A 55,197-nucleotide genomic window follows, 5' to 3' on the forward strand; every position below is an offset into this window, starting at 1 on the left:
ATACGATCCTCCGTCGTCTTCGCAAACCACAGAGAATCACAAGCCGCTGAAATCACTCAACATAATTTTCGGTTGGGCTCTGACACCTATAAGTCGTTCCAGACCCTGGCGATGTACTGCCTCGATCCGGAAGTGGTGATCGCGCCGTCGTCGTCGCCCTATAAGAACGTCGCCGACCTGGTCGATGCCGCGAAGAAGGCGCCGGTCAGCATCGCGACGCCGGGCCATTCGACCTCGCATCACATCGCGGCGCTGGTGCTGGCGAAAGAAGCCGGCGGCCAGTTCAACTACATCCACAACGAGAGCGCGGCGATGCAGTTCCAGCAGGTGATGGGCGGTCATGTCGACGCCGCCTTCGTCTCGATGGGCGAAGCGCTGAGCAATGCCAAGGACGGCCGCATCCGAATTCTTGGTGTGATGTCGGAAGAGCGGAACCCGGCGATGCCGGACGTGGCCACCCTGGCCGAAGTGGGCCTGCCGGCGCTGGACCACATGGCGACCTTCCGCGGCCTGGCGGTGCCGGCCGACACCCCGCGCGAGGTGGTCGACAAGCTGGCGGCGGCGCTTGAGAAGACCGTTGCCGATCCGCGCTTCGTCGAGGGCATGAGCAAGGGCGGCTATCCGATCGCCTATCGCGGCCCCGATGCGTTCTCGACCTATGTCGACAAGGTCTCGGTGGTCATGGAAGAGATCCTGCCGACGCTGAAGAAGCCCGAATAATCGGGATTATCCGATAGACTGGGGCTCAGGCTCTCTGGAACCGGCCGGTTCCATGCCCGCGATCCGCGGGTGGGGACCGGCCGGCTTCCGTTCAGGCGCCCGGTTTCTGCTTCAACGCCTGTGTCGCCCGGTCTTTTCGCGACGTATTCAGCTTCAGGGGACGGGTTCAATGCTCCGCGCATCCGGCGCAAGACTGCCTGATATCGGCCTGGGCGTCGCCATGCTGGCGCTTGCCGGGTATGTGTTCATCGAAACCGCCGGCTATGACCAGACGGCGGCGCTGGCGCCCCGGCTGTTCGCGGCCGTGCTTGGCCTCAGCGGCCTGCTGATGCTGGTGCCGGTCGCCGGGCGCAAGACCGCCGTGATCGTGCTGCGCCAGCAGGCGCTGCCGCTGGCCGTGGCGGCCGGCATCGGCGTCGTGATCCTGGCGGTGGAACCGCTGGGTTTCGAACTGCCGGCCTTCGTGCTGTTCATCGTGATCGCCCGCCTGCTCGGCGACCGGCTGTCGCTGTCGCTGGTGGTGACGGCGGCCCTGTTCACGGGGGCGATCCGACTGATCTTCGGCGTGCTTCTGGGCGTGCCGCTGCCATCGATCACCGGCTGACGCAGCCATCGGGGATGTTCCATGATTGACCAGATCCTTCCGGCCCTGCTGCATCTGGCGGAGCCCGCGGTCTTCGGCTTCCTGGTGTTCGGCGTGCTGATCGGCCTGGTGGTCGGCGCGATGCCGGGCCTGAACGACAGCATCACGCTTGCGGTGCTGGTGCCGATCACCTTCGCCATGCCCGGCGACTATGCCTTTCCGCTGCTGGTCGGCATCTATTGCGCGGCCTGTTTCGGCGGCTCGTTTCCGGCCATTCTGCTCAAGATCCCCGGCACCGCGTCATCGGTGGTGACGGCGATCGACGGCAATGCCATGGCCCGCAAGGGGCTTGCCGGACAGGCGCTGGGCATTGCCACCTACAGCTCGGTCTTCGGCGGCATCACCAGCGCCCTGGTGCTGCTGCTGTGCGCGCCATTCCTGGCCGAACAGGCGCTGCGCTTCGGCCCGCCCGAATATTTCGCGCTGGCGCTGCTGGGCCTGTCGACCGTGATCGGCATGGCGACGGGCAACGCCGTGCGCAGCACCATCGCCTGCGCGCTGGGCCTGCTGATCGCGACCATCGGCTTCAGCCCGCAGAGCGGCTATGCCCGTTTCACCTATGATGAACCCTGGCTCTATGACGGCCTGCCGCTGGTGCCGATGCTGATCGGTCTGTTCGGTGTGGCGAGCCTGCTTGAGATGGCCGAAGAGGCATGGCTGCGCCGGCGCGGCCCCGGTGTCGCCGAGGCCCGCCAGGCCGTGGCCAGCGTCCGCTTCCGCGATCTGCTGCTGCCGATGTCGATGATCCGCCGCCTGCTGCCGGTCTGGGTGCAGTCGTCGGCGATCGGCAATGTCATCGGCATCCTGCCCGGCGCCGGCATGCTGATGGCGATTTACGTGGCCTATGGCCGCGTGGCGCGTCGCTTCGGTGCCGAGGCCGGCCAGGGGCTGCCCGAAGGTGTCGCCGCACCGGAAGCGGCCAACAACGCGGTGGTCGCAAGCTCGATGGTGCCGCTGCTGTCGCTGGGCATTCCCGGCAATTCCACCTCGGCGCTGTTTCTGGGCGCGCTACTGATCCAGGGCCTGCGTCCCGGCCCGTCGCTGTTCACCGACAGCCCCGACATCGCCTATCTGATCGTCGTGGCCTTCGTGGTCGCCAATATCCTGATGTTCCCGCTGGGCCTGCTGATGGCACGCGCGGTGCCGGGGATGGTGGCGCGGATCCCGCAGGGCATGCTGGGCGCGGCCGTCGCGCTGCTGTGCATTGCCGGCGCCTATTCGGTCGCCAACAGCACCTTCGGCGTGGTGGTGGCCCTGGGCTTCGGCGTGGCCGGCTATCTGCTGAACAAGCTGAACGTGCCGCTGTCGCCGCTGATCCTGGGCGTGGTGCTGGAACCGGTGATCGAACGCTCGCTGTATCAGAGCCTGTCGCTGTCCGGGGGCGAGATCTGGATCTTCTTCCAGCGGCCGATTTCCGGCGTGCTGATGGTCGTTGCCATCGCCTTCGTGGTCTGGCCGCTGGTGGCGGGCCGGTTCAGGCGCCGGCGCGCCTGACCGGGCAGGTCTCTGCCTAACCTCTGGCCGCCATCAATCTGTACAGGTTTTTGGCGGCTTCGGGCACCGCGTCGTCGCGCTGGTACAGATAATACCGGATGCTGCCCAGCGGCGGCAGGCCGTCGGCATCGCCCACCACCCGCAGATCCGGGGTCAGCGCCTCAATGCTGCGGGCGGTGATGCCAAGTCCGGCCGCCACCGCCGCACGGATGCCGGCGAGGCCGGGTGCCGTATAGCGCTCATGCCAGGGCTGGCCGATACGCTCCAGCGCGTCCAGCGCGATCTTGCGGAAGATGCTGGGTTCATCGGCCAGCACCAGCGGCAGGGGCTTGCCCGGCTCGACCCGGAAGTCGTTGGCGGCGATCCACACGATCGGCGAACTGCGCAGCAGGAAATGCGGCCGGCTGTCGTCGAGCCGGGTGGAGATGGTCAGGTCGACCGCGCCCTTCTTCAGCAGTTCCATGAGATCGGGGCTGCGGCCGACATGGATCACCAGCGACAGCGCCGGATTGGCGCGGGCGAACTGGCGCAGCATTTCCGGCAGCACCGTATCGGCGATGTCGGCGGGCGAGCCCAGCCGCACCGGTCCCGAACTGCTCACCGCATGCAGCGCCGCCAGGGTCTCTTCCTGAAGCGCCAGCATCCGGCGGCCGTAATCGACCAGTTTGCGGCCGCTGGGGGTGAGTTCCTTGGTGCGGCCGCTGCGTTCGAACAGGGTCAGGCCCAACTGGTCTTCCAGCCGGCGCATCTGCTGGCTGACCGCGGCCTGGGTGCGGTGCACGGCATCGCCGGCACGGGCGAAGGTCTCCTGATCGGCGATGGCGACCAGGGTGCGCAGCGCGGCCAGATCGAAATTAATCATAAGCGTTCCTAATCGAATATGCCGGATTACTCGTTATTTTCGGCAACAGTTTAGCGGTACCGTTTCAGGGTGCAATGGTGCAGAGCCGCCATGGCGCTGACGGAATGAGAAGGACGAAGCCATGAATGATCGTCGCCAGACCCTGGCCGAAGGGATGGTCGCCGAGGCCCGCCAGATCCTGGCGGCCGAGGGCGTGACCCGCGCGGCCCTGGCCCAGGTGCTTGACCGGTTGAAGGCGCTGGCCGCCCGTGCCGAGCTGTGGGCCGAGGCCGATTTTCCGCCGCCGGAAGATGGCGAGCGCCAGGCCCGCTATATGATCCGCGCCGATGATGATCAGAGCTTCGCGCTGTATCTGAACGTGATGCGCCCGGGCAAGCTGATCCCGCCGCATGATCACACCACATGGGCCTGTGTGGCGGCGGTCGAGGGTGCCGAGGTCAACCGGCTGTATGAGCGCACCGACGATGGCAGCCGCCCGGGCTTTGCCACCCTGCGGGAAACGGCGCGGATCGAGGTCGGCCCCGGCCGTGGCGTCGCCCTGCTGCCCGATGACATTCATTCCGTGGTGATCGAGGGCGAGCAGGTGATCCGTCACCTGCATTTCTATGGGCGCGGGCTCGAAACCCTGACCGGCCGCACCGGCTATGATCTGGCCGCCGGCACCTGCAAGATCATGGGGCTGGGGGTGCCGACCCGGCAGGGCCCGGCCGGCCGGGCGGCGGCGATCGGTGATGCGCCGGCGGTCCCGGCCCCGAAGGCGCCCGCCGATATGGCGAAGGTCGGCGATGACGGCCTGATCGACGCGCGGACGCTGAAGGACGCGCTGCATGACGGTGGCGAGATCGCGCTGCTGGATGTGCGCGAGCATGGCCAGTATGGCTGGTCGCATCTGTTCTATGCCGTGCCGCTGCCCTATAGCCGGCTGGAGCTGGATATCGAGCGGCTGGTGCCGAACAAGACCGCACGGGTCGTGGTCTATGATGATGGTCTGGGTGATGTGGCGATGCGTGCCGCGGCGCGGGCGCGGCTGCTGGGCTATCGTCATGTCCAGGTGCTGGATGGCGGCGCCCCGGCCTGGGCGGCGGCGGGTTACCGGCTGTTCGCCGGCGTGAACGTGGTCAGCAAGACCTTCGGCGAGATCGTCGAGCACGAGCTGGGCACGCCATCGATTTCGGCCGAGGATCTGCAGGCGGCGCAGGCCCGTGGCGACGACATGGTGGTGATCGACGGTCGCCCGGTCGAGGAATACCGCAAGATGAGCATTCCGGGCGCCGTGTGCTGCCCGAATGGCGAACTGGCCCTGCGCATCCAGGCGATCGCGCCCGACCCGGCAACCCGGATCGTGATCAACTGCGCCGGTCGCACCCGCAGCATCATCGGCGCGCAGACCCTGCGCGATGTCGGCGTGCCCAACCCGGTGGTGGCGCTGCGCAACGGCACCCAGGGCTGGCGGCTGGCCGGCTTTGACCTGGATCATGGCGGCGCGCGGCTGTATCCGCAGGCACCAGAGACCGACCGCGCCGAACTGGCGGCGCGGGCCGCGGCCTTCGCCCAGGCGAACGGGGTCGAGGCGGTCAGCGCCGAGACCATCGGCGCCTGGCTGCGCGACACCAGCCGCACGACCTATCTGCTGGATGTCCGCACGCCCGAGGAATATGCCGCCGGCCATGCGCCGGGGGCCCTGCATGCGCCGGGCGGCCAGTTGATCCAGGCCTCGGATCAGTGGCTGGGCGTGCGCCATGCCCGGGTGGTGCTGGTCGACGATACTGGCCTGCGGGCGGTGGTCGTGGCCAACTGGCTGCGCCGGATGGGTTGGGATGTCGCGGTTCTGGATGGCGGCAGCACGGCCTGGGGCCGCATCGCGCCCGCCGGCCTTGGCCATGAGGAAGCCGTCAGCCGCCTGCCGGCACTGGTGCTGCTGCGGGCCGCCGAAGTGGCTGCCATGCGCGCCGATGCCAGCGCGCCGGTGCTGATGCTGGATGTCCGGGCGGGCATGACCTACCGCGCCGGCCATATCGACGGCGCCCGCTGGGCGATCCGTCCGCGCATCGCCGCCGCGGTGGCGGATGCGGCACCGGATGCCCGCATCGTGCTGATTGCCGACGATGCGCGGATCGCGCGCTGCGTGGCGGTGGATCTGGCGGCGCTGGGCCGCAAGGTGGCGGGCATGCTGCCGGCCGATACCCGCGACTGGCAGGCGGGCGGTTTTGCAGTGGTGGCAACCCCCGACGAGCCGTCGGAAGCCGACTGCATCGACTATCTGTTCTTCGTCCACGATCGCCATGACGGCAATCTTGAGGCGGCACGGCGCTATCTGGCCTGGGAAACCGGCCTGCTGGCGCAGTTGGATGACCGCGAGCGCGCCGGCTTCGCGGTGGCGGGCCAGCCCCACGCCACCCAGCCACATGCCGTTGCGGGCACGGAGAACGGCCAGTGACCGCCGATCGGAGCCGCCAGTCCGAACGCACCCGCCTGATCCATCTGGGCCGCAGCGCGCCGATCGACGGCGTGCGGCCGGTGAACCCGCCGGTGGTGCGCACTTCCACCGTGCTCGCCCCCGATATCGCGACCATGCGCGCCAACAAGGCACGGCGCGATGATGGCAGCCGGGTGTTCAGCTATGGCGCCCGCGGCACCCCCACCGCCCATGCCCTGGAAGATGCATGGGCGGCGCTGGAAGGTGGCGAACGGGCGCTGCTGTTCCCGACCGGGCTTGCGGCCATCGCCCATGTGATGATCACCTGCCTGGCACCGGGCGACCATGTGTTGATCCAGAACACGGTCTATCCGCAGGTCCACAACATCCGCAGCGCCTATCTGGAACGGCGCGGCATCGCCACCAGCTATTTCGACGGCGCGGTTCAGGATGCGGCCGCGAAGATCACCCCGGCCACCCGGATGATCTATGGCGAGAATCCGGGCTCGTGGGTCTATGACCTGATCGATGTGGCGGCATTGGCGACACTGGCCCACGACCACGGCGCGCTGCTGGTGGTCGACAACACCTGGGCCTCGGGTCTGCTGCACAAGCCACTGGCCCATGGCGCCGACATCTCGGTGATCGCCGGCACCAAATATGTCGTCGGCCATTCCGACGTCATGATCGGAGCCGTGGTCGCCAATGGCGATCTGGGCCGCGATCTGTGGCGGATGCAGGTGGTGATGGGCCAGACCGTCAGCCCCGACGATGCCTATCTGACCCTGCGCGGCCTCAGGACCATCGCCGCCCGGCTGCCGATGCATGCGGCCGGCGCGCTCAGGATCGCACGCCATCTGGAAGACCATCCGCTGATCGCCGCCGTGCTGCACCCGGCGCTGGAAAGCCACCCGCGCCACGAGTTGTGGCGGCGCGACTTCACCGGCGCCAACGGCCTCCTGACCCTCGCCATGCGCGCCGATCTGGACATGGCCACCATCGACCGCTTCGTCGACACGCTCAGCCTGTTCGGGATCGGCTCGTCCTGGGGCGGGTTCGAAAGTCTGGCGCCGCCGCAGGCGCCGGACACGGTGCGCGGCTGGACCCATCCCGGTATCGCCGTGCGCCTGCATATCGGGCTGGAGGATCCGGCGGATCTGGAAGCCGATCTCAGCCGCGGGCTTGCCGCGATCGGCTGAGGCCCCGGCTGAGAACCATGCCGGCTGAGCCATGCCGGCTGAACCATGTCGGCTGAACCATGCTGGGCCGGCCCCCGCCCGGTCCGGGCGTGTCGACGGCCCGCTTCCCGCCAGGGAGCGGGCCGTCGGTCTGTCGGCTGATCAGATCAGGTTGGCGAACACGCCGGCGGCCATGGCCTCGATCGGCCGGGGATCGACGGCGCCGGCGGCGGTGGTGATCCGCGTCGAGGATGCCTGCAGACGGGCCGCTAGATCCGGCCATGCCACATCGACCAGCGCGCCGTGGCGTTTGATCATCCGGCCGTCGACCATGACCATGTCGACATCGGCTGCCGCGGCATTCAGCACGATGGCGGCCACCGCATCGATGGTCGGGCACATCGACAGGGTATCTGTCCGCACCAGGATCAGATCGGCGCGTTTGCCGGCTTCGATCGAGCCGATGCGGTCCTCAAGATGCAGGGCCTCGGCACCACCGAGTGTCGCCAGACGCAGCACCTCGCGCGCTGTGGGCGTGATCCGCCGTGGCGCCTCGCCGCGCGCCTCGATGGCGGCATTGGTCCGGGCCCGCGCCGACTGAAGCATCATCTGCATCTGTCTGAACATGCAGCCGGCATAATTCGACACGATGTCGATGCCGAGCCCGGTGCGCACGCCCGCGGCCCGCGCCGTGAACGCGAGCGGATGGCCCATGCCCATCTGCATCTCGGTTTCAGGCGTCACCGACAGGCCGGCGCCGGCCTCGGCCATCGCCGCCTGTTCGGCGGCGGTCAAGGTGGCGCCATGCACGAACAGCAGATCGGGGCCGAGCTGCCCGGCATCGGCCAGATGCTGCACCACCCGATGGCGTTGATCATAGGCGCCCATCGCGACATGCAACGAGATGCTGTGGGCGCCCAGATCGCGCGCCAGACGAACCTCGCGCAGAAGATCGGCCATGGGCATGGCCTCGGCTTCGGCCGGTGCCAGCCCGAACAGCATCCGGTCCTGATCCGAGAAGGCCCGGCTGGTCGCCAGACGCCGGGCATCGGCGACCAGCCAGCCCGGATCGGTATCCATCACCAGCGGATCATGGCCGCGCGGATTGCCGAACAGCCCATAGCAGAACACGCCGCGCCCGCCGGCATCGATCAGGCCCTGAAGGGCCGCGTCGGCATGGTCGGGGCTGTTGATGATGTGGCAATGGTCGACCATGGTCGTCACGCCGGCGTTCAGCGCCTCAAGCGCGCCGATATGGTTGCCAAGCCAGACATCCTCGGCGTCATAGAAGGCCGAATAGATCATGCGCATGCGGACGAAATAGTCGAACAGCGACCAGTCGCCCGCCACCGACCGCAATTGTGTCTGCCAGACATGACGATGGGTGTCGACGAAGCCGGGCATCAGAATGCCATCGGCGGCATCGATGATATCGGCATCGGCATGATCGATCCGGCCACCGATCGCGCGGATCACACCATCGGCGACCAGCACGTCGCCGCGTGTTTCGTCAACGCCATCGACCATCGTCAACAGCCGGGCATTGCGGATCAGCAGGGGTCTTGGATGTGCCATGTCTCGGTCCTCCCTGGACGGTGCCGCCGGCCCTCTCTGCGGGGCCGGTCAGGACAATGGCGCATGCTCGCGCGATCCCTGATCGATCACAACATGAATCTTATATCATGATATATATTATTGATGCTGCTTGCGAGACGCGGCGTCATCGGGCATAGCGGGTGGACGGCAAGCGGGCCGGCAATGGCGGAGGGCATGGTGACGGCGACATCGGGCAGGCTGCGGCTGATGGATCGCAAGCGTGCCTTCGCACGCGAGGAAATCCTGAACGCGGCCGAACGGCTGCTGCGGGCCGGAGACGTGCCCGACTTCTCGATGCGGGCGCTGTGCGAGGAAGCCGGCGTCAGTTTCGCGACACCATTCAACTATTTCGGCAGCAAGGCCGGCATCCTGCGCGGTCTGGCGCAGCGCATGTTCGATGCGATCATCGATCGTTATTCGGCCGACACGGCGGTTGCCCCGACCGGGGGCGGCGATGCGATCGACCGGGCCTTCGTCATGGGCGAGGCGGGGTGCGCGGTCTGGCTGGAGCGTCCGGCCATGCACCGTTTCCTGATCGGGTCGATGGTGGCGGACGGGCCGGCTGTGGCCGGATCCCTGAACGGCGATCCGGAAGAGATGCGCACGCGATCCCGCGCCCTGTGGATCCTGGCGCTTGGTGCCTATGACGGGATCGACCCGGCGATGCGGCCGCTGGCGGAAGCGGCGCTGCCGGAACAACTGGCGATCATGTTTCGCGGTGCGGCGGCCCTATGGGCGGGCGGCGAGATCGCCGACGATCAGTTCGCGGCGGCGGTCGAGCTTAGCACCGCAACCTCGCTGACCGGCTATGTGCCCGCCGACCGGCGCGTGGCGCTGTCCGGCCGCATCGCCCGGGCCGCGACGGTTCTGGCCCCGCGTATTGCGACTGGTTCGCATTCTGATTAGGATGCCGCCGGTATTCGGTTCCCGACCCGGAAGGCATGCAGGCCGCTGTGCGCGACGACGACACCAGGCTCAAGACCAGGCTCAAGATATTTCTCGATCACCGCGCGATGCTCGTCGATTATGCGACGCCGATCGTGGGCGATCGCATGCGCGCCGAGGATGTCGTCCAGGAAGCCTATATCCGCTTCGCGCCGGGGGCGGAAACCGGGCGGGTGGCGCAGCCGGTGGGCTATCTGTACCGCATCGTCCGCAACCTCGCCCTCGACATGACCCGCAGGCGGCAGACCGAGGATCGCAACCGGTTGCGGCACCGGCCCGACTGGTTGAAACCTGCCGATCTTCCGGCACCCGACCAGGGGCTGCTGGACCGCGACGAGACCCGGCGCATGGCGGCGGCGCTCGCCTCTCTGCCCGGGCGGGAGCGGCGGGCATTGGAACTGCACCGGCTGGAGGGCCAGAGCCTGCAACAGATCGCCGATCATCTGGAGATCTCGGTGACCTCGGCCCATCGGCTGGTGCAGGGGGCGGTGGTGCGCCTGACCCTGGCGCTGCGCGACGAGGACGGGGCATGACCGCCGGTTCCGCGCCCCGGCCCTCGGCCGCCCTGATCGCCGAGGCCGCCGACTGGCTGATCCGTCGGCAGGCAGCACCCGACGATCAGGCGCTGGATCAGGCTTCCATGGCCTGGCTGTCGGCAGATCCGGCCCACGCTATGGCATTTGAAGAAGTGCGGCGCAACTGGCTGGCGGTGCCGCAAGGTCTGGGGGCTGTCGAGATGCCGCGAATGCCTGCGGCGGCGGCGCGGCCGCGCCAGGGGCGTCGTCTGGCCTGGGGATTGGCCGGCATGGCGGTTGCCGCCGGTCTGGTGTTGGCCCTGACGCCCGGTCTGGCGGTGCGCATGACGGCGGATGCCGCGACCGGGATTGGCGAGGTGCGCCTTGTCACCCTGGCCGACGGTAGCCTGATGCGGCTGGCGCCCCTGTCCGCCGCCGATCTGCGGTTCGATGGTGACCGGCGCCGTGTGGTGTTGTGACGGGGCGATGCCTTCTTCGAGGTCGTGCCCGATATGGGCCGGCCCCGTGGTCGAGGCCGGCGCCGTACAGGTGACGGTTCTGGGCACGGCGTTCGAGGTCGATCGGGATGCGGCGGGGGTGACGGTGTCGGTGCGCAGCGGCCGGGTGCGGGTCGATGGTCCGGGTGCCGTGACCACCGCGCTCGGCCAGGGTGAGACGGTGGCGCTCTGGCAGGACGGGCGGCTGTTCGTCGACGGGGCGACGGTGGCCGAGGTGGTCGACCGGCTGCGCGCCTATACGCCCGGGCTGATCATCGTCGCCGATGACGCGCTCGGCGCCCGGCAGGTGACCGGCCTCTATGATCTGGGCGATCCTGCGGCAGCACTCTCGGCCCTGATGCGTGCCCATGGCGGGCGGATCCGGCGGATCGGTCCGCTGCTGACCATCCTCGACGACGCCTGACGCCGCATCTGCACCTCCTTGTAGTAGAAACTGCATCCTTTTCTCGGAAAAATGCCGGCCCGTGCGGAAAATCCCGCCGGGCTCCGCGTCTGCTGATCCTGAAAATGCGAGTTATTCGCATAACTATCGGGCAGATGACGGAGGAGACGGGCATGAGGCAGGGCTAGCAGCGCCGCCAGAGGGTGTCGCCAGGGATTGCGGCGATTGTTGCCGCATCGATGGCGGCCGGTCCGGGCGCCATCGGGGTTGCGGGCCCGGTTGCCGGCATGGCGATGACGGCGGCCGGTGCCGCACGGGCGGCCGATGCGCCAGCCGATGCGGCGGCGGAGGTGTCGTTCGACATTCCGGCCCAGCCGCTGGCCGGCGCGCTCGGCGCCTTCGGCCGACAGGCGGGCTTGCAGGTCTCGGCCGATACCGCCGTCACCCGCGGCGTGGAAAGCCGCGGCCTGCACGGCCGGATGACGGCCGAAGCCGGGCTGACACAGCTTCTGGCCGGCACACCGGTTGCCGGATCGATCACCGCCGATGGCGTGGTGGTGTTGCAGCGCCTGAACGGCGATGGCGCCACGGTGCTCGATCCGCTCCAGGTGGGGGCGGCGCGGGTGGTGGAACGGGCAACGGGCCCGGTTGCGGGCTACGTCGCGACCCGCACCGCCACCGCCACCAAGACCGACACGCCGCTGCTGGAAACGCCCCAATCGGTGTCGGTCGTCACCCGCGGCCAGATGGCCGCACGCGCCGTGACCACCGAGGGCGAGGCGCTGGCCTATACCGCCGGTGTCCGTGTCGGCGGTCGTGCGGGCGGCGTCATGCCCGGCGGCGACAATATCCAGGTCCGTGGCTTCGGCGGCACCGGCACCTATGGCGCCTCGATGAACGAGTATCTGGACGGCATCAAGGTTGGTGGCGCCAACTTCGCGATCGGCGGTTTCGAACCTTATCTGTTCGAGCGGATCGAGGTGCTGAAAGGTCCAGCCTCGGTGCTCTATGGCCAGAACACCCCTGGCGGCATCGTCAACCGGGTAAGCAAGGCGCCGTCGGAGCAGGCGGTGAACGAGGTGATGCTGCGCGGCGGCAGCTTCGGCCGACACGAGGCCGGAGCCGATATCGGCGGCCGGCTGGTCGCGGATGGCCGGCTGGCCTTCCGGGTCGCCGGGCTGGTGATGGAGAGCGACAATCAGGTCGACGGCATCGATCAGGAGCGCACCGCCATCGCCCCCTCGCTGAGCTGGCGCGCCGGCGACGACACCACTCTGACCCTGCTTGGTAGCTGGCAGCGTGATGACATCGATGGCGGCTTCTCGAACATGCTGCCGATCGTGGGCACGCTCTATGATGCGCCCTATGGCCGGCTGCCACGGGATTTCTATGCCGGCGACACCGATTATGGCCATTGGGACCGTGACATCTATACCCTTGGCTACCAGTTCGAGCACCGCTTCGACGATGCGGTGACCTTCCGGCAGAACGCGCGCTATATCGCCAACCGGCTGGACTTCGCGACCGTTTATATCCGTGAACTGCGGCCAGATGGCGTGACGCTCGATCGCAATGCCTTCGCGGCCCGCGAGTCCTCGGACGTGTATGTGATCGACAACCAGATCCAGATCGACGGCGCCACCGGGCCGCTGGACCATACTCTGCTCGCCGGTCTGGAATACCGGCGCCATGACAGCGATACCATCCGCCGCTTCGGGCAGGCAGGGGCGATCGTGCTGCCCGAAGCGGGCAATGCCGGCCTCGCCAGCGAGCCTGGGATCTATCAAGACCTTGAGACCCGCCGAAATCAGTGGGGCATCTATGTTCAGGATCAGATCCGTATGGGCGGATGGATCGTGAACCTGGGCGGTCGCTATGACCGGGCCGACAGCCGGGTGAAGAACCGCCTTACCCCCGCGGAGACGTCGCAGGATGATGACGCTTTCACCAGCCGCGTCGGCCTTGGCTATGCCTTCGATATCGGACTGACCCCCTATCTCAGCTATTCGGAGAGTTTCGAGCCGCAGAGCGGCACCACGCTCGCAGGCGACGCCTTCAAACCCACCCGCGGCACCCAGTATGAGGCCGGTCTGAAATTTCAGCCCCAGGGCTGGAACGCCATGGTCACGGCTGCCCTGTTCCATCTGACCCAGACCAATGTTCCGAAATCGCTGGGGAAAGGGCTGGGCCAGCGCCAGATCGGCGAGGTGACCAATAAGGGCATCGAGCTGGAAGCGGTGGCAAGCCTGGGCTCGGGCTGGGACGTGCAGGCAAGCTTCACCTGGCTCGACAGCGAGGTGACCGAGAGCACCGAAGACGATCTGCACAACCGCCCGACCATGGTGCCCGAGGTGACGGCGGCGCTGTGGGGCCGCTACACCGTCCAGGCGGGCTTCGCCGAAGGGCTGGGGCTGGGCGCGGGCGTGCGCTATGTCGGCAGCACCTATGGTGACGACAAGAACACCATCGAGGTGCCGTCCTATACGCTGTATGACGCGGCGGTGAGCTATGATCTCGGCCGGGCGGCGCCATCGTTCGCCGGCGTCGAGCTTGCGGTCAATGCCTCGAACCTGTTCGACGAGACCTATGTTTCCGGCTGCGAAATCGGCCGCCAGTGCTATTGGGGCCAGGGTCGATCGGTCCTCGGCACCGTGAAGTACAAGTGGTGACAGCCATGCGCGGCGTGCCACTGCGCCTGCTGGCGGCAGGGCCGGGCGGCTATGTGGTGGCGGCGCTGGCCGCCACGCTCTCGGCCCGCCTGCTGCCCGGCCCCGTGGTCGAGGCGGTGCTGGCCGGCACCATGGCCAGCTTTCTGGTCTGGGTGGCGGTGGTGATCCGGGTCTTCGCGGTGCCGGAGCCCCACCGCGCACTCGCCGAGGTGGTGGTGCTGGCCGGTGTCATGGCTGCGGCGGGAGGCTGGCGGTGACGGTCCGGCAGCACATGTCGTGGCTCCATACCTGGGCCGGGCTGGCGGTCGGCTGGCTGCTGTTCGCGATCTTCCTGACCGGCACCGCCTGCTATTTCCGGCCCGACATCTCCACCTGGATGCACCGGCTGCGGCCGGTCGACCTGCCTGATCAGGCGGCGCAGGCGCGTATGGCTGCGTCCTGGCTCACCGACGAGGCGTCAGATGCGGTGCGCTGGCTGATCGACCTGCCCGATGGTCGCGAGCCGGTGCTGAAGGTGGCGGCGGGCCGGCCGCACGGCTTCGTGGCCAGCCGCCTGGACCCGGAGACCGGCGCGCCGGAGACCGGCCCCGACACCGTTGGTGGCGACTTCCTGTTCTATTTCCACTTCACCCTGATCATGTCCGATTGGGGGCGGACCCTCGGCCGCTATCTGACCGGCATCTGCGCGATGATCATGGGGGTGGCGATCGTCACCGGGGTGATCGTCCACAAGCGGATCTTCAAGGACGCCTTCACCTTCCGGCCCCGTGCCGCCGCGCAGCGGGCCTGGCTCGACGGCCATAATCTGCTGGGCGTGATGTCGCTGCCCTTCCATCTGATGATCACCTGGAGCGGCCTCGTCACCCTGATGCTGCTCTATATGCCCTGGGCGGTGGATGCCGCCTATCCGGCGGGGCGGGCAGGCTATGCGGCGGATCTTGACGGCATCGGGCCGGCAGTGGTCACAGCGTCCATCATACAGCCGGCCCCGCTCACCGATCTGGGGCCGGTGATCGGACAGGCCGCGGCCATGTGGTCGGCGCCGGATCGGCCTGACGGGATCGGAGGGATCCGGGGCGGGCGAATCGCGGTCGACCGGCCGGGAACCACCGCCGCACGCCTGACACTGACGCCACAGGATGCCGACCAGCTTGCCCGCCGGCCAGAGACGCTGGTCTTCGATGGTGTTACCGGCCGGCTGATCGCCGATGGCCGCGGGCAGGGCGGGGCCGCCGCCGCCACTTATCACACGCTCTATGGCCTGCATCTTGCCCGCTTCGCCGGGCTGCCGCTGCGCTGGCTGTTCTTCCTGTCAGGCCTTGCCGGCACGGCGATAATCGCGACCGGGCTGGTGCTGTGGTCGGTGAAGCGCCGGCCGAAATCCGGCGCGCCGGGCCGGGCTCGGGAGTGGGGCCGGGCTCGGGAGTGGGGCCGGGCTCGGGAGTGGGGGCGGAGCCGGGGGCATCGGCTGGTCGATGCGCTGAATATCGGCTGTCTGGTCGGGCTGCCGGCCGCGATTGCCGGGCAGTTCCTGGCCAACCGCCTGCTGCCGGCGGCGCTGGACGAACGGGCCGCACTGGAGGCGGCGGCGTTCTATCTGGTCTGGCTGGCCATGCTGGGGCTGGGGGCGCTGCGGTCCGACGGGACCGGCTGGGTGCGGGCGCTGGCCGTGGCGGCCCTGCTCTGGGCGGCGGTGCCTTTGCTGGATGTCCTGGTCACCGGGCGCGATCCGTGGCGTGCGGTTCTGGCGGGCGACCGGGTGTTCTGGGGGATGCAGCTTGCCGCCCTGTGCATGGCGCTTGGTCTCGGGCGGCTGGCCATGATCGTCCAGGCGCGGCGAGGCAGGCCATGATCCCGCTGCTGACCCTGGCGGTCGGGGTGTCGGCGGCGGTGACACTCGCCCTCGCCATGCCCCGTCATCACGATCAGTGCCACGGCCGCGGCGCCAGGGCGGTGCACCAGCCGGTCAGGCGGCGCCTCGAAGGCGGCATCCTGGTGGCGCTCGCCGCCGGCCTCGTCATGTCGGCCGAAGGCTGGGGGCGGGGGCCGGTCTGGGTCGCGGGCGTGGCAGGTCTTGCCGGGCCGCTGGCCGCGGCGCTGTTTGCATGGGCTCCCGGCTGGGCGCGGCGGCTGGCCAGGCTTGGCTGGCTGTTCGCCGGGGCGGGGTTGTGCCTGATCGCCGCCGGGGCGGGATAACGAAACGGCCCGCCTCTCTGGCTCAGGAGGCGGGCCGCCGCGCGTCATCTCGTCATCGGTGCCGGATCAGCGCACGCCGACCTGACGGGCGTCGATGCCGTGGTTCGACAGGTATTCGCTGAGTTCGCCGGTCTCGAACATCTCGCTGATGATGTCGCAACCGCCGACGAATTCACCCTTCACATAAAGCTGGGGAATGGTCGGCCAGTTGGAGAAGTCCTTGATCCCCTGGCGGACACCGGCATCGGCCAGCACGTTCACGCCACGGAACGGCACACCCATGTAATTCAGAACCTGCACCACCTTGGCGGAAAAACCGCACATCGGCTGCATCGGCGTGCCCTTCATGAACAGCACGACGGGTTCGGCATCGATATGGGACTGGATTTCGGCGAAGGCCGGGTTCGACTGCTCTGCGCTCATGATCATCCTCGGACCTTGGGGCTTCTGGCGGCTGTCTGTGCGGTCGGGACGGGCGGTGCCCTGTTTAATCCGTACCGTCCTGGTCTGATTTAAGCCTGCCCAGCGCGCATTGCAACCGCCTTGATTGCGACCGGGGCATGCGTGATGCGAGGCTCAGCGGCGATCGGAATACCGCTGTCCACCGGTATCAGTCGGCCGGCGCCGAGGTTTGCAGGGCAAGCGCATGCAGCACGCCGCCCATGCGCCCCTGCAGCGCCTGATAGACCATCTGATGCTGCTGCACGCGGGTCTTGCCCTTGAAGGCCGACGACACCACCCGTGCCGCATAATGGTCGCCATCGCCGGCCAGATCCTCGACCAACACCTCGGCATCGGGCAGGGCAGCCCTGATCAGGCGTTCGATCTCATTCTGATCCATCGGCATCGGCGTCTCTCCCCGTCAATCACGCTCGTTTCATCGGCGTCGGTCAGGCCGGCGTCGACATCAATCCCGGCAGCCAGTCTTCATGGGCCCGGCGCAGGGTTTCCAAGGATATCGTGCCGCCACCGGTCAGTGTCAATTCGCTGCCGCCGGTGATGCCGATCTGGGCTGCGGGAACCCCCAGCACCCAGGCCTGCGCGATCACCGCATCCGCCGCCGGGGCCGGGGCCGCGATGACATAGCGGGCCTGATCCTCGCCGAACGCCCAGATCAGCGGCGCCTGGAAGGCCGGCGGGTCGATCTGCGCGCCGATGCCTGATGCCAGGGCCATTTCGGCGATCGCGACCAGCAGGCCGCCATCGGATGCGTCATGCACGGTATCGATCAGGCCTTCGGTGATCAGGTTGCGGACGAAATCGCCATTGCGGCGCTCCACCGACAGATCGACCGGCGGGGTCTCGCCATCCTCGCGGCCCAGAATGGTGCGCAGATACAGCGACTGGCCGATATGGCCACGGGTCTCGCCGATCAGGATGATCGCATGATCCGCCGCCTTGAAGGCGATGTCGGCGCGGCGCGCGCTGTCGGCGATCAGGCCGATGCCGCCGATTGCCGGCGTCGGCAGAATGCCGGTGCCCTGGGTCTCGTTGTAGAGCGACACATTGCCCGACACGACCGGGAAGTTCAGCCCGCGGCAGGCTTCCGCCATCCCCTGAATGCAGCCGACCAGCTGGCCCATGATCTCAGGCTTTTCAGGGTTGCCGAAATTCAGGCAGTCGGTGATCGCCAGCGGCCGGGCGCCGGTGGCGGTGAGGTTGCGCCACACCTCGGCGATCGCCTGACGTCCGCCCTGATAGGGATCGGCGTAGCAATAGCGCGGGGTGACGTCGGTGGTGATCGCCACCGCCTTCCTGGTGCCGTGGATGCGCACCACAGCCGCGTCGCCCCCCGGCCGGCCGATGGTATCGCCCATCACCATGTGGTCATACTGTTCCCAGATCCAGCGCCGGGAGGCGAGGTCGGGAGAGCCGATCAGCTTTTCCAGCGCCGGCAGCACCGCATCCAGGTCGTCGCGGCCGCGCGGCAGCACGATCGGGCGGCGCTGGGGCGTGGGCGTCCAGGGGCGGTCATATTCCGGGCTGCCATTGGCCAGCGGCTTGATCGGCAGATCACCCGCCACCGCGCCGTTGAACATCAGCACCATGCGGCCGGTATCGGTGACCTTGCCGATCACCGCGAAATCCAGCTCCCACTTCTCGAAAACGCGGCGGGCCTCGTCCTCGCGGCCGGGCTTCAGCACCATGAGCATGCGCTCCTGGCTTTCCGACAGCATCAGCTCATAGGGTGTCATGCCGATCTCGCGGGTCGGCACCTTGTCCAGCCACAACTCGATGCCGGCATCGCCCTTGTCGGCCATCTCGAAGGACGACGAGGTCAGGCCGGCGGCGCCCATATCCTGAATGGCGACGATGGCGTCCGACTGCATCAGCTCAAGGCAGGCCTCGATCAGCAGCTTCTCGGTGAAGGGGTCGCCCACCTGCACCGTCGGGCGCTTCTGCTCGGCATCCTCGCCGAATTCGGCCGAGGCCATCGAGGCGCCGTGGATGCCGTCGCGGCCGGTCTTCGATCCGACATAGACCACCGGATTGCCGATGCCGGCGGCGGCGGAATAGAAGATCTTGCTGGTATCGGCCAGGCCCACGCACATGGCGTTGACCAGGATATTGCCGTTATAGGCCGGGTGGAAATTGGTCTCGCCACCGACCGTCGGCACGCCGACACAATTGCCATAGCCGCCGATGCCCGAGACGACACCCGAAATCAGATGCTTCATCTTGGGGTGCGACGGGTCGCCGAAGCGCAGCGCGTTCATCATCGCGATCGGCCGCGCGCCCATGGTGAACACGTCGCGCAGAATGCCGCCGACACCGGTCGCCGCACCCTGATAGGGCTCGATATAGGACGGGTGGTTGTGGCTCTCCATCTTGAAGATGATCGCCTGACCATCGCCGATATCGACCACGCCGGCATTCTCGCCGGGGCCGCAGATCACCCATGGCGCCGTGGTGGGCAGGGTCTTCAGCCACTTCTTCGACGATTTGTACGAGCAATGCTCGCTCCACATCGCCGAGAAGATGCCAAGCTCGACCAGATTGGGCTCGCGGCCCATGATCTGGCGCAGCCGCTTGTATTCGTCGCGGGTCAGCCCGTGTTCGGCGACGATCTCAGGGGTGATCTTGGTCTCGGCCGTCATCGGTCGCGGTTCCCGTAAAGAGGTTCAGGCCCGGATGTCATGGCGCGGCGGTATGACCGGCGGCGGTGGCATCAGGGCCTGACGGTCAGGTGCCGGGCGGTTCTGCGCCTCAGGCGATCTTCGACAGCAGGGTGCGGAACATGGCCGCACCATCGGTGCCGCCCAGCGCCGCTTCGGCCAGCCGTTCCGGATGCGGCATCAGCCCCATCACATTGCGCGCGTCGTTGAACACGCCGGCGATGTTGCCGGCCGATCCGTTGGGGTTGGCCTCGCCGGTGGCGTTGCCGGCCGCATCGACATAGCGGAAGGCGACCAGACCGTCGCCGTCCAGCCGCTTCAGCGTTTCGGCATCGGCGGCATAATTGCCCTGATGATGGGCCACGGGAAACCGCACCACCTGACCCTGGCTGTAGCCGCTGGTGAAGGGCGTGTCATTGCGCTCCACCTTCAGGAACACGTCGCGGCAGACGAATTTCAGCCCGGCATTGGTCATCAGCGCGCCGGGCAGCAGGCCGGCCTCGATCGCGATCTGAAAGCCGTTGCAGATGGCAAGAACCCGGGTGCCGGCCGCGGCCGCGGCCTTGATCCGGCCCATGATCGGCGAGTTGGCGGCAATGGCGCCCGAGCGCAGGTAATCGCCATAGGAAAACCCGCCGGGCAGGACGATCAGATCCACCTTCGGCAGGCTGTCGGCACGATGCCAGACCATGTGCGGCGCACGACCCAGCGCCGCCTCGACGGCGACGGCCACGTCGCGATCGCAGTTCGAGCCGGGAAAGACGATGACGGCGGCATCCACGGGCTTGGATTCCCTGATGATGACGGAACGGTGCGCCAGGCTGCACGGGCGATGCCGACCCTTGCCGCCGCGCCTTGAGCGGGGAGGCCGGGGCCGGCCGCGGGTGTCAGTCGGCGATCTCGATCGCGTAGTTCTCGACCACGGTGTTGGCCAGCAGGCGTTCGCACATCTCGGCGACGCGGGCGCGTGCCTCGGCGGCGTCGGATGCCGCCACGTCCAGCTCAATATACTTGCCGAGATGGACGTCGCCGAGTTCGGCATAGCCGAGCCCGTGCAGCGCATTCGCGATCGCCTTGCCCTGCGGGTCAAGGACGCCGGGCTTCAGCGTCACATGCACGCGCGCCTTCATCACGCTTCCTCCTCGGTGGGAACGTCGGGGGTCAGGTCGCGGGCGGGATCTTCCGGCAGGATGCCCAGCCGGCGCGCGACTTCCTGATAAGCTTCCTCGACCCGGCCCATATCGCGACGGAACCGGTCCTTGTCGAGCTTCTCGTTGGTCTTGACGTCCCAGAGCCGGCAATTGTCGGGGCTGATCTCGTCGGCCAGGATGATCATGTCCTGGTCTTCGTCGAACACCCGGCCGAATTCCAGCTTGAAGTCGACCAGCTTCAGGCCGACGCCCAGGAACAGCCCGGTCAGGAAGTCGTTCACCCGGATCGACAGATTGAGCATCTCGTCGATTTCGGGGATGGTGGCCCAGCCGAAAGCGGTGATGTGCTCTTCGGTCACCATCGGGTCGTTCAGCTGATCGGCCTTGTAGTAATATTCGACGATCGCGCGCGGCAGACGCTCGCCTTCTTCCAGACCAAGGCGCGTGGCGAGAGAGCCGGCGGCAATATTGCGGATCACCACCTCGATCGGGATGATCTCGACCTGACGCACGAGCTGTTCGCGCATGTTGAGGCGCTTGATGAAGTGGGTCGGCACGCCGATTTCGCCGAGCCGGGTCATCAGGTATTCGGAGATGCGGTTGTTCAGCACCCCCTTGCCCGTGATGACACCCTTCTTCTTGTTGTTGAAGGCGGTCGCGTCGTCCTTGAAGTACTGGATCACGGTGCCGGGCTCCGGACCCTCGAAAAGGATCTTGGCCTTGCCTTCGTAGATGCGCCTGCGGCGGGACATGGGCGTCCTCCGGGGAGTTCGAACGACCGGAGCGGGCGGGGTGGTCCCCGCCGGGACGATAAGGGCTCCGGTCCCTGAGGAAATCGGTCTGCCCGGGCAGACAGAGATGTCGGCCCGGCGCGCGCGAAACATAGACAATTGATGACGGCAAGACAACGGGTTCCGTCATGCGCGTGCCCCGCACATTCGCGGACCGCGCGAGCAGCCGGAGCGCGATCCGCAGATGCGTTGCGCTTTGCAGCTTACAGGGCTTTGGTCTCGCGCTTGTCATACCGCAAGTGCACAATGGATTGTGCAATTGCACCAGAATGGAGCCCGTGACCCTTATGACCGCATCGCCCGCCGCTGATACAGCCCGCACCGGCCCCCTGTCCGGCCCGCTCGCCGGCCGTCGGGGCCTGATTGCCGGTATTGCCAACGAGCATTCCATCGCCTGGGGCTGCGCCAAGGCGTTCCGGGCGCTGGGTGCGGATCTGGCCATCACCTATCTCAACGAGAAGGCGCGGCCGCATGTCGAGCCGCTGGCACGCGAGGTGGATGCCCGGATGCTGCTGCCGCTGGATCTGCGTGATCCGGCGGCCCTTGATGCCGTATTCGATCGGATCACCGCCGAATGGGGTTCGCTCGACTTCCTGGTGCACTCGATCGCCTTCGCGCCGATCGAGGATCTGCACGGCCGGCTGACCGATTGTTCGCAAGCGGGTTTCCTTCAGGCGATGGATGTGTCGTGCTGGTCGTTCATCCGCATGGCCAAGCTGGCCGAGCCATTGATGACGAAGGGTGGTACACTGATCTGCATGAGCTATTTCGGCGCCCAGATGGTCGTGGAACATTACGACGTGATGGGGCCGGTCAAGGCAGCGCTGGAATGCTCGGTACGGTATCTGGCGTCGGAGCTGGGGCCGCGGGGGATCCGGGTGCATGCGGTCTCGCCCGGACCGCTTGCCACCCGCGCCGCCTCCGGTCTGACAGGATTCGACGATCTGCTGGCCAAGGCGCATGAAAAGGCGCCGATTTCCAGCCTGCTGTCGATCGACGATGTCGGTGCGGCAACGGCGATGCTGGCGACCGATGCGGCAAAGCTGATGACCGGCCAGACCCTGTTCGTGGATGGCGGTTACCACATTATCGACTGACCGGTCGCTCCTTGGGCCCAAGGAGGTGCCGGTTGCGCTAGGCATCGCACGCCGCTGCTGGTATGAGAAGGGCGACACGGCCGTCAATGCCGGCAGGAATGCCAGAGACTCAAGGAATGCCCAAGACTATGGCGTCCGAGACTATGGCGCCCGAACCGGGAGCGGCCGATGCCGGGGTCCGGACCCACCGACCGAGGTTTTGCAGGAGTAGTCCCGCGATGAGCACTTTCGACAACCGCGAGCGCGCCGAAGAGAACCGCTTTGCCCACGACCAGGAGGTGGCCTTCAAGGCCCGTGTGAAGCGTGCCCGGCTGCTTGCGGCCTGGGCCGGCCCCCAGATCGGCCGCACCGACATCGCCGCCTATGGCGACGAACTGGTCGACGCCGACATGCAGGAGCCGGGCGACGAGGACATCATCGCCAAGCTGTTCGCCGACTTCAAGGCGGCCGGGGTCGAGCTGTCACGCCACACGGTCGAGGTGCAGCTTCAGCGCCTGGGCGAACAGGCGAAGGCCGAGGTTCGCGCGTAGGCCTGACCGCCGGAATCTCCTGACCGCCGGAATCGCCGATCCACAGACAGAAGCCCCGCGTACAGCCCTGTGCTGCGCGGGGTCTTTTGTGCGCGGCCCTGGTCAGATCGAGAGGATACCAACCCCCGTCGGCAGGTTCTCGTCGGGATAGCCCCATTGATGGCTGACCACGCGGGTCTGTCCCACCCGATAATCGACATTGTGGTGGGTATGACCATGGATCCACAGGGCCGGCCCGTGGGTCAGCATCATGGCGGTCATGTCCGACACGAAAGCGGGGGAAAGCGGACTGCCCTCGAACCGCGGCTCCACCGATGCCGGGGCCGGGGCGTGATGGGTGACGACAATGGTGTCATCCGGCCGCGCGGCGCCGAGCTGGGCCTGAAGCCAGCGGGTCGCGGTCCGGTTCAGCGCCCGGGCATCCGCTGGTTTGAACAGCTGTTCGCCGTGATGGATGCGGCTGTGGTCATAGAGCACCGCTTCGGCCGTGGCCATCGCATCCGTGGCCGCATCCGCGCCATAGAGCTGGTAATCGGTCCAGGCGGTGCAGCCCAGAACCCGGATCGTCCGGCCATGCGCGGTGATGTCGGTCGCATCGCATTCCAGGAAGCGCACGCTTTCGGTGGCCTCGGCGGTCGCACGCAGATGCCGGACCAGCGTCGCCTGGTCGTGGCCATAGAATTCGTGATTGCCGGCCACATACAGCACCGGCAGCGCACCGAAGCTGCGTGCCGCCCATTCCATGCCCGTCGTGCCATTGGCGATGTCGCCGGCCAGGATCACCAGATCGGCACCGGCGGCGCGGGCGGTATCGGCGGCCTCGCGCCCCAGGGCATCGATGCCGGCCTGTGCGGCTTCGGCACTCAGTCCGCCACGTTCCAGGCGCCGCCGCCGCACATCCAGATGCAGGTCCGACAGCAGGGCGATACGCAGCGTGGTCATGAGGCTGGCTCCGGTTGGGGGGGCGACGGGTTAAACATGGCGGGCCCCGGTCGCGGTTCCAAACGAAAACCGGGCATCTCCACATTGGAAGATGCCCGGTTTTCGTGATGGCTGCGACCGGTTCGGCTGCCCGGTCAGGCGCGGCCGAAGACCCGCCGGAAGATGGTATCGACCTGGGCCATGTGATAGCCGAGATCGAACAGGCCTTCGATCTCGGCATCGGTCATGCGGCTGGAGACCTCGGGATCGGCCTTCAGCAGATCGATGAACTGGCCTTCGCCGCGCCAGACCGGCATCGCATTGCGCTGCACCAGCCGATAGGCGTCCTCGCGGCTGACACCCTTCTGGGTCAGGGCCAGCAGCACGCGCTGTGAATGGACCAACCCGCCCAGCGCATTCAGATTGGCCAGCATGCGCTCAGGATAGATCACCAGCTTGTCGACCACGCCGGCCAGTCGGTTGAGGGCGAAATCGAGCACGATGGTGGCATCCGGGCCGATCATGCGTTCCACCGAGGAATGCGAGATGTCGCGCTCATGCCACAGCGCCACATTCTCCATCGCCGGGGTGACATAGCCGCGCACGACCCGGGCAAGACCGGTCAGGTTTTCGGTCAGCACCGGGTTGCGCTTGTGCGGCATCGCCGACGAGCCCTTCTGGCCCGGCGAGAAATACTCTTCCGCCTCATAGACTTCCGAGCGCTGAAGGTGGCGGATTTCCACCGCCAGGCGTTCCACCGAGCTTGCGACCACGCCCAGCACCGCGAAGAACATCGCATGACGGTCGCGCGGGATGACCTGGGTGGAGACCGGCTCGGGCTTCAGCCCCAGCTTCGCCGCCACATGTTCCTCGACCCGCGGGTCGATGTTGGCGAAGGTGCCGACGGCGCCCGAGATGGCGCAGGTCGCGATCTCGTCGCGTGCCGCCACCAGCCGGGCGCGGGCGCGCTGGAATTCGGCATGATAGCCGGCAAGCTTCAGACCGAAGGTCACCGGTTCGGCGTGAATGCCATGGCTGCGACCGATGGTGGGGGTGTTCTTGTGCTCGAAGGCGCGGCGTTCGATCGCCGCCAGAAGCTTGTCCACCCCCTCGATCAGCAGGTCGGATGCCTGCTTCAACTGAACCGCAAGGCAGGTATCGAGTACGTCCGACGAGGTCATGCCCTGATGGACGAAGCGGGCTTCGTCGCCGACATGCTCGGCCAGACTGGTCAGGAAGGCGATGACGTCATGCTTCACCTCGCGCTCGATCTCGTCGATGCGCGGAATGTCGAAGGCGCCGCGTTCCCACACAGCCTTGGCGGCCTCTTTCGGGATCACGCCAAGCTCGGCCTGGGCATCGCAGGCATGGGCCTCGATCTCGAACCAGATGCGGAACTTGTTCTCCGGTTCCCAAATCCGGACCATCTCGGGGCGGGAATAGCGCGGGATCATCTCTAAGGGCTTCTCTCGCAAACAGAAAACATCATGCCACCGGTTCCGTCCGGCCGCTTCGGTCTGGGTTATAGCCTGTGGGGCGCCCGGGGGCAAAGTCTGGATACGGCCGGCCACACCTGTCAGCACAGCCGCCCAGGCGCGGCGGGTCGTGAAAAATGCGGCCTTCCGTTTACGTTACCTGTCGAAATCGGATGTGGAAGACACGATATGCCGTTCTGAAATCGGCCCGCCAGCCATCGGCGGCGCAGGGAGGTCTTGTGGGAATGGGCCGGAAGACGAACACGCCCCGGCAATGTGTATTCGGGCTGTCCTACGCGCTGGCCGGGGCCTTGTTGGGCCTGGCCTTTGCGTGGGTCGATGGCGAGGGACCGATCTTCGTCCCGGTCATCTACGGCACGGTGATTGGCGGGGCGATGATCGCCTTTGCCCGTGGCGCGCTGTTTCCCCGGCTGTCGGCCTGGCTGCGTCGGCAGGCAGCCCCGGTCTATATCCTTGCCACGATGGCCGTGTGGACAGTGCTGGCCCTGGCCGGCTATGCCGTCGTGGGCCTTGGATTCCAACTGTACGAACGCGCCATCGGGCCGATCATGGACCATCAAGGCGTGGTGGGCGATTGGCTACTGTTGCGCGCCGATGTGCTGGTCTTCGCGATCGCGGCATCGGGTGTGCTGGGATTGATGGCGCGGGTGCGGGATCTGATCGGCACCCAGGTCTTCCTCAGCCTGCTTCTGGGGCGTTATCATCGCCCGACGCGCGAGGAACGGGTGTTTCTGCTGGTCGATGTCGTCGGCTGGACCGGAACCGCCGAACGGCTGGGCGAAATTGCCGCCACGGATTATCTGGCCCGGGTTCTCTACACGATCGGCGGCCCTGTGCGGCACAACCGGGGCACGATCGATCGCTATGTCGGCGATCAGGCGATCATCTCGTGGAAGATCGTCTGCGGCGATGACCACGCCCGGCGCCAGACCGACCGCGCGATCACCTGCGCCTTCGATATTCTTGAGCGGCTGGACCGCACGGCCCAGGATTTCCTGCGCCGGTTCGGCGAGGCACCACGGGTGCGGGCGGTGCTGCATGCAGGGCCGGTGGTGGTGGCGGAACTGGGCGATGCCAAGCATGAAATCGCCTTCATCGGCGATACCATCAACACCGCGGCCCGGCTGGAGGCGCTGGCCAAGTCGCTGAAGGAACCGGTTCTGGCATCGGATGCCGTGCTCGGTCTGGCGCCATTGCCGGATGGTGTGGTTGCCGAATCGCTTGGCGCGCACAGCCTGCGCGGGCGGGCGGAAGTGATCGGCGTTCATGGCCTGCATCGGGTGGCCGGTCTGCGGGCGGCAGCGGGTGATCCCGCCCAGGCAGCCCCGGCTGGCGGACCGGCCACGGTGCTGGGCGCTACAGGATACCCAGCGCCTTGAAGCTTTTATAGCTGCGCCGGCCGATGATGATGTGGTCGTGCACCGAAATATTCAGGTGACGCGCCGCTTCGACCAGCTTGCGGGTCAGGTCGATATCGGCGGGCGAGGGGGCTGGATCGCCGGACGGATGATTGTGGACAAGAATAATCGAAGAGGCGGCATGCTCCAGCGCCCGCTTCATCACTTCGCGGGCATAGACGGGCGTGTGATCGACGGTTCCCTGCTGCTGGATCTCGTCGGCGATCAGCCGGTTCTTGCGGTCCAGAAACAGAACCCGGAACTGTTCCACCCGCAGATGACCCAGATCGGCCATCAGATAATCCATCAGGGCCTGCCATGACGAGAACAGCGGGCGGTCGATCACCTCTTCGCGCAGCGACCGGATCATCAGGGCCTCGGTCAGCTTGATCTGGGCGATCACCGACGGACCGACGCCCTCGATCGCCTTCAGCCGTGCCGGTTCGGCATGCAGAACACCGCCCAGCCCGCCGAAAGCCGCCAGCAGGCGCTTGGCGATCGGCTTGACGTCGCCGCGCGGGATGGCGCCGGCGATCAGCAGTTCCAGCATTTCGTAATCGGCCAGCGCATCGGCGCCACGATCGAGCAACCGGTCGCGCAGGCGTTGACGATGGCCATGATAATGCGGCCGCGCGGCCCCCGCCGGCGCCGCCCCGTCATTCTGTGCCGCCTCGTCATTGCCGGCGGCCGGCGTGCGTCCGGCCGATGCCTCGTTCAAGGCAGGGCCGGCCGCCGCCGCCGGTGGCGATTGCCACCACGGCATCTGCTCCACATCCGGCGCGGTCGCGGCCACATCGGCCGGTGCCGTGAGTGCCGGTGCCGTGAGTGCCGGTGCCGTGAGTGCCGACGCCGCGAGGGGCGGCGGCGTGTCGACCTGTGCGGTGTCGGCCGGCGGCGGGGAGGGTGCCGGCTCGGATGCGGGCAGGCCGGCGGTTCCGTTACCCGTGGCGCGCGCAATCAGCCCGGCGGCACGCGCAAATCCGCTTGGGCCCCTTGCGCCTGGCCCTCCTGCCGGCGGCACCTCGGGGCCGCGTGGTCCGGTCATCGCGTCACGTCCGTCATGGGCATGGCCTCCGGTCAAGGGCGGGCGGGCAGATGTGGTCAGGCGGCGATATCGCGGCGATAAGGCGGGCGGTCGAGGCCGAGGGGCGAACCGGTGAAGATCTCGAACCCGTCATCGGTCACGGCGACGCTGTGTTCGAACTGCGCCGACAATTGGCGGTCGCGGGTGACGGCGGTCCAGCCATCGGACAGGATCTTCACGTCGGGACGGCCCAGATTGACCATCGGTTCGATGGTGAAGAACATCCCTGGCTTCAGTTCCTCGCCGTCGCCGCGACGGCCGTAATGCAGCACATTGGGCTGGTCGTGGAACACCCGGCCGATACCATGGCCGCAGAAATCCCTGACGACCGAGCATTTCTGCTTCTCGACGAAGCTCTGGATCGCATGGCCGATATCGCCGAAGGTGGCGCCCGGCTTGACCGCGGCGATGCCCAGCATCATCGCCTCATAGGTGATGTCGATCAGCCGTTCCGCCTTGCGCGAGATCCGGCCCACCGGGAACATCCGGCTGGTATCGCCGAACCAGCCGTCGAGGATGACGGTGATGTCGATGTTGAGGATATCGCCCTCGATCAGCGCCTTCTGATCGGTCGGGATGCCATGGCAGACGACATGGTTGATCGAGGTGCAGATCGATTTCGGGAAGCCGCGATAGTTCAGCGGCGCCGGGATCGCGTCGTGCTCCAGGATGAACGCATGGCACAACTGGTCGAGATGCTCAGTTGTTACTCCCGGTTGCACGTGCGGGGTGATGAAGTCCAGAACTTCCGCGGCCAGACGACCGGCACGACGCATGCCCTCGAAATCTTCGGTGGTGTGAATTTTGATCATTGCTTCCTGGCTTCCTGCTTTCCCCCGACGGCTGTCGCCGTTCCGGACCGGGCGTTCTGTGCGTTGGCAGATTTATCTGCATAGATATTACACCGAGGGGCCAACGGCAATCGCGCGACATGCGCGTTTTCGTGACATCGGTCATCCGATGGCGGCAGATGTGCCCGAACCGGCCACGGGCAGGGGGCCGGTCAGGCGGATTCCGGCCGCATCGGCGGTGAAGCCCAGCGCCATCACCTCGACCCCTGCCGCCCGCGCCGCGACCAATGCGGCGGCATAGGCCGGATCGATATCGGCCGCGACGTCGACACGGTCGACATCGCCGCGCATCACCGCATAGACCAGCACCGCGCGCGCGGTGCCGGCCGTGGCCAGCGCCGCCAGTTCGGCCAGATGCCGGGCGCCACGCTGGGTGCGGGCATCGGGGAAGGCGCCCTGCCCCGGCTGGCGCGACAGGGTGACCGATTTCACCTCGACATAGACCGGTTGCGGCCGATACGTGCCGGCATCGGCATCTGTCGGTGCTGCGGCCGGATCGAGCACGATATCCACCCGCGAGCCGGTGCCATAGCGGACTTCGCGCCGCAGCGCCACCCCCGCCGGTGCCAGTGCCGGCACCCGGCCGGCGGCGATGGCTTCGGCGACCAGACCGTTCGCGCGCCCGGTATCGACCACGACCAGCGCGCCGCCTGCCGCCTCGACCAGAACCCATGACAGCGGCAGTTTGCGTTTCGGGTCGGGCGATCGCTGCGGCCAGACCCGGGCGCCGGCATCGGCCAGACCCAGCATGCTGCCGGGATTGGCGACATGGACGGTGGTTTCGGTTCCGTCCGGCAGCACGACATCGGCCAGAAAGCGCTTATAGCGCCGCACAAGCCGTGCCGGGGTCAGCATCGGCGTGAAGACGAGATCATGACCGGCGCCCGGCGGTGATGCGGCGCGCGCGTGGTCGGTGGCTGTATCGGCAAGTGCTGTCTGATCGGGCATGGCGTCAAGACTACGGCCACCGGCGGCCTGCGCGCAACGGCGCTGCCGTCATCATGTCGGGCTGTATCGCAGAGGCTGGCCGCCGCCGCCGCAAGGTCGCATAATCCGGGGGGTTCGGAACCGATGGCCAGGACGGGAGCCTTCATGATCAGGCGCGACGCGACATCCGCAAGCCGGCGGCGGGCAGTGCTGACCGGTGCCGGCGGTATGCTGGGCCGTCATGTGGTGGCGCGGCTGGCGCGAGATCCGGCGCTGTGGGCGATGACCGCCTTCGTCCGGCCCGAGACCACGGCCCCGGTGCGCGACTGGTTGACCGCCCATGGTGTGGATCTGATCGAGGCCAGTCTGCTCGACGCCCATCAGATGGCGGCGCGCACTCCTGACGATACCGATGTCGTGCTGCACCTTGCGGCCGATACCTCGACCGACCCGCGCGATCGCGCGCGCCAGTGGCAGACCAATGTCGAGGGCACGCGCGCGGTCGCCGAAGCCGTGCTGCTGACCCGCGTGCGCCGGCTCGTCCATGTCTCCTCGGCCTCGGTCTATGGTTTCGATCGCCATCGCATAGACGAACATGCACCGCAGGTGGGCAGCGACCATCCGGTCGCCTATGTCGCCAGCAAGGCCGCCGCCGAAGAGGTGGTGCGGGCCGCGATCGCCCGCGGGCTGGATGCCGTGATCCTCAATCCCGGCCATATGCTGGGGGCCTATGACCTGAACAACTGGGCGATGATGATCCGGCTGGCCGCGGCCGGGCGGCTGCCGGCGCTACCGCCCGGCGGTGGCAGCTTCGCGGCGGCAGCCGCCGTCGCCGATGCCGTTGTCGCCGCCATCGACCGGGCGATGATCGGCGAGAATTATCTGCTGGGCGGGCCGGTGGCGAGTTTTCGCGAGTTGATCGGCCGCAGCGCCGCCATCCTCGACCGGCCGCTGACCAGCCGTGTCGCCCCCGCCTGGGCGCTGATCGCAGCCGCACGGGTGATCGAGCGACTGGCGCGCCTGACCGGCAGCCGGCCGTCGATCACGGTCGATGCGGCGGTCGTGTCGTGCCATTCGGTCGCGATCGACAGCGATCGGGCGCGACGCGATCTGGGCTATGCGCCGGCCGCCCTCGACGACATGCTGCGTGAGACGATCGACTGGCTGATCCTGGCCGGCCTGATCGACGCACCGCCGCGCCCGGCAATCTCTGGCTGATCAATCCCTGGCTGATGAGTGATGACCCGATGACCGAGACCCTTGAGACCGCCCTGACCGCGGGCGATGCCGGCGCACCGCGCACTGCCGCGATCCTGGTGATCGGCAATGAAATTCTATCCGGCCGCACCCAGGACGTGAATGTCCGCATGATCGCCACCAAGCTGGCGCCGGCAGGCATCCGGGTGGTCGAGGTGCGGGTGGTGCCCGATATCGAGGACGAGATCGTCGGGGCCATTCATGCGCTGACCGCCAGGGCCGATTATCTGTTCACCACAGGCGGCATCGGCCCCACCCATGACGACATCACCGCCGCCGCCGTGGCGCGGGCAATGGGGGTGGCGCTGATCCGCGACCCTGAGGCCGAGCGCCGCCTGACCGCCTATTACCCGCCCGAGAAGCTGACGCCCGCGCGGCTGCGGATGGCGAACGTCGCCGAAGGGGCGACGCTGATCGACAATCCGGTGTCGATCGCACCGGGATTCCGGATCGGCAAGGTCCATGTGATGGCGGGCGTGCCCCAGATCGCCGCGGCGATGATGGACAATATCGTGCCCACCCTGACCGGCGGCGCGGTCACCCGCGCGGTCACCATTGCGATCGACGGCGCCGAGGGCGAGATCGCCCAGCCGCTGGGCGAGGTGCAGGCCCGCCACCCGCAGGTTGAAATCGGCTCCTATCCGGCATTCCGTGGCGGCAAGCCTTCAGTCAGCCTGGTGCTGCGCGGCACCGACACCAGGGCGCTGGATGTGGCCGAGCGCGACCTGCTGGCGGTGCTGTCGGCGATGGCGGTGGCGGTGATCGGTCGCGAAGCATCATAGCCGCGGGACTGCACCGGCTCTCGTGAAACTCGATCTGGACAGATCGGGGCGCGGCCGATATTGCTTGGCCGGTCAGCGCCGCGATTCCACCGGCGCGTGGCCTGTGGCGCGGACGTGGCGAAATCGGTAGACGCAGCGGACTTAAAATCCGCTTCCTCTGGAGTGCGGGTTCAAGTCCCGCCGTCCGCACCAGCCTTCGGAACAGCTCTCATAGACAGCCTGTCGGGCTGGCCTGCAATTTGCTTCACCCTGGTGGCATAACACGCATCCGGTTTGTGGAGCTTCGGGCATGACGGTTCAGGCAAGCGGTGCCGGCGGGATTTCCGCTTTCGATTTCAGGGCATTGCGGCGTCAGGATGGCGGGGCGGCACCTGTTGGCGGTGCGGCAGATTTTGCCGGGGCTGCTGCTGGTGGGGCGGCAAACTCTTCCGGTGCAGCGCCCACCGGGCCGGTGTCGGCAGGCATGCCGGCCGGGGCCATCGGCCAGTCGGGCGCGACCAGTCAGACCCTGTTCATGGCCCAGCTTCTGGGTCAGGACACCGAGATGGCCGCATCGTCGGGCACGGTCGACGCGCCCGTGACCGGGGCGGATGCCTCGGCGGATGAAGATGGCCCGTCGGCGGCGGAGACAGCCTTCCTTGAATTCATGGCCATGACCCCTGCGGAACGCTATCGCGCCATGTTCCTGGGTGAAGAGGGGCTGACCGAGGAAGAGCTGGCGGCCATGTCGCCCGAGGAGCGCGCCAAGATCGAGGCCCGCATTCAGGAGCGGATCGAGATGGCGATGAACGACCAGATGTCGGAAGGCGTGAGCCCTGATGCCGCCGCCGATCTGGCGGCCGGCATGCAGGACGCGGCCATGAACGCGGTTTCGGGTGATGATGCCCAGAGCGGCGCCGGCGGCCGGCAACCGATGGGCTTCGGCGATCGCAGCCGGTTCGATGACCTGCTGCGCGCCGCCACCGCGGCCTGAGATCCACGGTCACCGATCTCAATGTCGTTGCAGTGGCGGCGGTTGACGGCCTGACGGCGTCGGGTGGGCATCCAGCCTGGGGCCATCGTGAAAGATCTCGGCCTCCGCGCGGTCCAGATCGTTCAGGCTGTGGGCAAGGGCGGTGCCCCAGACCAGATGGGCCGCCAGCATCAGCAGGTTCCGGCGCATCGGGTGGTCGGTGGCCGGGCGCAGGATGCGGGCCGCCGGGATCCAGCCCAGATAGCTGACTACCCAGACCAGCGCGCCATAGCCGGCACCGGCCCGCACCCCGCCATGCGGGCGCCATGCTGCGAACAGGCTGCCGGCAACGGCACCGAAAGCGAAATGAGACAGCAGAGTGGTGATACGGCGCGCGGGCTCAGGCATCGCCTGACCCGTTTCCGTAGCCTCCCCCACCTGTTCCATGATCTGGCGCGGTGGCAGGGGATACTGGTCGCGGGCCGGCAGCAGCGGCTGCATCCGCCGCATGGCCGAGGTCATGGCGACCGTGGCCATGATGCCGGCGATGGCCCCCAGCATGGCGTTGCGCATGGCGGTCACTCCGACCCGTTGCGGTGGCTGCGGGCGATCCACAGACCCAGAGCCAGACCGCCGGCCGCGAAGGCGAGGCTGCCGGCCGTTCCCAGCCGGGGCAGGCGGTCGCGGCCCGGCTGACGCCACGGCCCGTGCACGGCATGATTGCGGCGTGCCGCCCCGAACACGGCAGGATCGCGCAGATCCTGTGCCTCGCGGGCATGGGTCGCCTGACTGCGCCAGCCGAAGCGGCCCATCAGCCGGTCGGCCAGCCCCGGCATCAGCCGGTTCAGAATGCCGAACTGAACCGTGGCGGCGCCGACCCGCACCGATCGGCGACGCATGGTCACCGCGTCATAAATGGCGGCGGCAACCACCTCGGGTTCATAGACCGGCGGCATCGGCCGGGGGACGCCGCCCTCCATACGGCTGCCGGCATGGGCAAAGAACGGCGTGTTGGTTGCCGGCGGATGGACGATCGCCAGATGAATGCGGCTGCGGGCGTGAATCAGCTCGGTGCGCAGAGCCTCGGTGAAGCCGGTGACGGCGAATTTGGCGGCGGTATAGGGCGCCTGCAGGGGCACACCGCGCAGCGCCACCACCGATCCGATATTGACGATGACCCCCTCGTCGCGGCGGCGCATCCGGGTCAGGGCCGCGCGCGTGCCGTTCACGGCACCCATATAGCTCACATCGGTGACCCGTCGGAATTCCTCTTCGGAAATATCCTCGAAGGGGGCATAAAAGCTGACGCCGGCGCCATTGATCCAGGCATCGATCTGCCCGAAACGGCCTTCGATCCGGGATGCCGCGGCATCCACCTCGCGGGCATCGGCCACGTCCGCCGATGCGGTTTCAACCTCACCACCGGCCGCGACGACATCCGCGGCCGCCGCTTCCAGCCCCTCTTCGCCGCGTGCGATCAACCCGACCCGCCAGCCACGTTCGGCGAACAGCGCCGCCGTGCAGCGGCCGATGCCCGACGAACCGCCGGTGATGACCACCACCGGCTGCGGACGATTGGGGCTGCGCTGCTGGTCGCCGATCTGGTGTCGTGCCTGTCGCATGATACGGGCTCCGCTGATGGCTCGGGGGATGCTCCAGGGCTCAACCCCGGCGGGGCGCCGCGGTTCCCGGGCCGGAACCCGGGGCAGCCGGTCGGGGTTTGGATGTCAATGAAGCCGGCATACGGTTCGGCAGCGGAGAGGGCGTGTCGTGCATATCTTGGTGACAGGGGCAACCGGGCTGATCGGATCGGCGGTGACGGCGCGACTGCTGGCCCTTGGCCATCAGGTGACCGGCGTGGCGCGCAGCGTGGGCGAGGCCGCGCGTCGCATGCCGCAGGTCCGCGGGCGGGCCGTCGACATCGCCCGGACCCGCACGGCTGCCGGCTGGGCGCCGGCGCTGGCCGGGGTCGATGCGGTGGTCAATTGCGCCGGCGCCCTTCAGCACGGCGGGCGTGATGATCTGGAGGGCGTGCATACAACCGGTATCGACGCACTTTATGCTGCGGCCGAACAGGCAGGCATAAGGCGGGTGATCCATATTTCGGCGATGGGGGTGGATCGGGCGACCCCCACGGCCTTTTCGCGCACCAAGCTTGCCGGCGAGCAGGCGTTGATGGCCCGCGATCTGGATTGGGTGATCCTGCGGCCATCGGTGGTGATCGCGGATGTCGTGTTCACCGGCGTGGCGCTGGCCATGCATGTCGGCTATCCGCTGAGCCAGGGCTGGATTGTGCTGTCGATCGCGCTCTATCTGGTCACCGGCGCCTTCTGGCTGCCGGTCGTGTGGATGCAGATGAAGATGCGCCGGCTGGCGGCCGAGGCGGCGGTGGCGGGCGCGCTACTGCCCGCCGCCTATCACCGGTTATACCGTACCTGGTTCGCCTTCGGCTTTCCGGCCTTTGCCGCCGTCACGGCCATTTTCTGGCTGATGATCAGCCGGCCCGCGATCGGCTTCATCGACGGGTGATGTGGCCGGCCTCACGCGTGGCGACGCCGGCGGTCAGCGCAGTTCGATCTCGACGAAGGCGAAGGGTTCGGTTGCCGACGGATTGACCACATTGTGATCGGTGCCGGCGGTGCCGGCATATGAGGCGCCGGCGCTGCGGTCGACCAGCCGGCTGGTGCCGTCTGGCATCTCGATCAGCAATTGCCCGGTGGTCAGCGGTACAACGACATAATCCAGCCCATGACAATGCGGGCCGGTTTCGGCACCGGGGGCGAAGCTCCACAGGGTGACGCAGACCCGGTCGTTGTCCACCTGTACGGTGGGGACAGCCTGGGGGCGGGTGGGGGTCGTGGTGGTTTCGGTCATGCGATGGTCTTTCTGTGGGCCGCGATGTCAGGCAGCAGGGGCGGTGTCCATTATGCCAGCGATCGCGCGCGCGGCCAGCACCGAGACCAGATGTGCACGATAGCGCGGGCCGGCATTGGCATCCGACAGCAGCCCGGCTTCAGGCAGCCGCGCGGCACGGGCCGCGGCCGGGGACCAGTCGGCGGTCAATGCCTGTTCAAGCACGGTGGCGCGGAACACGCCCTGGCTGCCGGCACCGGTCACCGCCACCCGTGGCCCGTCGGCAAAGCGGCTGACGAACACGCCGCAGACCGGGAAGCGCGAGGCCTGGCTGCGCAGCTTGGCATAGCCGGCGCAGGCCGGTATCGCCAGCGACGCGGCGGTGACGATCTCGCCTGGCATCAGCGCGGTCTGAAAGAAGCCCTGGAAGAAGTCCGCGGCCGGGATCACCCGGCGGTCGGTGACGTTCCATGCGTCCAGTGCCAGGGCGGCGGCGGGATAGTCCGCCGCCGGGTCATTATTCGCCAGCGATCCGCCGATGGTGCCGCGGGCACGCACCGCCGGGTCGCCGATATCCCCCGCCAGCCGTGCCAGGGCCGGCAGGACCGTGGCGACGAGCTGAGAATCCGCGACCGTCGCATGGGTGGTGCCGGCACCGATGACGAGGCGGTTGGGCTGTCGGGTGCCCTCGTGAACGCTGCCGTCCTCGATCCGGATCGTGTCGAGGCCGGCGATCCGGCCCAGATCGATCACCGCGTCGGGTGCCGCCAGACGCTGGCGGATCACCGGCAGCAGGGTCATGCCGCCCGCGAGCGGCACGGCATCTGGCAGCTCCGCCAGCAGGCGCACCGCCTCGGCAATGGTGGCGGGGGCGTGATAGGCGCCGATCTGCATGGGGTCTGCCTCCGCTCAGGCGGTCGCGGCGGCCGCCGAGCGGATCGCCTTGACGATGTTGTGATAGCCGGTGCAGCGGCAGATATTGCCCTCAAGCGCGCGGCGGATGGTGGCGTCGTCGACATTGGCGCCATGGCGGTCGATGATCCCGGCGGCGCTCATCACCATGCCGGGGGTGCAGAAACCGCATTGCAGGGCATGGTGCTCGCGGAACGCCGCTTGAAGCGCGCTCATCCGGCCGTCCTCGGCCATGCCCTCGATGGTGCCGATCCGACGGCCATCGGCCTGAACCGCCAGCATCGCGCAGGATTTCACCGGCACGCCGTCGACATGAACCATGCAGGCGCCGCATTGCGCGGTGTCGCAGCCGATATGGGTGCCGGTCAGTGCCAACTGGTCGCGGATCAGGGCCACCAGGGTTGTACCGGGGGCCACCCGGGCGGTCACTGCGGCGCCGTTCAGGGTGAGGGTGATGTCATGCATCGGCCGTGTCCTCTGCGCGCAGGCTGGCGGCCTGAATGGCGGACCACACCTTTTCAGGCGTTGCCGGCATGTCGAGATGGCGCACGCCATGGTCATGCAGGGCGTCGCAGATGGCGTTGATCACCGCCGCCGGCCCGGCGATGGCCGATGCCTCGCCGCAGCCCTTGGCGCCGACCGGATTGGTGGTGCAGATGGTTTCCATCGACACAAGCTCCACCGCCGGCACGTCGGTGGCGCGCGGCATCGCGTAGTCCATGAACGACCCGGTCAGCAACTGCCCGGTCTCGGGGTCGTAACGGCAGAGTTCCATACAGGCCTGGCCGATCGCCTGGGCGGCACCGCCATGGATCTGGCCCTCGACGATCAACGGGTTCACGATCCGCCCGAAATCATCCACCGCCAGATAGCGATCGACAGTGGTCGTGCCGGTCTCAGGATCGATCTCGACCTCGACGATGTGGCAGCCATAGGGGAAGGTGAAGGCCTCCGGGTCGTAATAGGTCGTCTCGTCGATACCCGGTTCCATGCCGGCCGGATAGTCGACCGGGGCATAGGCGCGCCGCGCCACCTCGGTGAAATGCAGGCTGCGATTGCCGGTCCTCGCCCGGAAGATGCCGTCGGTGAGGTCGATATCGGCAGCGTCGGTGCCCAGCATATGGGCCGCGATCCGCTTCATCTTGGTGACGACCTTGTCGGTGGTCACCGCCAGCGCCGATCCGCCGACCGACAGCGAGCGTGAGCCATAGGTGCCGACGCCATAGGGCACCTTGGCGGTGTCGCCATGAACGATCTCGATCAGCGCCGGATCGATGCCGGTCTTGTCGGCGACGATCTGCGCGAAGGCGGTCTCGTGGCCCTGGCCGTGGGAATGGCTGCCGGTCAGCACGACGATGCCGCCGGTGGGGCTGACCCTGACGGTCGCCACCTCGAACTGCCCGCCGCCGAGCCCGGCTTCGATCAGCAGCTTCGACGGCCCCATGCCGCAGGCTTCCATATAGAAGGCGACACCCATGCCGCGCAGGCAGCCCCGGGCTTCGGTCGCGGCCTTGCGGGTGCTGTAGCCGTCGATGTCGGCGGCGGCGCGGGCAAGATCCATCAGCGCCGGCAGGTCGCCGGAATCATAGGTCCACAGGAACGGCGTCTTGTAGGGAATGGCATCGGCCGGAATGGCGTTGCGCCGCCGGATCTCGAACGGGTCCATCCCCAGTTCGCGCGCCGCCGCCTCGACGATCCGCTCCATCACATAGGTGGCCTCGGGCCGGCCGGCGCCGCGATAGGCATCGACCGGCGTGGTGTTGGTGAACACCCCCTGGACATGGACATACACATCGCGCAGGGCATAGGGGCCGGGGAAGGGATTGGCATAGAAGAAGGTCGGAATCGACGGCGCGAAGGTGGAAAGATAGGCGCCCATATTCGCGATGGTGTGCACCTTCATTGCCCGGAAGGTGCCATCGCGATCCAGGCCCAGCGAGACGCGGGTCACGTGATCGCGGGCATAGGTATCGGCCTGGAAGGCTTCCAGGCGGCTGGCGATCCAGCGCACCGGCCGGTTGATCCGGCGGGCGGCCACCAGCACCAGCACCTCTTCGGCATAGTGATAGATCTTCATGCCGAAGCCGCCGCCGACATCGGGCGAGATCACCCGGATCTTTTCCTCCGGCACCTTCAGCGTGCTGGCCGACAGGGTGACCCGGATCGAATGCGGGTTCTGGCTGGAGGTATAGAGCGTGTAATCGTCGCGGCCGCGGTCATAGATGCCGAGCGTGCCGCGGGTTTCCATCGGGCTGGCATTCACCCGGTTCTGCACCAGATCCAGCGTCACCACATGGGCGCTGGCCGCGAGTTGCGCATCGACGGCGGCCGCGTTGCCAAGATCCCAGTCGAAGCACAGATTGTCGGGCAGCTCCGCGCGCACCTTCGCCGCACCGGGCATCAGCACGGTGGCCAGATCGGTATGACAGGGCCATACCTCATAATCGACCAGGATCGCTTCGGCGGCGGTCTCGGCCTGCTCGGCCGTCTGTGCCACCACTGCCGCGACCGGGTCGCCGACATGCAGCACCCGGTCGACCGGGATCACCGGATGCACCGGGTGGACCATCGGGCTGCCATCGCGGCTGACCACAGGCCAGGCGCAGGGCAGGCCGCCGATATCAGAGGCGGCAAGGTCGGCGCCGGTGATGATGTCGAGCACACCGGGCAGCGCGCGGGCGGCGGCGATATCGATCCGCCTGAGCCCGGCGGCACCATGTGGCGAGCGCAGGATATACATATGAGCCGCGTCCATCGCTGCCGCGGCATCCGCGACATAGTGGCCGGCGCCGGTGAGGAAGCGGTAATCCTCTTTCCGCCGCAGGGGCTTACCAACCCAGCTCATGACCATCTCCCTGATGATGCGCCGCCGCCCGCGCCTCCGCTGTCCCGCCATGATGGCGCAGGCGTCTCCCCATGCCGGATGCGCTGGGGCATCCGGAACGCCTGCGGGTCCGGGATGATGCGAGGTGTGGCTTGCGTGCCTTAAAATCAGGCTTGCCCAAGGAGGGGGCATTGTAAAATAGAATTAATCGACGGGCGGTATCGGGTTTTCTGATAGCGCGTGGCGGTGGAACGGCACTCGCGCGCATGATCGCGACCGCCGCTCCACCCGCATCCGTCCGGTCAGGGCACCAGCAGAAGGCTGCCGGTGGTGGCGCCGGCCTCCAGATCAGCCTGCGCGCGGGCGGCATCGGCCAGACCATAGCGGCGGCCGATGGTGGGGGCGATACCGCTTTCCATCGCCCGGATCACCTCCAGGGCGGCGGCGCGATAGGTGTCGGGCTCGGCCGCATAGGCCATGACGCTGGGCCGGGCAAGGGTCAGCGACCGCACTGGCCCCAGATCCTCGACCAAGAGCGGCGGAATCGGGCCCGCGGCCTGACCGATGCTCGCGACGGTGCCGAAGCGGCACACGCAGCCAAGGGTTCGGGCCAGCATCGTGCCGCCGATACCGTCGATCGCGACGTCGACGCCCCGGCCATCGGTCAGCGCGCGAACCTCGGCCACGATGTCGGCATCACGGCCGATGATCACATGATCGATGCCGGCCTCGCGGGCGATCTGCGCCTTCTGCGGCGTGCCGGCGGTGCCGATGACCGTGGCGCCGCGTTGCTTCGCCCATGCGGTGAGCGTGGTTCCAAGGCCGCCGGCGGCGGCATGGACGAGGATCGTGCTGCCGGCGCCGACGGCATGGGTGCGGGTCAACAGCATGTGGGCGGTCAGGCCACGCAGAAACGACGCGGCGGCGATGTCGCTGCCGATCGCATCGGGCAAGGGGATGGCGCGCCATGCGGGAAGCAGGCGGCTTGCCGCATAGCCGCCGGTCAGGCCGGCATAGACGATGCGATCGCCGATCTTCAGGCCGTGCACATCGGGGCCGACCGCCTCGACCACACCGGCGCCCTCGACGCCCAGAACCGCCGGCAGCGGCAGGCGATAGAGCCCGGTCCGCTGATAGATGTCGATGAAGTTGACGCCGATTCCGTCATGGCGGACCCGGATCTGACCGGGGCCGGGGTCTGCCGGCGCGCAGGGCGCGACCCGCAGGCCATCGGGTCCGCCGGTTGCGGTGAGTTCAATCTGGATATCCATGATCATGCCTCCGTTCTGATGCGGAGGTTGTGGCATGATCGGATCGGGTGGAAAATTCCCCATGAATTGACATCTGTTGTGAGAAAATGACCCGATGAATTGGGAAGACCTGCGCCATTTCGGCGCGCTTGCCGCCGAAGGAACATTGTCGGCCGCCGCCCGCAGGCTGGGGGTGGAGCATGCCACCGTGGCCCGGCGCGTGGCGGCGCTGGAACGGGCGCTGGGTGTGGCGCTGGTCGATCGCCGCGGGCGTCGCTTCACGCTGACGGCGGATGGCGAGCGGATCGCGCTGGTCGCGGCGCGCATGGATGACGATGCCCGCGCGGTCGCGCGGGTGGCGGCGGGCGCGCGTGCCACATTGACCGGCACCGTCACGCTCAGCGCGCCGCCGGCCCTGGCGGTGCGGTGTCTGACGGCGCCACTGGTGGCACTGCAACGCCAGCATCCGGGCCTTGCCATCCGCATTATCGGAGAGGCGCGCAGTGCCTCGCTCGATCGGCGCGAAGCCGATCTGGTGGTGCGGATCAGCCGCCCGGATGACGGCGACCTGGTCATCGTCAAGCTGGGGGAGATGGCGTTCCGCTTCTATGCCAGCCCCGATTACCTGGCAGCGGTTGCGGAACCGGACTGGTGCTTCGTGGGCTATGAGATGACGGCGGGCCTTGCCGCACAACAGGCGGTGCTGGTCGATTTCGCCGCCGGCCGGCCATTCTCGATCCATGCCGGCAATCTCGATATCCAGCACGAGGCGGCGCGCGCCGGCGGCGGCATCGCCTGCCTGCCCGACTTCATGGTAACGCCGTCATCGGGGCTGGTGCCGGTCGCGGCCACGATCCAGCCGCTCCGCCGTGACATCTGGCTGGCGATGCATGCCGACATGAAGGAGGCGGCGCCGGTTCGTGCGGTCAGCCGGCATCTGCGGGCCCTGTTCTCGGCGCCGGGTGCCCCGTTCGCATCAGGCCCGGTGTAGTGGCGGACCATCTTCGCCGAACCGTTATGTCCCTTCGAACAACCGGGGCGCCTGTTCCCAGATCAGCAGCGCGGTGCAGCCGATATCGCTTCGCACCTTGTGCTCGGTACCGGGTTCGTTGACCACCAGCGTTCCGGCGTCATAGGTGCCGGTGTCGTCGCTCTGGCGGCCGGCCAGGATCAGGATGGTTTCGCGGCCGGTATGGGCGTGGCGGGGCACGTCGCTGCCGGGCGCATAGCGCAGCAGCGCGGCCGCGGCACCGCCATCGGGGGCGCGATGCAGCCAATGGGCCTCGACACCCGGCCGGAACGGCACCCAGTCGAGGGCGTCGCGCGCGGCCGCGTCGAGCAGGCCGGCGCGCAACACGGCGGGCAGGTTGGTGATCGTGGTCATGGGCGGCTGGCCTCAAGCGCGGTGAGGATGGCATCGACCGGGGCCGCCCATCCCACGATCCCGGCCTGGGCGGTGACCATGGCGATGGTCGCGGCCTTGAAGGCGGGGAAATAGCTGTCGGTGGCATCGATTGCCAGCAGGCAGTCGAAGCCGCGATCATTGGCCTCGCGCATCGTGGTCTGAACGCAGACCTCGGTGGTGACGCCGGCAAAGACCAGGTGGGTGACGCGGCGCGCCTGCAATTCGGCCATCAGCGGCGTCGCGTGGAAGGCGCCCTTGCCGGGCTTGTCGATCACCACCTCGCCGTCCACCGGCGCCAGCTCGGGAATGATCGCCGCCCCTGGCTCACCCTGGATCAGGATCCGGCCCATCGGCCCGGCATCACCGATCCGCAAGGGTCCGGGGCCGCGGCCGTGCTTGGTGGGCGGGCAATCGGACAGGTCGGGCAGATGGCATTCGCGGGTGTGGATAACCGGCAGGCCGGCCGCGCGGAACCCCGCCAGCAACCGCGCCGTCGGGGCGATCGACGCCCTCAGCAGCGACACATCATTGCCAAGGGCGGCGCCGAACCCGCCGGGTTCAAGGAAATCGCGCTGCATGTCGATGATGATCAGCGCGAGCCCGGCCCGCGCCGCGACATAATCATAGGGCTCGGCCGGGATGGTCAGCGTGGCCGCTGCGGTCATGGGGTCGTGGTCCTTCCCGGTCAGTGGCCGGCCATGTGGCGGCCGATCGCCAGACGGTCGGCCGTGGCGCCGCTGGTCTCATGCACGATCCGGCCATCCGACATCACCAGAATGCGGTCGGCCAGTTCCAGAAGCTCGTCCAGATCCTCGCTGACCAGCAGCACGGCGGCGCCGCGATTGCGCGCCTCGACGATCTGGCCATGGATATCGGCGACCGCCTGGAAATCCAGGCCGAATACCGGATTGGCCGCCACCAGCACCTCGACATCGCCGCCGATCTCCCGTGCCAGCACCGCGCGCTGGACATTGCCCCCGGACAGGGCGGCGATCGGCGTGTCGGGCGAGGGCGTGCGCACATTGTAGCGGGCGATCAAATCGCGCGCGGCGGCCCTCATCCGGCCTTTCGACAGGAACCAGCGGGCGCGGGCATAGGGCGGCTGGTCGAAACGGCGGAACGCCATGTTCTCGGCCACACTCATCCGGCCGACGCAGGCATTCTTCAACGGCTCTTCCGGCAGCAGGCACACCTTGTGGCGCAGCATGTCGGACCGCCGCGCGGTATAAGGCGCGCCGTCGACCATCATCCGGCCGGCATTCGCCGGGCGCTGCCCTGCCAGCACCTCGACCAGCGCCCCCTGGCCATTGCCCGAGACGCCGGCGATGCCGACGATCTCGCCGCGCCGCACCGCCAGCGTCACCCCGCGCAGCGCGGCCTCGCCGGCATCATCCAGGGCTTCCAGCGCATCGACGGTCAGGGCCACCGCGCCGGGCGGCTGATCGGTGCGCGCCGCGGGTGCCATGGCGGTGGCGCCACCGATCATCATGCCGGCCATCGCGTCGACGGTGAGTTCGGCCACGGCGCCGCCACCGACCAGACGGCCCCGGCGCAGCACCGACACATCATCGGCGAAGGCCAGAACCTCGCGGAATTTATGGGTGATGATCAGGATGGTCAGCTCGCCCGCCCGGGCCATCCGCGCCAGCAGGCCCAGAATGTCGTCGGCCTCGTCGGGCGTCAGCACCGAAGTCGGCTCGTCCAGGATCAGGAAGCGGCAGTCCAGCCAGATCTGCTTCAGGATCTCGACCTTCTGCTTCTCGCCGGCGGCCAGGTTTGCGACCGGCGCATCCAGCGGCACCTGGAACGGCATCCGGGCCATGAAGCCGGCAAGCCTCGTCCGTTCCGCCTGCCAGTCGATCACCGCCGGCAGTTCTGCCTGGGCCATCACCAGATTCTCAAGCACGGTCATGCCGGGCACCAGGGTGAAGTGCTGATAGACCATGCCAATGCCCAGCGCATGGGCCTGGCGCGGATTGGTGATCGGCTGTTCCCGCGCGCCCACGATGACAGCACCTTCCTCGGGCCGGTAATAGCCCATGATGCACTTCACCAGCGTCGACTTGCCGGCGCCGTTCTCGCCCAGCAGGGCATGCACGCTGCCCGGCCGGACCTTCAGGTTCACGCCGTCGAGGGCGGTGAAGGCGCCGAAGCGCTTGGTCATCGCCACCGCTTCCAGCCCCAGCGCGCGCGGCGCCGGTGCATCGGCGCCGGCGGCTGTGGCCGCAATATCGGGCAGGGGGCCGCTCATGGCAGGGCCTCGATGAAGGCGTCGGCGGTCGACACCGATCCGAACACGCCGCCCTGCATCTTGATCATCCGGATGGCATGGTCATGATTGGCCCGGTCGGTGGCCCCACAACAGTCTTCGAGCAGCAGGCATTCGAAGCCGCGGTCATTGGCCTCCCGCATCGTGGTGTGCACGCAGACATCGGTGGTGATGCCGGTCAGCACGATGTTGCGGATGCCACGGACATGCAGGATCAACTCAAGATCGGTGGCGCAGAACGACCCCTTGCCCGGCTTGTCGATGATCGGCTCGCCGGCCATCGGCGCCAGTTCCGGGATGATGTCCCAGCCGGGCTCGCCCCGCACCAGAATGCGGCCGCAGGGGCCGGGATCGCCGATGCCGGCGCCGATCCGCTGCGACCGCCACAGTTTGTTGGCCGGCAGATCGGACAGATCCGGGCGGTGGCCTTCACGGGTGTGGATGACATGATAGCCCCGCGCCCGCATCGCCGCCAGCACCCGCCCGATCGGCCCGATCGGCGCGCGGGTGAGACTGAGATCATAGCCCATCGCATCGACATAGCCGCCGACGCCGCAGAAATCGGTCTGCATGTCGATGATGATCAAAGCGGTGTTGGCCGGTGTCAGTCTGCCATCGAACGGCCAGTCGTAAGGGTCGCCCGGGATGGTGCGGAGATCGGTCGCGGTCATGCGGCGGCATCCTCGTTCGGGGCCATGGGTTCAGACGATGCGGGACGGGGGAAGCGGAAAAGGGGGGCGGGTCGGGGAAAGGCGGTTGCTGGCGACGGTCAACGGGTGACGCTGAGTTCTCCCGGCGCGCCCGCTAGTTTCCGGCGCGACGACGAGGCGAGAACCATGATCAGCAGGGTCAGCGCATATGGGGCGGCGTTGAACAGGTAATAGCCCTGGGTGACGCCGACCGCCTGAAGGGCCGGGCCCAGCGCGCTGGCGCCGCCGAACAGCAGGGACGCATAGAAGCAATAGAGCGGGTTCCAGCGCGCGAAGATCACCAGGGCAACCGCGGTGATGCCCTGGCCGCTGGACAAGCCCTCGTTCCAACTGCCCGGGTAATAGAGCGACAGGAACGACCCGCCCACGCCGGCCAGAAAGCCGCCGGCCATGGTCGACCACATCCGCACCCGGTCGGGGGCATAGCCCATGGCGCGGGCGGCATCGGCGCTGTCGCCCACCATCCGCACGATCAGCCCGGCGCGGGTGGAGCGGAAACCCCACAGCATCGCCACCGCCAGGAGCGCGCCGATCACGAACAAGACGTTGATCTGCAAGGCCGACCGGATCTGCGGCACATCCGACCAGAAGCCGAAATCGACGGCCGGCAGATGCGGCGCCGTCGGCTGGATGAACGGCTTGCCTAGAAAGAAGGCAAGGCCGGTGCCCAGCAGCATCAGCGCGATGCCGACCGCGATGTCGTTGACCTTGGGCAAGGCGCAGATCGTGGCATGCAGCAGGCCGAAGACCATGCCGAGAAACCCCGCCACCAGAACCCCGGCCCAGGGCGAGCCGGTGAGATAGGCGGTGCCATAGCCGCCCATGGCCCCCATCACCAGCGTGCCTTCCAGGCCCAGATTGATCCGGCCGCTCTTCTCGGTCAGGCATTCGCCCAGGCTGACGAACAGGAACGGGGTCGAGATGCGGATGGCACCGGCGATCACCGCCAGCGGCACGCCCCACCAGCCCAGAGCTGCATCTTCCATGGCCTCAGGCCTTTCCGCTGGCGGTGGGGAGCAGCGCCTTCAGGCTGAAGACCGGCAGGCGCAACCGGCCATACAGAGTCTCGCTGGCCAGCAGCACCACGAACAGGATGCCTTGCAGCACCATCACGGTGGCATCGGGCAGGTCCAGCCGGCGCTGAAGCAGGCCGCCGCTGGCGCCGATGCCGCCCATCAGGATCGCCACCGGGATGACGGCCAGCGGATTCTGGCGCGCCAGGAAGGCGACCAGAATGCCGGTGAAGCCATAGCCGGCGGCCAGCGTCGCGTTGGCGCGGCCGTGGACGGCGGACACCTCGATCATGCCGGCAAGGCCGGCCGCGGCGCCGCCCAGCATGGTCACCAGCACCACCAGCCGGCCGACCGGCAGCCCGGCGGCGCGGCCGGCGCGGACATTGCCGCCGACCATGCGGGCCGCGAAGCCGAAGGTGGTGTGGAACATCAGCACATAGGCGGCGATACAGAACACCACCCCCAGAACGAAGCCCCAATGCACGTCCATGCCGGGGATGTCGCCGATCATATAGGCCTCGCCGATCGCCGGGGTCGATGGCTTGTTCAGGCTGGCCGGGTCGCGCATCGGCCCCTCGACCATGTGGTTCAGGATCGCGACGGCGATATAGACCATCAGCAGGCTGGATATGGTTTCACTGACCCCGCGCCGGTGGCGGAGCGCGCCGGTGGCACCGATCCACAGCCCGCCCGCCAGCATTCCCGCCGCCGCCATCACCACCTGGGTGACGATCACCGGGGCGCCGGCGCCGGCCAGCGGCAGGCCTGCCGCCATCGCCGCCAGCCCGCCCAGCACCAGCGCACCCTCGGCGCCGATCACCACCATGCCCAGTTGCGCGGGCAGGGCGGTGCACAGGGCGACCAGCAGCAGTGGTGCTGCGCGCTGAAGCGTGTTCTGCCACGAGAACCAGGTGCCGAAGGCGCCACGATACATCAACTGATACAACTCGATCGGGTCGACCCCGACCGCCGCGACGAAGCCGCCGAACAGCACCATGCTGACCAGCACCGCCATCAGCGGGATGGCGATGGCCTCGGCGGCCCGGCCATATTTCAGACGTGTGTCCTCTGACATCGGATGGCGGCTCGCTTTCGGGTCGCGATGGCGGCATTGATGGCGGGGGTCGCGTGCGGTGGCGGCATGTCTCAGGCGGTGGCGCCGATCACGCCCTCGACCAGATAATCCATCTTTTCCAGCAGGATATCGGTCTGGCCAAGAGTGGTGCCGGCGGGGATCGCGATGCCACCCTTGTTGTCGGTCACCGGACCCTTGAAGATCGCGAAATCACCGGCCATGAACGCGGCCTTCACGGCATCCGCCTGTTCGCGGCCGGCATCCGGCGCCGCCGCGCCATAGGCCGAGGTCTTCACCACCATCTCCTTCAGGCCGCCGCGCACCAGCGAGGGGATCGGCGTGCCGGCCTGGATATCGGCCACGAAGCGCGGATACAAGACTTCCCAGTTCCATTCCGCGCCGGTCAGATAGCCCTTGGGGGCCAGCGCCGCCTGGCTGGCGTGATAGCCGCAGGTGAACATGCCACGGCGCTCGGCGGTCTCGACGATCACTTTCGGGCTGTCGACATGGCAGGTCACGACATCGGCGCCCTGATCGGCCAGGCTGTTGGTGGCCTCGGCTTCCTTGACCGGCATCGACCAGTCGCCGGTGAAGATGACCTGGGTGGAGATGGCGGGGTCGACCGACCGGGCGCCAAGGGTGAAGGCATTGATGTTGCGCAGCACCTGGGGGATCGGCTTGGCGGCGACGAAGCCCAGCTTCTTGGTCTTTGTCGCGTGACCGGCCACCACGCCCGACAGGTACTGGGCCTCGTCGATATAGCCGAAATAGCTGTGGGCGTTGGCGGGGTGACCCTCGGCCCACAGGCCGCCGCAATGCAGGAAGGTCACCTCGGGATACTTCTCGGCCATCTTCATGACATGCGGGTCGTAATAGCCGAAGGATGTCGGGAAGATCAGTTGCGCGCCGTCCAGGTTGATCATGCTCTCGATGGTCTTCTGCACCTCGATCGTCTCGGGCACGTTCTCTTCTTCCAGAACCGTCACGCCAGGGAAGGCGGCTTTCACCGCGGCGGCACCCTGAGCATGGGCCTGATTGTAGCCATAGTCGTCGCGCGGGCCGACATAGATGAAGCCCACCGTCAGTTTGCCCGCCGCCAGGGCATGGCGGATCGGCAGTGTCGATGCGGCGCCAAGAAGGCCCAGCGCACCGGCACCCTTCAGCAGTGTGCGGCGGGAGAAAACGAGGTCATTTGCCATGTCGGGTGCATCCTTGGTGGCGACCGTGCACATGCGGGCGCCGACGGTGTGGCGCTGGTCGTGCGAAGACGGAGGCTGATCGTGGGGCGAAACCTGCCGATCAGCATCAGCAAGCGCCGTGCCAGCCATGGGCATGTTATTCAACCACTTGATCTGAAATAGGAAATGTTCTTCTGTGCCGGCGGGTTGGCGGCTCGCGGCACGCATCTGCATCAGAATTGTGCGCAATATGCATGCAATGACTAAATAATAGTCACAATATGAAAGACCAGCGATGCGTCGCGGCAGAGGCCTTCAGGCGACGTTCGATTACTTCTTTGAAATCAATGATAAAAAAATCGACATGACCCTATGTTGTGCGGCTGGCATCCTGCATGCAAAGACGTATGCAAGTTCATCCGTCGCCCCCGCACCAGTGAGCCCCCGATGACCCTGACACAGCCGACCGATACGCCCGAGCCGCCCGGCCAGCCGGGTGGCGTGCGCCGCAGCCTGGCCGACACCCTTGCCCGCAGGATTGCCGATGACATCATCGAAGGCCGGCTGCCGCCCGGCATCCGGCTGGACGAAGCCGAGCTTGCCGGCCGGTTCGCGGTCTCCCGCACCCCCGTCCGGGAAGCGCTGGGCCAGGTCTGCGCCATGGGGCTGGCCGGCCGCCGACCGCATCGCGGCGTGGTGGTGACTGTGATGTCCGAGGCGCGGCTGCACGAGATGTTCGTGGCGATGGCCGAGTTGGAGGCGTCGGCGGCACGGCTGGCGGCGCTGAACATGACCGGCCCTGAACGACACCAGCTGGAGGCGCTGCATCTGGACAGTGCCGCCGCCGTGCGTGCCGGCGCGGTGGAGGATTACGCCGCCTGGAACACCCGCTTCCACATGCTGATCTATGCCGGCAGCCACAATGCCTATCTGGAGGAGCTGGTCGGGCTGACCCGCAAGCGGCTGGCGCCGTTCCGCCGCGCCCAGTTCAACGTGCTGGGCCGGCTGGCATCATCCTGTGCCGAGCACGACCGGATGGTGCAGGCGATCCTGCGCGCCGATGCCGAGGCGGCGGCCGAGGCCACCCGCGCCCATGTGCTGACGGTCAGCGCCGCCTCGGTCGCCTATGTCGGTGCGCGCGGGGCCGACGCGCGCAGGGCCGACGCGCGCAGGGCCGACGCGCGCCGGCCGGCCGACGCGGATCGCGTGCTGCAACCCAACCCCACCGTCTCATACGCCGCCGACATCACCCCCCTTGGCACCACGCCCATCAAGGACAGCATCCGATGACCGAAGCCATGCCTGCCCCCATCGACATCGCGCGGCTGCAAGCGGCCTATCAGGCCGGGCAGACCGATCCCCTGGCGGTGGTCCGGATGGTGCTGGCGCGGATTGCCGCCTGGCCCGACCCGGCCGTGTTCATTCTGCTGCGGGATGCGGCGGCATTGGAGGCCGAGGCTCTGGCGCTGATCGCGCGTGGTCCGGCCGATCTGCCGCTCTATGGCATCCCCTTCGCGGTGAAGGACAATATCGACGTTGCCGGCCTGCCCACCACCGCGGCCTGCCCCGAATTCACCTATACGCCCGAGGCCTCGGCGACGGTGGTCGATGCGCTGCGGACGGCCGGCGCGCTGCTGATCGGCAAGACCAATCTGGATCAGTTCGCGACCGGGCTGGTCGGCGTGCGCTCGCCCTGGGGCGCGCCGCGCAGCCCGTTCAACCCGGATTATGTCTCGGGCGGGTCCAGTTCGGGCTCGGCGGTCGCAACCTCCGCCGGGCTGGTCAGCTTCGCCCTTGGCACCGATACCGCCGGCTCCGGCCGGGTGCCGGCCGCTTTCACCAACACCGTCGGGCTGAAGCCCTCGATCGGTCTGATCAGCGCGCGCGGCGTGGTGCCGGCCTGCCGGTCGCTGGACTGCGTCACCATCTTCGCCCAGACCGCCGATGATGCGGCAATCGTGCTGGATGTGGCGGCGGTCGAGGATGCCGGCGACAGCTATAGCCGCCGGACGCCCTGGGCGGGGGTGGTGCCGCTGCCTCAGGCCCCGGCGCAATTCCGCTTCGGAGTGCCGGCTGCGGACTGGCTCGCCTTTTTCGGCGACGATCTGAATCCGGCCTTGTTCCAGGCCGCGGTCACGCGGCTGGAAGCGCTGGGCGGCACGGCGGTCGAGATCGACCTCACGCCGTTTCTCGATGTGGCACGCCTGCTCTATGAGGGCCCATGGGTGGCAGAGCGCACCGCCGCCGTCGGCGATTTTCTGGCGGCCCATCCGGATGCCGGTCATCCGGTGGTGCGCGGCATCATCGAGGGCGGCCATGCCGTCAGCGGCGTGGCCGCATTCCGCGCGCAGTATCGGCTGGAAGCGCTGCGCCGGATCTGCGACGCGATCTGGGCCGATGTCGATCTGGTCGTCACCCCCACCGCCGGCACCACCTATACCGTGGCCGCGGTCGAGGCCGATCCGGTGCGGCTGAACAGCACGCTCGGCTATTACACCAATTTCATGAACCTGCTCGACTATGCCGCCGTGGCGGTGCCCGCCGGTTTCCGCGCCGACGGATTGCCCTTTGGCGTCACCCTGTTCGCGCCGGCCATGGCCGACCGGCGGCTGCTGTCGCTGGGCGACCGGCTGCATCGGGCGGGCGGCCTCACCGCCGGGGCCACCGGGCTGGATCCTGCGCCGGCATCGGCGCGCGGTGCCGAGGAGCCGGGCCTGCGCACCGATCTCGCCGTGGTCGGTGCCCATATGGAGGGCCTGCCGCTGAACGGTGAGCTGCTGGCGATGGGCGCGCGGCTGGTGGCGCGCACCTGCACCGCGCCGGTCTATCGGCTGTATGCGCTGGACGGCCTGCAGCCGCCCCGGCCGGGGCTGGTGCGGGTGGCCGATGGCGGCGCCGCGATCGCGCTGGAGGTGTGGTCGGTGCCGACCGACCGGCTGGGTCGTTTCGTGGCCGGCCTGCGGGCGCCGCTGGGGCTGGGGCAGGTGGAACTGGCCTCAGGCGACACCGTCGCAGGCTTTCTGTGCGAAGCGGCGGCTGTGGCCGGTGCCCGCGACATCACCGGCCATGGCGGCTGGCGGGCATGGCTTGCCCATGAACGGGCCGCATAGCCCGAACTATGCCGGAGAACGGGCTATGCCGGAGGAGGGCGTCGCCTCAGGCGGCGGCGCCGTCGATCATCTCGTGGGCCTGGGCCATGTCGTCGGCCATCGGCAGCACGCCGGCCAGACCCGACATCTCGATGGTCTGGGCCACCTGTTCATGCGGTGCCACCAGCACCAGCAGCCCGCCGCGGCGCTTGACCAGCTTGGCGCCCGACAGCAGCAGCCTGATGCCGATCGATGCCAGGAATTCCACGCCGCTCATGTCGACGATCACATTGCGGGCACCGCCGCAGGCGCTGCTGACCGGCAGGTCCACCGCGGCGCTGCCCGCCACGTCGAGCCGGCCGCTCAATTCGATCAGGGTCAGACCGTTGTCGAGCTTCTGAATGCTGTGGCGCATGATATGCGGACTCCTGGATGCATCGCGTGGCCGCGATCATGCCCATAGTTGATGACGGTTTGATGTCAGCCGGATCATGGCGCCCGGATCATCCGCGCCGTGCCGCCGCATCCGCCACCGCCAGCGCCGCCGGGGTGTTGATGTTGAGGAACGGATCGGCGCCGCTGGGGGCTGCCGGGAAATCGGCGGCGACGGCACCTAGGGCCGCCAGTGCTCCGCCCAGCGATCCGGCCCGGCCGCCATTGCCGGCGCAGGCGCGGGCGGTTTCGGCCAGCGCCCGCACGGCCGGCGCCAATGCCAGCGGCCACAGCGAGACAACCGGATGGATGCGGCCGAAACTGGCCGCCACCGCCGGGCGGATCAGCCCGCCTGCCGGCATGGCCCGGACCAGCCCCTCCACCAGATTCAGCGGCAGCAGCGGGGCGTCGTTCGGCACCACCAGCAGCGCCACCGGCTGTGGCTCCAGGGTCGCCGCCCAGGCAAGCCCGGCCTCAATGCCGGCGATCGGGCCGATCGACGGCCCTGGCTGATCGATCAGCGCCGCCAGATCACCCATGCGGCGATCCCGGCCGGCCGGGGACGTGTCGGAGCCGGTCGGCCGCGGCAGCGTGGCGCCAAGGCGGATGCTGATCGCCAGGCGCCCGACTTGCGGCCGTATGCGATCGATGACATGGGCCAGCATCGGCCGGCCCGCCAGATCCATGGCGCCCTTGTCCACCCCGCCCATGCGGGTCGCGCGCCCGCCGTTCAGGATAAGCCCGGCGATCTCGGTCTGCGCCATGGTGATGGTGCTCCCGTGGAAGAGGCATCCGGATGCGTCAGCCCCCACACTAACCGTCGGCGCCGGCCGGCGCCACGACGACGTGGCCGCCGTGTCATGCGCATGCCGCATGCATCATCAGATACCGGATCAGATGCCGGGAGGCGATACCGGCGCCGCCGGCCTGGCCGGCCGTTCCAGAAGGGCGATCGCAGCGGCGCCGACGCCTGCCGCGATCGCCTGCCGCCGGGTCTCGCCGGCCATCGAGCGCGCCATGGTCACACCGCCTGAGAGAAGGGCGAGCAGGGCGACGGCGCGGTCGGTCCGCAGATCGGGGGCAAGCCAGGTGAGGCCGCAGGCGATCCGCGCGATGACCGTGCCGAGGGCCGCTTCGAAACGGGCCCGCGTCTCTGCGCCGGCGCGCATGACATCGGGGGTCAGGCTTTGAAGGGCGCAGCTCTCGTCGAGCGCGCAGGCGAGCCGGTCGCCGAGATAGACATCGATGAAACGTTCCGGCCAATCCGCGGGGTGTGCCGCCTGGAGTGCTGCGATGCTGTCATCGAGTTGTGCGAGCCCGGCCATCGCCACCTCGGCGAAGGCACCGTCCTTTGACGGGAAATGGCCATAGAACGCCCCTGAGGTCACGCCGGCCTCTTTGGCGAGGCCGTCGACGCCGATGCCGCCATAGCCCTGGCGGCGGAATGCGCGGCCGGCGGCGGCGAGCAGGCGGGTGCGGGCTTCTTGCTTCTGACGGTCGGTGTATCGCATCGCGCAATCCTGAAATCACGATCGTTATTTTTAACTTGACTGCATAACGATCGCTATTCATTAATCACATAACGGTCGTTATGCAACGGACTGACGGCCGCACCCGAAGGAGAACCAGACATGCCGATCGTCCTTACCCTCACCGAAGGGGTCATTCCCGCCGACCGGGAAGGCGCCGCCGTCGAGCGCATCGTCGATGCCTTCCTCCGTCACCACGGCCTTGCCGGGAACCGGGTCATGACGCCCAATGTGACCGCTCATGTCAGCGTGCTGCCCAAGGGCCGGACCTATGCCGGCGGAAAGCCGGTGGAGGGGGCCTGGATCGAGACCAGGACGCCGTCCTTCGCGCTCGCCGACCGCGCGATCCAGGCCGCCTTTTTCGGCGAGGCGACCGAGATCCTGCACGTGTTGTCGGGTGGCACCCTGTCCAGGGACCGGATCTGGTCAGACGGCGTGCATGCCGTCGACGGGGCGTGGAATATCGGTGGCAAGGCGTTGACGAACGCCGAACTGGGCGATGCGATCGCGGGCGGCTGACCCCATGCGCATCGCCTATACGATGATCCGCGTCGCCGATATCGAACGGTCGATTGCCTTCTATGTCGACATCCTTGGCATGACCCTGTTCCGCCGGGAGGATTATCCCACGGGACGCTTCACTCTGGCCTTTCTCGGCTATGGCGCGGAGCCGTCCGGCGCCACCATCGAACTCACCTGGAACTGGGACGCCCAGGTCTATGACAAGGGCACGGGCTGGGGCCATCTGGCGCTTGCCGTCGGGGATGTCGTCCTTGCCTGCGGGCGGTTCGAGGCAAAGGGTGCCAGGGTCGTCCGCCGCCCGGGGCCGATGATGCATGCCTCCACCCAGCGTGGCGATGCCGAGATGATCGCCTTCATCGAGGATCCCGACGGCTATCGGATCGAGCTCGTTCAACACGCGTGACGGGGGCCTGAAGATCCGGCTCCGGACAGGGACGCATCGCTCTGTCCGGAGCCGGCTTTACGGAGCCGGGGATCAGGCGGCGGAGATGGGCTGCATCTGTGTGCCTTGAAGGCCGCCGAGGCATATCCGTCGCCTCTCTATCGAACGGCGGGTCTCTTGCGCACCATGAAAGTTACGAGCGCGGCAGCCACGATGACGGCAGCGAGGTTGTAGATCATGGCGCCGGCGAAGGCGTCGGCATAGCGCCCGGCATTGGAGACGCCGTCGCCGGCATGCCTGCCGAGACGATCCACGAAGACGATACCGACAACGGAAATGCCGAAGGCTCCCCCGATCTGTTGCATGGTGGACATGAAGCCGGCTGCCATTCCAGCATGATTTTCCTCGACATAGCCGATGACCAGATTGAGCAGCGGCGTCATCGAAAGGCCCTGACCGAAGCCGAACAACACCAGCGGTGGCAGAAGCGCGACTGTTTCGACGTCATCGCCAAGGCCGGCGGCGGTCACGATCAGCCAGCCGATCCCGGCCGCATAGACCAGCGCGCCGCCGGCGATCGCCATGTTTCCGAAACGCGCCACCAGCTTCGGCGCCACCAGCGACGCGATGATGAAACCGACGCTTGCCGGCGCGAACAGCGTGCCGGCCGCGAACGGCGTCAGGCCGAGGCCGGACTGCACCAGCAGGGCGAAGCACAGGAACAGCGATGTCGATGTCGAATAGATCAGCAGCACCACCAGAGATCCCGCCGAGAACGCGATGTTGCGGAACAGGGTCAGGTCAATGGCAGGATCGCCGCCGCGCTTTGCGACCAGATGCTCCCAGGCGAGAAACGCCGCCAGCAGCACGACCGAGGCTACCATGCTGGCCCAGGTCCAGAGCGGCCAGCCGATAGTCGGGCCTTCGAGCAGCGGCAGAAGCAGAAGCAGCAGCCCCGTTGTCGCCAGTCCGATCCCCGGCCAATCGACGCTCATGGCGTCGGCGGACCGCGATTCCGGGATGATCCGCGCCGACAGCAGCGCGATGACACCGATCGGCAGGTTGATCAGAAAGATGATCCGCCAGCCCAGGCCGAGCAGATCGCTTTCGACGATGAGGCCGCCCAAGACCTGTCCGGCGATGGCCGCCAGTCCCAGTGTCATGCCCAGGAGGCCGAAGGCGCGACGGCGGCCCGCGTCGTCAAAGAGGACGCGCAGCAGCGCATAGATCTGCGGAAACAGGATGGCTGCGGTCGCACCTTGCAGAAG

At 67.8% G+C, this 55,197-nt stretch carries 55 protein-coding genes, 1 tRNA gene and 1 pseudogene (1 of these 57 only partly in view); 26 read left to right on the forward strand and 31 right to left on the reverse strand.

From position 1 onward, the window contains the following. Positions 1 to 72 precede the first annotated feature (72 nt). The 3 genes from IEW15_RS13720 to IEW15_RS13730 all read left to right on the forward strand — a co-directional run bounded on the left by IEW15_RS13720 (position 73) and on the right by IEW15_RS13730 (position 2,857). Positions 73 to 720 carry a tripartite tricarboxylate transporter substrate binding protein gene (locus IEW15_RS13720; RefSeq protein WP_188578827.1) on the forward strand — a complete coding sequence of 216 codons (648 nt, stop codon included), beginning with the start codon at positions 73 to 75 and terminating at the stop codon, positions 718 to 720. Between the two features lie 169 nt (positions 721 to 889). Then, positions 890 to 1,324 (forward strand): tripartite tricarboxylate transporter TctB family protein, encoded by a 435-nt coding sequence (locus tag IEW15_RS13725; protein WP_188578829.1) that lies wholly within the window; start codon positions 890 to 892, stop codon positions 1,322 to 1,324. 21 nt (positions 1,325 to 1,345) lie between these two features. Further along, complete coding sequence (locus IEW15_RS13730) at positions 1,346 to 2,857, forward strand: tripartite tricarboxylate transporter permease (RefSeq protein WP_188578831.1); 1,512 nt, start codon at positions 1,346 to 1,348, stop codon at positions 2,855 to 2,857. Between the two features lie 16 nt (positions 2,858 to 2,873). Here IEW15_RS13730 and IEW15_RS13735 read toward each other — a convergent pair whose 3' ends face one another. Further along, a complete protein-coding gene (locus tag IEW15_RS13735; RefSeq protein WP_188578833.1) occupies positions 2,874 to 3,719 on the reverse strand; it encodes a LysR substrate-binding domain-containing protein in 846 nt (281 codons plus the stop codon). 769 nt (positions 3,720 to 4,488) lie between these two features. On the opposite strand from IEW15_RS13735, the gene IEW15_RS13740 reads away from it, so the two are divergent. Continuing rightward, complete coding sequence (locus IEW15_RS13740) at positions 4,489 to 6,156, forward strand: rhodanese-like domain-containing protein (RefSeq protein WP_188578961.1); 1,668 nt, start codon at positions 4,489 to 4,491, stop codon at positions 6,154 to 6,156. Continuing rightward, complete coding sequence (metC, locus tag IEW15_RS13745; RefSeq protein ID WP_188578835.1) at positions 6,153 to 7,334, forward strand: cystathionine beta-lyase; 1,182 nt, start codon at positions 6,153 to 6,155, stop codon at positions 7,332 to 7,334. Before IEW15_RS13740 ends, metC begins: the two co-directional genes overlap by 4 nt. A 141-nt stretch (positions 7,335 to 7,475) precedes the next feature. On the opposite strand, the gene IEW15_RS13750 is transcribed toward metC, so the two are convergent. Next, positions 7,476 to 8,888, reverse strand: coding sequence for an amidohydrolase family protein (locus tag IEW15_RS13750; protein ID WP_188578836.1), 1,413 nt, complete (start codon positions 8,886 to 8,888; stop codon positions 7,476 to 7,478). A gap of 123 nt (positions 8,889 to 9,011) precedes the next feature. Between IEW15_RS13750 and IEW15_RS13755 the strand changes: the two genes are divergently transcribed. From IEW15_RS13755 to IEW15_RS13790, 8 genes are all read left to right on the forward strand, one after another. Further along, complete coding sequence (locus IEW15_RS13755) at positions 9,012 to 9,815, forward strand: TetR/AcrR family transcriptional regulator (protein ID WP_188578838.1); 804 nt, start codon at positions 9,012 to 9,014, stop codon at positions 9,813 to 9,815. Positions 9,816 to 9,850: 35 nt separating this feature from the next. Then, the gene (locus tag IEW15_RS13760) at positions 9,851 to 10,387 is read left to right on the forward strand and encodes a sigma-70 family RNA polymerase sigma factor (RefSeq protein WP_188578841.1); all 537 of its coding nucleotides are present in this window, start codon (positions 9,851 to 9,853) and stop codon (positions 10,385 to 10,387) included. After that, positions 10,384 to 10,848: a FecR family protein gene (locus IEW15_RS13765; RefSeq protein WP_188578843.1), complete on the forward strand. Its 465-nt coding sequence runs from the start codon at positions 10,384 to 10,386 to the stop codon at positions 10,846 to 10,848. The genes IEW15_RS13760 and IEW15_RS13765 overlap by 4 nt, the downstream gene beginning before the upstream one ends. A 46-nt stretch (positions 10,849 to 10,894) precedes the next feature. Continuing rightward, positions 10,895 to 11,290, forward strand: a complete 396-nt coding sequence (locus IEW15_RS13770) for a FecR family protein (RefSeq protein WP_188578858.1) — start codon at positions 10,895 to 10,897, stop codon at positions 11,288 to 11,290. A 266-nt stretch (positions 11,291 to 11,556) separates the two neighbouring features. Beyond that, positions 11,557 to 13,938, forward strand: coding sequence for a TonB-dependent siderophore receptor (locus IEW15_RS13775; protein ID WP_229708101.1), 2,382 nt, complete (start codon positions 11,557 to 11,559; stop codon positions 13,936 to 13,938). Continuing rightward, positions 13,935 to 14,195, forward strand: a complete 261-nt coding sequence (locus tag IEW15_RS13780; protein WP_372402721.1) for an iron transporter — start codon at positions 13,935 to 13,937, stop codon at positions 14,193 to 14,195. The genes IEW15_RS13775 and IEW15_RS13780 overlap by 4 nt, the downstream gene beginning before the upstream one ends. A gap of 14 nt (positions 14,196 to 14,209) precedes the next feature. Next, the gene (locus tag IEW15_RS13785; RefSeq protein WP_188578863.1) at positions 14,210 to 15,790 is read left to right on the forward strand and encodes a PepSY-associated TM helix domain-containing protein; all 1,581 of its coding nucleotides are present in this window, start codon (positions 14,210 to 14,212) and stop codon (positions 15,788 to 15,790) included. Then, positions 15,787 to 16,134 carry a DUF3325 domain-containing protein gene (locus IEW15_RS13790; protein WP_188578865.1) on the forward strand — a complete coding sequence of 116 codons (348 nt, stop codon included), beginning with the start codon at positions 15,787 to 15,789 and terminating at the stop codon, positions 16,132 to 16,134. Before IEW15_RS13785 ends, IEW15_RS13790 begins: the two co-directional genes overlap by 4 nt. A 66-nt stretch (positions 16,135 to 16,200) precedes the next feature. Here the strand turns inward: IEW15_RS13790 and grxD are convergent, their stop codons facing one another. The 6 genes from grxD to purC form a co-directional block, all read right to left on the reverse strand. Continuing rightward, a complete protein-coding gene (grxD, locus tag IEW15_RS13795; protein ID WP_229708102.1) occupies positions 16,201 to 16,557 on the reverse strand; it encodes a Grx4 family monothiol glutaredoxin in 357 nt (118 codons plus the stop codon). Between the two features lie 187 nt (positions 16,558 to 16,744). Then, positions 16,745 to 16,981, reverse strand: a complete 237-nt coding sequence (locus IEW15_RS13800) for a BolA family protein (protein WP_188578869.1) — start codon at positions 16,979 to 16,981, stop codon at positions 16,745 to 16,747. A gap of 43 nt (positions 16,982 to 17,024) precedes the next feature. Then, entirely contained in the window at positions 17,025 to 19,232 is a 2,208-nt protein-coding gene (gene purL, locus IEW15_RS13805) for a phosphoribosylformylglycinamidine synthase subunit PurL (protein ID WP_188578871.1), read from the reverse strand. A 109-nt stretch (positions 19,233 to 19,341) separates the two neighbouring features. After that, positions 19,342 to 20,031: a phosphoribosylformylglycinamidine synthase subunit PurQ gene (gene purQ / locus IEW15_RS13810; protein WP_188578873.1), complete on the reverse strand. Its 690-nt coding sequence runs from the start codon at positions 20,029 to 20,031 to the stop codon at positions 19,342 to 19,344. A gap of 106 nt (positions 20,032 to 20,137) precedes the next feature. After that, positions 20,138 to 20,380 (reverse strand): phosphoribosylformylglycinamidine synthase subunit PurS, encoded by a 243-nt coding sequence (gene purS, locus IEW15_RS13815; RefSeq protein WP_188578874.1) that lies wholly within the window; start codon positions 20,378 to 20,380, stop codon positions 20,138 to 20,140. After that, positions 20,380 to 21,153, reverse strand: a complete 774-nt coding sequence (purC, locus tag IEW15_RS13820; protein ID WP_188578876.1) for a phosphoribosylaminoimidazolesuccinocarboxamide synthase — start codon at positions 21,151 to 21,153, stop codon at positions 20,380 to 20,382. Before purC ends, purS begins: the two co-directional genes overlap by 1 nt. A 326-nt stretch (positions 21,154 to 21,479) precedes the next feature. Between purC and fabI the strand changes: the two genes are divergently transcribed. Next, entirely contained in the window at positions 21,480 to 22,289 is an 810-nt protein-coding gene (gene fabI / locus IEW15_RS13825; protein ID WP_188578878.1) for an enoyl-ACP reductase FabI, read from the forward strand. 218 nt (positions 22,290 to 22,507) lie between these two features. Continuing rightward, positions 22,508 to 22,819, forward strand: coding sequence for a DUF1476 domain-containing protein (locus tag IEW15_RS13830; protein WP_188578880.1), 312 nt, complete (start codon positions 22,508 to 22,510; stop codon positions 22,817 to 22,819). A 102-nt stretch (positions 22,820 to 22,921) separates the two neighbouring features. Here IEW15_RS13830 and IEW15_RS13835 read toward each other — a convergent pair whose 3' ends face one another. Together IEW15_RS13835 and purB are read right to left on the reverse strand one after the other, a co-directional pair. Then, positions 22,922 to 23,761, reverse strand: a complete 840-nt coding sequence (locus IEW15_RS13835; RefSeq protein WP_188578882.1) for a metallophosphoesterase — start codon at positions 23,759 to 23,761, stop codon at positions 22,922 to 22,924. 134 nt (positions 23,762 to 23,895) lie between these two features. Beyond that, positions 23,896 to 25,194 (reverse strand): adenylosuccinate lyase, encoded by a 1,299-nt coding sequence (gene purB / locus IEW15_RS13840; RefSeq protein ID WP_188578884.1) that lies wholly within the window; start codon positions 25,192 to 25,194, stop codon positions 23,896 to 23,898. A 266-nt stretch (positions 25,195 to 25,460) separates the two neighbouring features. Between purB and IEW15_RS13845 the strand changes: the two genes are divergently transcribed. Further along, positions 25,461 to 26,615, forward strand: a complete 1,155-nt coding sequence (locus IEW15_RS13845) for an adenylate/guanylate cyclase domain-containing protein (RefSeq protein WP_188578885.1) — start codon at positions 25,461 to 25,463, stop codon at positions 26,613 to 26,615. Here the strand turns inward: IEW15_RS13845 and radC are convergent. From radC to sfsA, 3 genes are all read right to left on the reverse strand, one after another. Continuing rightward, positions 26,593 to 27,396, reverse strand: coding sequence for a RadC family protein (gene radC / locus IEW15_RS13850; RefSeq protein WP_188578964.1), 804 nt, complete (start codon positions 27,394 to 27,396; stop codon positions 26,593 to 26,595). The genes IEW15_RS13845 and radC overlap by 23 nt on opposite strands. Positions 27,397 to 27,734: 338 nt before the next feature. Continuing rightward, a complete protein-coding gene (gene map, locus IEW15_RS13855) occupies positions 27,735 to 28,529 on the reverse strand; it encodes a type I methionyl aminopeptidase (protein ID WP_188578887.1) in 795 nt (264 codons plus the stop codon). A gap of 141 nt (positions 28,530 to 28,670) precedes the next feature. Continuing rightward, entirely contained in the window at positions 28,671 to 29,516 is an 846-nt protein-coding gene (gene sfsA, locus IEW15_RS13860) for a DNA/RNA nuclease SfsA (RefSeq protein WP_229708104.1), read from the reverse strand. 144 nt (positions 29,517 to 29,660) lie between these two features. Between sfsA and IEW15_RS13865 the strand changes: the two genes are divergently transcribed. The 4 genes from IEW15_RS13865 (at position 29,661) to IEW15_RS13880 (ending at position 32,507) form a co-directional block, all read left to right on the forward strand. Beyond that, positions 29,661 to 30,713, forward strand: a complete 1,053-nt coding sequence (locus IEW15_RS13865) for an NAD-dependent epimerase/dehydratase family protein (protein ID WP_188578889.1) — start codon at positions 29,661 to 29,663, stop codon at positions 30,711 to 30,713. A 29-nt stretch (positions 30,714 to 30,742) separates the two neighbouring features. Then, entirely contained in the window at positions 30,743 to 31,534 is a 792-nt protein-coding gene (locus IEW15_RS13870; protein ID WP_188578891.1) for a competence/damage-inducible protein A, read from the forward strand. 108 nt (positions 31,535 to 31,642) lie between these two features. Next, positions 31,643 to 31,726: transfer RNA gene (locus tag IEW15_RS13875), tRNA-Leu, on the forward strand. A gap of 97 nt (positions 31,727 to 31,823) precedes the next feature. Next, complete coding sequence (locus IEW15_RS13880) at positions 31,824 to 32,507, forward strand: hypothetical protein (protein ID WP_188578893.1); 684 nt, start codon at positions 31,824 to 31,826, stop codon at positions 32,505 to 32,507. 18 nt (positions 32,508 to 32,525) lie between these two features. Here the strand turns inward: IEW15_RS13880 and IEW15_RS13885 are convergent, their stop codons facing one another. Both IEW15_RS13885 and IEW15_RS13890 read right to left on the reverse strand, forming a co-directional pair. Continuing rightward, complete coding sequence (locus IEW15_RS13885) at positions 32,526 to 33,059, reverse strand: DUF1440 domain-containing protein (RefSeq protein WP_188578895.1); 534 nt, start codon at positions 33,057 to 33,059, stop codon at positions 32,526 to 32,528. Positions 33,060 to 33,064: 5 nt separating this feature from the next. Next, positions 33,065 to 34,108 (reverse strand): SDR family oxidoreductase, encoded by a 1,044-nt coding sequence (locus tag IEW15_RS13890; protein ID WP_188578897.1) that lies wholly within the window; start codon positions 34,106 to 34,108, stop codon positions 33,065 to 33,067. A gap of 160 nt (positions 34,109 to 34,268) precedes the next feature. Here IEW15_RS13890 and IEW15_RS13895 point away from each other — a divergent pair, with 160 nt between their 5' ends. Beyond that, positions 34,269 to 35,015, forward strand: a complete 747-nt coding sequence (locus IEW15_RS13895; RefSeq protein ID WP_322111504.1) for a DUF2269 family protein — start codon at positions 34,269 to 34,271, stop codon at positions 35,013 to 35,015. A 33-nt stretch (positions 35,016 to 35,048) separates the two neighbouring features. On the opposite strand, the gene IEW15_RS13900 is transcribed toward IEW15_RS13895, so the two are convergent. From IEW15_RS13900 to IEW15_RS13920, 5 genes are all read right to left on the reverse strand, one after another. After that, the gene (locus IEW15_RS13900; protein ID WP_188578901.1) at positions 35,049 to 35,360 is read right to left on the reverse strand and encodes a cupin domain-containing protein; all 312 of its coding nucleotides are present in this window, start codon (positions 35,358 to 35,360) and stop codon (positions 35,049 to 35,051) included. 27 nt (positions 35,361 to 35,387) lie between these two features. Next, positions 35,388 to 36,233, reverse strand: coding sequence for an FAD binding domain-containing protein (locus tag IEW15_RS13905; RefSeq protein ID WP_188578902.1), 846 nt, complete (start codon positions 36,231 to 36,233; stop codon positions 35,388 to 35,390). 15 nt (positions 36,234 to 36,248) lie between these two features. Further along, the gene (locus IEW15_RS13910; protein ID WP_188578904.1) at positions 36,249 to 36,716 is read right to left on the reverse strand and encodes a (2Fe-2S)-binding protein; all 468 of its coding nucleotides are present in this window, start codon (positions 36,714 to 36,716) and stop codon (positions 36,249 to 36,251) included. Further along, positions 36,709 to 39,096 carry a xanthine dehydrogenase family protein molybdopterin-binding subunit gene (locus IEW15_RS13915; RefSeq protein ID WP_188578907.1) on the reverse strand — a complete coding sequence of 796 codons (2,388 nt, stop codon included), beginning with the start codon at positions 39,094 to 39,096 and terminating at the stop codon, positions 36,709 to 36,711. Before IEW15_RS13915 ends, IEW15_RS13910 begins: the two co-directional genes overlap by 8 nt. A 281-nt stretch (positions 39,097 to 39,377) precedes the next feature. Continuing rightward, positions 39,378 to 40,346: a quinone oxidoreductase family protein gene (locus IEW15_RS13920; protein WP_188578909.1), complete on the reverse strand. Its 969-nt coding sequence runs from the start codon at positions 40,344 to 40,346 to the stop codon at positions 39,378 to 39,380. A 94-nt stretch (positions 40,347 to 40,440) separates the two neighbouring features. Here IEW15_RS13920 and IEW15_RS13925 point away from each other — a divergent pair, with 94 nt between their 5' ends. Further along, positions 40,441 to 41,316 carry a LysR family transcriptional regulator gene (locus tag IEW15_RS13925; RefSeq protein WP_188578911.1) on the forward strand — a complete coding sequence of 292 codons (876 nt, stop codon included), beginning with the start codon at positions 40,441 to 40,443 and terminating at the stop codon, positions 41,314 to 41,316. A gap of 24 nt (positions 41,317 to 41,340) precedes the next feature. On the opposite strand, the gene IEW15_RS13930 is transcribed toward IEW15_RS13925, so the two are convergent. From IEW15_RS13930 to IEW15_RS13960, 7 genes are all read right to left on the reverse strand, one after another. Further along, positions 41,341 to 41,709: a cupin domain-containing protein gene (locus tag IEW15_RS13930; RefSeq protein ID WP_188578912.1), complete on the reverse strand. Its 369-nt coding sequence runs from the start codon at positions 41,707 to 41,709 to the stop codon at positions 41,341 to 41,343. Next, positions 41,706 to 42,395, reverse strand: a complete 690-nt coding sequence (locus tag IEW15_RS13935) for a cysteine hydrolase family protein (protein WP_188578914.1) — start codon at positions 42,393 to 42,395, stop codon at positions 41,706 to 41,708. Before IEW15_RS13935 ends, IEW15_RS13930 begins: the two co-directional genes overlap by 4 nt. A 20-nt stretch (positions 42,396 to 42,415) precedes the next feature. Continuing rightward, on the reverse strand, positions 42,416 to 43,981 hold the full coding sequence (locus tag IEW15_RS13940) for an ABC transporter ATP-binding protein (RefSeq protein ID WP_188578916.1): 1,566 nt from the start codon (positions 43,979 to 43,981) through the stop codon (positions 42,416 to 42,418). Next, positions 43,978 to 44,670, reverse strand: coding sequence for a biuret amidohydrolase (biuH, locus tag IEW15_RS13945; protein WP_188578918.1), 693 nt, complete (start codon positions 44,668 to 44,670; stop codon positions 43,978 to 43,980). The genes IEW15_RS13940 and biuH overlap by 4 nt, the downstream gene beginning before the upstream one ends. Positions 44,671 to 44,768: 98 nt before the next feature. Continuing rightward, entirely contained in the window at positions 44,769 to 45,695 is a 927-nt protein-coding gene (locus tag IEW15_RS13950; RefSeq protein WP_188578920.1) for an ABC transporter permease, read from the reverse strand. Positions 45,696 to 45,699: 4 nt separating this feature from the next. Beyond that, positions 45,700 to 46,797 carry an ABC transporter permease gene (locus IEW15_RS13955; protein WP_188578922.1) on the reverse strand — a complete coding sequence of 366 codons (1,098 nt, stop codon included), beginning with the start codon at positions 46,795 to 46,797 and terminating at the stop codon, positions 45,700 to 45,702. Positions 46,798 to 46,868: 71 nt separating this feature from the next. Then, a complete protein-coding gene (locus tag IEW15_RS13960; RefSeq protein ID WP_188578924.1) occupies positions 46,869 to 47,996 on the reverse strand; it encodes a BMP family ABC transporter substrate-binding protein in 1,128 nt (375 codons plus the stop codon). A gap of 426 nt (positions 47,997 to 48,422) precedes the next feature. Here IEW15_RS13960 and IEW15_RS13965 point away from each other — a divergent pair. After that, positions 48,423 to 49,103 (forward strand): annotated as a pseudogene (locus IEW15_RS13965) (GntR family transcriptional regulator); the annotation flags it as partial. Positions 49,104 to 49,261: 158 nt separating this feature from the next. Then, the gene (gene atzF / locus IEW15_RS13970) at positions 49,262 to 51,085 is read left to right on the forward strand and encodes an allophanate hydrolase (protein ID WP_188578928.1); all 1,824 of its coding nucleotides are present in this window, start codon (positions 49,262 to 49,264) and stop codon (positions 51,083 to 51,085) included. A 46-nt stretch (positions 51,086 to 51,131) separates the two neighbouring features. Here the strand turns inward: atzF and IEW15_RS13975 are convergent, their stop codons facing one another. The 3 genes from IEW15_RS13975 to IEW15_RS13985 all read right to left on the reverse strand — a co-directional run bounded on the left by IEW15_RS13975 (position 51,132) and on the right by IEW15_RS13985 (position 53,007). Further along, positions 51,132 to 51,479 (reverse strand): STAS domain-containing protein, encoded by a 348-nt coding sequence (locus IEW15_RS13975; RefSeq protein WP_188578930.1) that lies wholly within the window; start codon positions 51,477 to 51,479, stop codon positions 51,132 to 51,134. 88 nt (positions 51,480 to 51,567) lie between these two features. Next, positions 51,568 to 52,260, reverse strand: a complete 693-nt coding sequence (locus IEW15_RS13980; RefSeq protein ID WP_188578932.1) for an NTP transferase domain-containing protein — start codon at positions 52,258 to 52,260, stop codon at positions 51,568 to 51,570. Between the two features lie 129 nt (positions 52,261 to 52,389). Continuing rightward, a complete protein-coding gene (locus IEW15_RS13985; protein WP_188578934.1) occupies positions 52,390 to 53,007 on the reverse strand; it encodes a TetR/AcrR family transcriptional regulator in 618 nt (205 codons plus the stop codon). Positions 53,008 to 53,127: 120 nt separating this feature from the next. Between IEW15_RS13985 and IEW15_RS13990 the strand changes: the two genes are divergently transcribed. Together IEW15_RS13990 and gloA are read left to right on the forward strand one after the other, a co-directional pair. Further along, positions 53,128 to 53,544, forward strand: coding sequence for a 4-oxalocrotonate tautomerase (locus IEW15_RS13990; RefSeq protein ID WP_188578936.1), 417 nt, complete (start codon positions 53,128 to 53,130; stop codon positions 53,542 to 53,544). Between the two features lie 4 nt (positions 53,545 to 53,548). Further along, on the forward strand, positions 53,549 to 53,950 hold the full coding sequence (gene gloA, locus IEW15_RS13995; RefSeq protein WP_229708105.1) for a lactoylglutathione lyase: 402 nt from the start codon (positions 53,549 to 53,551) through the stop codon (positions 53,948 to 53,950). Between the two features lie 137 nt (positions 53,951 to 54,087). On the opposite strand, the gene IEW15_RS14000 is transcribed toward gloA, so the two are convergent. Further along, a protein-coding gene (locus tag IEW15_RS14000; RefSeq protein ID WP_188578940.1) for an MFS transporter crosses the window boundary here: on the reverse strand, positions 54,088 to 55,197 show its 3' portion. Its footprint extends 357 nt past the window's final position; only the last 1,110 of its 1,467 coding nucleotides appear in the window; its start codon lies off the right edge, out of view; its stop codon occupies positions 54,088 to 54,090.

Origin of the sequence: Tistrella bauzanensis (assembly GCF_014636235.1) — a bacterium.
In the GTDB taxonomy this organism is placed as follows: Bacteria; Pseudomonadota; Alphaproteobacteria; order Tistrellales; family Tistrellaceae; genus Tistrella; species Tistrella bauzanensis.

Excerpts from the sequence above, each read along its gene's own strand:
- IEW15_RS13725 (WP_188578829.1), top strand. The coding sequence starts at position 890 with ATGCTCCGCGCATCCGGCGCAAGACTGCCTGATATCGGCCTGGGCGTC.
- IEW15_RS13730 (WP_188578831.1), top strand. The coding sequence starts at position 1,346 with ATGATTGACCAGATCCTTCCGGCCCTGCTGCATCTGGCGGAGCCCGCG.
- IEW15_RS13735 (WP_188578833.1), bottom strand. The coding sequence starts at position 3,719 with ATGATTAATTTCGATCTGGCCGCGCTGCGCACCCTGGTCGCCATCGCC.
- IEW15_RS13740 (WP_188578961.1), top strand. The coding sequence starts at position 4,489 with ATGGCGAAGGTCGGCGATGACGGCCTGATCGACGCGCGGACGCTGAAG.
- IEW15_RS13750 (WP_188578836.1), bottom strand. The coding sequence starts at position 8,888 with ATGGCACATCCAAGACCCCTGCTGATCCGCAATGCCCGGCTGTTGACG.
- IEW15_RS13755 (WP_188578838.1), top strand. The coding sequence starts at position 9,012 with ATGCTGCTTGCGAGACGCGGCGTCATCGGGCATAGCGGGTGGACGGCA.
- IEW15_RS13760 (WP_188578841.1), top strand. The coding sequence starts at position 9,851 with ATGCAGGCCGCTGTGCGCGACGACGACACCAGGCTCAAGACCAGGCTC.
- IEW15_RS13765 (WP_188578843.1), top strand. The coding sequence starts at position 10,384 with ATGACCGCCGGTTCCGCGCCCCGGCCCTCGGCCGCCCTGATCGCCGAG.
- IEW15_RS13775 (WP_229708101.1), top strand. The coding sequence starts at position 11,557 with ATGGCGATGACGGCGGCCGGTGCCGCACGGGCGGCCGATGCGCCAGCC.
- IEW15_RS13785 (WP_188578863.1), top strand. The coding sequence starts at position 14,210 with ATGTCGTGGCTCCATACCTGGGCCGGGCTGGCGGTCGGCTGGCTGCTG.
- IEW15_RS13790 (WP_188578865.1), top strand. The coding sequence starts at position 15,787 with ATGATCCCGCTGCTGACCCTGGCGGTCGGGGTGTCGGCGGCGGTGACA.
- grxD (WP_229708102.1), bottom strand. The coding sequence starts at position 16,557 with ATGAGCGCAGAGCAGTCGAACCCGGCCTTCGCCGAAATCCAGTCCCAT.
- IEW15_RS13800 (WP_188578869.1), bottom strand. The coding sequence starts at position 16,981 with ATGCCGATGGATCAGAATGAGATCGAACGCCTGATCAGGGCTGCCCTG.
- purL (WP_188578871.1), bottom strand. The coding sequence starts at position 19,232 with ATGACGGCCGAGACCAAGATCACCCCTGAGATCGTCGCCGAACACGGG.
- purS (WP_188578874.1), bottom strand. The coding sequence starts at position 20,380 with ATGAAGGCGCGCGTGCATGTGACGCTGAAGCCCGGCGTCCTTGACCCG.
- purC (WP_188578876.1), bottom strand. The coding sequence starts at position 21,153 with ATGTCCCGCCGCAGGCGCATCTACGAAGGCAAGGCCAAGATCCTTTTC.
- fabI (WP_188578878.1), top strand. The coding sequence starts at position 21,480 with ATGACCGCATCGCCCGCCGCTGATACAGCCCGCACCGGCCCCCTGTCC.
- IEW15_RS13830 (WP_188578880.1), top strand. The coding sequence starts at position 22,508 with ATGAGCACTTTCGACAACCGCGAGCGCGCCGAAGAGAACCGCTTTGCC.
- IEW15_RS13835 (WP_188578882.1), bottom strand. The coding sequence starts at position 23,761 with ATGACCACGCTGCGTATCGCCCTGCTGTCGGACCTGCATCTGGATGTG.
- purB (WP_188578884.1), bottom strand. The coding sequence starts at position 25,194 with ATGATCCCGCGCTATTCCCGCCCCGAGATGGTCCGGATTTGGGAACCG.
- IEW15_RS13845 (WP_188578885.1), top strand. The coding sequence starts at position 25,461 with ATGGGCCGGAAGACGAACACGCCCCGGCAATGTGTATTCGGGCTGTCC.
- radC (WP_188578964.1), bottom strand. The coding sequence starts at position 27,396 with ATGCCGTGGTGGCAATCGCCACCGGCGGCGGCGGCCGGCCCTGCCTTG.
- map (WP_188578887.1), bottom strand. The coding sequence starts at position 28,529 with ATGATCAAAATTCACACCACCGAAGATTTCGAGGGCATGCGTCGTGCC.
- sfsA (WP_229708104.1), bottom strand. The coding sequence starts at position 29,516 with ATGCCCGATCAGACAGCACTTGCCGATACAGCCACCGACCACGCGCGC.
- IEW15_RS13865 (WP_188578889.1), top strand. The coding sequence starts at position 29,661 with ATGATCAGGCGCGACGCGACATCCGCAAGCCGGCGGCGGGCAGTGCTG.
- IEW15_RS13870 (WP_188578891.1), top strand. The coding sequence starts at position 30,743 with ATGACCGAGACCCTTGAGACCGCCCTGACCGCGGGCGATGCCGGCGCA.
- IEW15_RS13880 (WP_188578893.1), top strand. The coding sequence starts at position 31,824 with ATGACGGTTCAGGCAAGCGGTGCCGGCGGGATTTCCGCTTTCGATTTC.
- IEW15_RS13885 (WP_188578895.1), bottom strand. The coding sequence starts at position 33,059 with ATGCGCAACGCCATGCTGGGGGCCATCGCCGGCATCATGGCCACGGTC.
- IEW15_RS13890 (WP_188578897.1), bottom strand. The coding sequence starts at position 34,108 with ATGCGACAGGCACGACACCAGATCGGCGACCAGCAGCGCAGCCCCAAT.
- IEW15_RS13900 (WP_188578901.1), bottom strand. The coding sequence starts at position 35,360 with ATGACCGAAACCACCACGACCCCCACCCGCCCCCAGGCTGTCCCCACC.
- IEW15_RS13905 (WP_188578902.1), bottom strand. The coding sequence starts at position 36,233 with ATGCAGATCGGCGCCTATCACGCCCCCGCCACCATTGCCGAGGCGGTG.
- IEW15_RS13910 (WP_188578904.1), bottom strand. The coding sequence starts at position 36,716 with ATGCATGACATCACCCTCACCCTGAACGGCGCCGCAGTGACCGCCCGG.
- IEW15_RS13915 (WP_188578907.1), bottom strand. The coding sequence starts at position 39,096 with ATGAGCTGGGTTGGTAAGCCCCTGCGGCGGAAAGAGGATTACCGCTTC.
- IEW15_RS13920 (WP_188578909.1), bottom strand. The coding sequence starts at position 40,346 with ATGGATATCCAGATTGAACTCACCGCAACCGGCGGACCCGATGGCCTG.
- IEW15_RS13925 (WP_188578911.1), top strand. The coding sequence starts at position 40,441 with ATGAATTGGGAAGACCTGCGCCATTTCGGCGCGCTTGCCGCCGAAGGA.
- IEW15_RS13930 (WP_188578912.1), bottom strand. The coding sequence starts at position 41,709 with ATGACCACGATCACCAACCTGCCCGCCGTGTTGCGCGCCGGCCTGCTC.
- IEW15_RS13935 (WP_188578914.1), bottom strand. The coding sequence starts at position 42,395 with ATGACCGCAGCGGCCACGCTGACCATCCCGGCCGAGCCCTATGATTAT.
- IEW15_RS13940 (WP_188578916.1), bottom strand. The coding sequence starts at position 43,981 with ATGAGCGGCCCCCTGCCCGATATTGCGGCCACAGCCGCCGGCGCCGAT.
- biuH (WP_188578918.1), bottom strand. The coding sequence starts at position 44,670 with ATGACCGCGACCGATCTCCGCACCATCCCGGGCGACCCTTACGACTGG.
- IEW15_RS13950 (WP_188578920.1), bottom strand. The coding sequence starts at position 45,695 with ATGGAAGATGCAGCTCTGGGCTGGTGGGGCGTGCCGCTGGCGGTGATC.
- IEW15_RS13955 (WP_188578922.1), bottom strand. The coding sequence starts at position 46,797 with ATGTCAGAGGACACACGTCTGAAATATGGCCGGGCCGCCGAGGCCATC.
- IEW15_RS13960 (WP_188578924.1), bottom strand. The coding sequence starts at position 47,996 with ATGGCAAATGACCTCGTTTTCTCCCGCCGCACACTGCTGAAGGGTGCC.
- atzF (WP_188578928.1), top strand. The coding sequence starts at position 49,262 with ATGACCGAAGCCATGCCTGCCCCCATCGACATCGCGCGGCTGCAAGCG.
- IEW15_RS13975 (WP_188578930.1), bottom strand. The coding sequence starts at position 51,479 with ATGCGCCACAGCATTCAGAAGCTCGACAACGGTCTGACCCTGATCGAA.
- IEW15_RS13980 (WP_188578932.1), bottom strand. The coding sequence starts at position 52,260 with ATGGCGCAGACCGAGATCGCCGGGCTTATCCTGAACGGCGGGCGCGCG.
- IEW15_RS13985 (WP_188578934.1), bottom strand. The coding sequence starts at position 53,007 with ATGCGATACACCGACCGTCAGAAGCAAGAAGCCCGCACCCGCCTGCTC.
- IEW15_RS13990 (WP_188578936.1), top strand. The coding sequence starts at position 53,128 with ATGCCGATCGTCCTTACCCTCACCGAAGGGGTCATTCCCGCCGACCGG.
- gloA (WP_229708105.1), top strand. The coding sequence starts at position 53,549 with ATGCGCATCGCCTATACGATGATCCGCGTCGCCGATATCGAACGGTCG.